Genomic DNA, 57671 nt, shown 5'->3' on the forward strand with positions numbered 1-57671 from the left:
GTGATGGTGATGCCACCGGGCCCGGCGGCGCGGATATTGCCGCGATCGAAGACATAGAAGCGGCCAGAGGCCTGCTGCTCGCTATCATCCATCGATCCGAACCACACGCGGCCCCACGGATCGGTGCAGGCATCGTTGAGCCGATTTCCGGCAGGTTCCCCCGGCACGTCCATCAGCTTGTCAAAGCGCTGGCTGGTGGGATCGAAAGTGTACAGGCCATCCTGCAAACCGCACAGCAGCAGGCCGCCCTCTGCCGGCAAGGCCCAGCCGATCTGGCCCGGTGCCACCGCCATGGCATTGCTGCCATTGGCCGGATCGAAATGCCACAGCCGGTGCTGCTTGATGTCGACGAACCATACGATCTGGCGCGCGGCGTCCCATACAACGCCTTCACCCAGCTTGCTGCCCGCATCCAGGACAGCGCGAACAGGGGTGGTTACCGCCATCCGGCATCCACCCAGTAATTATGCGCGGTGCAGAAGCGGGCGTCATCGGACGCCAGGAACAACGCCATGGCGGCGATATCCACCGGCTGGATACGGCCATCCAGGCATTGTGCCGCCACAATCTCTGCCTCGCCTTCGGGCGAATACCATTTCATCTGCCGCGGCGTTTGCACATTGCCGGGGATGATCGCATTGACGCGGATATTGTCGCGCCCCAGCTCGCGCGCCAGACTGCGGGTCAGCCCCTCGATCGCGGCCTTGGCGGTCTGGTAAATGGTCAGGCTCTCCAACCCCAGGTGCCAGCTGATCGATCCCAGATTGATGATGCTGCCGCCGCCCGCCGCGCGCATGGCGGGTGCCACCGTCTTGGCGGCGAAGAACTGATGCTTGAGGTTCACCCCCATGCGATCATCCCAATATTCGGGCGTGACGTCGGCAATCTCGTGCCGGTCATCGTTGGCGGCATTGTTGACCAGCACATCGCAGCCGCCAAGCCGCGAGATCAGATCGGTTATGCGGGCTTCGTAGTCGGCGCAGTCGGTAACGTCGCAATGGGCATAGACCGGCGGGATTGCCGCATCGGCCATGCGCGCAACCAGCGCCTCGCTCGGCTGGTCCTGCACATCCACGAAGGCGACAGCGGCGCCCTGGCGCACAAAGCCTTCGACGATGCCTTCGCCAATGCCCGAACCGCCGCCACTTACGATAATCTTCTTCCCGGCCAGACTGGGGTAGATCGCCCCTTGTACCACTGGCTGTAAAACCCCCTGTGCCATCTGGCTCAGTCTCCTGTGTAAACTGTCTTGATCTGGGTGTAGAATTCCACCGCAGCAAATCCCTGTTCGCGCGGCCCGTAGCTGGACCCGCGAGAGCCGCCGAAGGGGACGTGATAATCGACCCCGGCGGTTGGCAGATTGATCATGACCATCCCTGCGCGCACATTCTTGCGGAAGTGCCGCGCATATTTGAGGCTGTTGGTCACGATGCCGGAGGACAGGCCGAAATTGCCGCGATTGGCGATTTCCAGCGCCTCGTCATAATTCTTCACCCGCACGGTCGAGACGACGGGGCCGAACACCTCCTCGTTGTTGATGCGCATGTCAGGATCGGTGTCGGCGATCACGGTGGGCTGCATGAAATAGCCCTGCGTGGCGCATTCCACCTTGTCACCGCCGCCAGCCAGACGGCCGCCTTCTTCGCAGGCAATCGCCACATAGCGGAAGTTCTGCTCCAGCTGGGCCTCGCTCGCCGCGGGACCAACCTGCGTATCGGGGTCCATCGCCGCGCCCACTTTCAGCGCGCGGCCACGCTGGGCCAGGGCTTCGACAAAGGCATCGTGAATGCCGTCTTCCACGATCACCCGGCTGGATGCGGTGCACCGCTGGCCGGTCTGGAAGAAGCCGCCATCGGCAGCAATCGCCACCGCCTTGACCAGATCGGCATCATTCAGCACCACCAGCGGGTTCTTGCCGCCCATTTCCATCTGTACGCGCGCCTGGCGGGCCATGGCATTGACGCCAACCTGCGCGCCCACGCCCTGGCTGCCGGTAAAGCTGATCGCGGCCACATCGGGATGATCGACAATCGCGCGGCCCACATCGCCGCGGCCCAGCACCAGGTTGAACACGCCGGCGGGAATGCCCGCCTCATGAATGATTTCCGCCAGCGCATAGGCCATGGTCGGCGTGATATTGGCGGCTTTCAGCACCACCGAATTGCCAAAGGCCATCGCCGGGGCGGCCTTCCATGCCGGGATGGCGATGGGGAAGTTCCACGGGGTGATCAGGCCGACAACGCCCAGCGCTTCGCGGTGGGTGGCAACATCCAGGCCGGGGCGGGTCGATTCCAGCGTCAGCCCGTGACGGCGCAGCGCTTCCCCGGCAAAATAGCGGAAGATGCGCGCGGCGCGCAGTGTCTCGCCAATCCCCTCGCCGCGCAACTTGCCTTCTTCGCGGGCAAGCAGCTCGCCCAGTTCGGCGGAGCGGGCGAACAGCGCGGATGCGACCTTTTCCAGCAGGTCAGAGCGTACTTCGGGCGAGGCATCGGCCCAGCCGGGCTGTGCGGCCTTGGCGGCGGCCACGGCGGCGGCCACATCATCCGGGCTGCCATCGGGGAAGCGCGCCACAACGTCGCTGGTGTCGGACGGGTTGATGCTTTCCAGCGCATCGCTGGCGCCGACGAATTCGCCGCCGATGTAATGGGAGAGGGTGCGGTTGGTCATGAAGCTCAGATCCTGTCGATGAGGCCGCGCGCGGCCAGGTTGCGCGCAAATTCGGCAATGCCGAAGGTCCAGGCCGGCGCATCGCGCGAAGTGGTCACTTCATTGCGCAACGTGCCGATCCGGCGCGAAGATATTGTGACAATGTCGCCGATCTTGTGGGTGAAGCCGGCGCCGGGCTGATCGCGGTCCTGTGTGGGCGCAAACAAGGTGCCGCAAAACAGCACGAAGCCATCGGGATAATGATGTTCGGATTGTGCCTGGCTGACCAGGTCAAGCGGGTCGCGGCTGATCTGGGCCATCACATTGGTGCCCTCGAGCCGGTAGCCCTCCGGCCCCTCGATCAGCAGGTCGACATTGGCCTGGCGCACGTCATCCATGGTGAAGCCATCGTCGAACAGGCGGATGAACGGCCCCAGCGCGCAGGATGCGGTGTTGTCCTTGGCCTTTGACAGCAGCAGGGCAGAGCGCCCTTCGAAATCGCGCAGGTTGACGTCATTGCCCAGCGTCACGCCCACCACTTCGCCGTGCGCATCGCACACCAGCACCACTTCGGGTTCGGGATTGTTCCAGCTCGAATCGGATCGCACACCGATCAGCGCGCCATGACCGACGGAGGACAGGACCGGCGATTTGGAGAATATCTCCGCATCGGGGCCGATCGCGACCTCCAGATATTGCGACCACATGCCTTCGGCGATCAGCACCGCCTTGAGTTCCGCCGCCTCATGACTGCCGGGCACGACAGAGCGAATCCCCGCGCCCACCTTTTCCTCCAGCGAGGCGCGGATTTTCGCCGCCGTTGCTGCATCGCCGCGCGCGCGCTCCTCAATCACCCGCTCAATGGCGGAAAGTGCAAAGGTGACGCCGCTGGCCTTGATACATTGCAGATCGACAGGCGAGAGCAGCGACCAGCCGTCTGGCAGGCCATCCTCCACGCTGCCGATATCGCGCCCGCCGGTGAATATCCTGCGCGCCACCGCGCCGCTGATGCTGGCCACGTCCTGCGTCAGGTCGAACAGGCGACCACCGCGAATGGCGATCACGCACGGACCATCAGGCCCCTGTGCACGGCCGATGAAATGGCCCGAAGCAAAATCCCCGGGCAGAATGTCTTTTATTTCGCCGGCCATTGCCGATGCTTGCCCTCTCCACTGATAGCGCTACCATAAGGGCGGTGTTGGCAAGGGGCAAGGATAAAGGCCGCTGGCAGGGGGAGATATTCCGATGTTTGGTAATTTGTTTAAGCTGTTGATGGTCGTGACATCGCTGAGCGGGGCATTTCCTGCGCTGGCCGGCACCACGGCGCGCTTCGATTATGTCGAGTATCAGGCGCTGGAAGACGAGCTGCCCGTGCCCGCTGGTTCCTATCGCAATCCGATTCTGCCCGGTTTCCACCCCGATCCCTCGATCACGCGGGTGGGGGATGACTTCTACCTCGTCACTTCCACCTTCTCATGGTTTCCCGGCCTGCCGATATTCCACAGCCGCGATCTGGTGAACTGGCAGCTGGCTGGCCATGCGATCGACCGTCCCGGCCAGGTCGATTTTTCCGGTCTGGGAACGAATCGCGGATTGTTCGCTCCGGCCATCACCCATCATGACGGGCGCTTCTTCATCCTCAACACCTGCATCGATTGCCGCGGCAATTTCATGATCACGGCGGACGATCCGTCGGGTCCGTGGTCGGACCCGGTGTGGCTGCCGTTTGACGGGATCGATCCCTCGCTGTTCTTCGGCGAAGACGGGCGCAGCTGGATCGTCTATAATGACGCGCCTCCCGGCCAGCCGCAGTATGACGGCCACCGCGCGTTGTGGCTCCAGCAATTCAATCCGCAGACCAGCGCGTTCGTGGGGGAGCGGATTCTGCTGGTCGACGGCGGCGTTGATCTGGCTGCGCAGCCGGTGTGGGCCGAAGGACCGCATATCTACCGCGTGGGCGAGTACTATTACCTGCTGGCAGCCGAAGGCGGCACGGCAGACCAGCATTCGCAGACCATTTACCGCTCGCGCTCCGTCACCGGGCCTTACGAACCCGGTCCCGTCAATCCGATTCTGACGCAGCGTGACCTGCCCGCCGATCGGCCTGACAGGGTGGAGGCCACCGGCCATGCCGATCTGGTGCAGCTGGATGACGGCAGCTGGTGGGGCGTGTTCCTGGCCACGCGGCCGTTCGCGGGCCAATCCACCTTGCTGGGGCGCGAGACTTATCTGCTGCCGGTCAGCTGGGAGGATGGCTGGCCGCTGTTCCTGCCGCCGGGCGCCGCCGTTCCGCCGGTGAATGCCGCACCAGACCTGCCCCCGTCACCGGGAACAGACTGGCAGCACTGGCGCGATGACTTCGATCAGGATCGCCTGTCCGCCGAATGGATCGGCATCAGGACACCCGGACCGGTGCAGCAAATCGGGCAAGACCATGCTGAAAGCAGCTTGTGGGTCATCACCGGCAAGGATGCCGCCGGAAGCCTTGCCCACCCTGCCTTCACCGGTCGCCGCCTGCGCCACCATGCGGCCCAGGTAACCACGAAGCTCGACTTCAATCCCGCTGCTGATGGCGAATTTGCCGGGCTGCTGGCCTTCATGGACGAGGCGCATTTCCTCGCCTTCGGGATCGAGCAGGTGGCCGGCGAACGGGGCGAACGCCAGATGGTCGCCCGCCTGCGCACCGATGCTGCACAAGACCAGCGCGGCGAAGTGGTCGCGCGTGCGCCCATGGGCCGAGCAGGAGCGGTGGAACTGCGCCTCCAGCTCAATGGCGGCGAGGCGCAGCTGAGCTGGCGCATGGCGGGCGATGAGGGGTGGAACAGGCTGGGTAATGGGCCGGGGAATGGGCCGGGGAATGGGCTGGGGAATGGGCTGAACGTCGAGCCGCTCGCCTCCATTCACGCCGGACTATTCACCGGCTTGGTGATCGGGCCCTATTCCCACTCCGGGGAAATACGATAACAGGGACGCCGGGAACGGTGCTGCTGCAAGAATGCGGCAGGCAGGGGAGAATGTCTGATGGATAACAAGCCTACGGTGCGCGCCGCGTTCATTGCCGTGACCACGTTGTTTTTTGCCTGGGGTTTCATCACCTCGCTGATCGATCCGCTGGTGGCATCGGTGAAAGGCATTTTCACCCTCTCCAACGCAGAGGCGCAGCTGTCCGCCTCGGCCTTCTTCATCGCCTATGGCGTGATCTCCTTCCCCGCCGCCGTGCTGATTGCGAAAGTGCGCGCGGTGCCCGCCATCCTGATCGCGCTGGCGACAATGGCGGCGGCCTGCCTGATCATGCTGGGCGCGGCCAATATCGCCAATTACACGCTGGTGCTGGGCGGTCTGTTCGTGCTCGCCAGCGGCATCACCATCTTGCAGGTGGCGGCCAATCCGCTCGCCGCCGCGCTGGGCGATCCCAAACACAGCCATTTCCGCCTTACACTGGCGCAGACCTTCAATTCCTTCGGCACATTCATCGGCCCGTATCTTGGCGCGGTGCTGTTCCTGGAAGGGCTGGAAGTGAAGGAAGGCTCGCTGGTTTCGGACGAAGTGCGCGATGCCGCGCTGATGGGTATCGACAAGGCCTATTTCTGGATTTGCGGGCTGCTGATCCTGCTGCTCGCCTTCTTCTTCCTCAGCCGCAAGACAGTGGCCGCCGCAGCGCCGCCGCCAGTGCAGACCATGGGCATCGTCGCCATGATCGGCGATGCTTTCTCCAGCCGCTGGGCGCTGCTGGGCGGGGCGGCGATCTTCCTCTACGTCGGCGCGGAAGTGGCCATCGGCACGCAGATGGCGCTGTTCCTCAATTCGGACGGTATCTGGGGCATTCCGCTGGAGCAGGCGGGCAAGTCCGTGTCCTTCTACTGGGGCGGCGCGATGGTTGGCCGGGCGGTCGGATCACTGCTGCTGGCGCGTTTCAATGCGGCCCGGTTGCTGGCGATCTTCACCGCCATTGCCGCGCTGATGTGTTTCTACGTGGTGAGCGTTGGCGGCATCAGCGCGGGCTATGTCGCGCTGTCTATCGGCCTTTTCAATTCGATCATGTTCCCGGTGATCTTCACCCTGACGCTGGAACGCTCCACCGCCAGCGAGCAGGCCACATCGGGCCTGCTGTGCACCGCCATCGTGGGCGGCGCGTTCATCCCGCTGCTGGTTGGCGTGCTGTCCGATATGTCGGGACTGGTCACCGCGCTGGTGCTGCCCGGCGCCTGCTACCTGCTGCTGTGCGGCTTTGCCGTGGCGGCAGGTCGCAAGGCACCCGTTCGGGAGGCCGAGGCGCAGTCAGCGCATTGATGGCAGCAGGACTTACTCGCCGGGATTGCGCTTGATCCCGGCGAACGGGCGAGGCCTGCAAAGCGGTCAGCTGGTGCCCAGTACCTGCATCACGAAACGGCGGATCATTTCGCTGCGTTCGGGTGAGGGCGGGCCGTTCACTCCGCGCGCGTGCAGTGGCAGGTGGTCGGCCGCTCCGGCGGCATCCTCGCCAAACACCATGTGATCGAACCACGCGCGCCAGGCCTGTCGCTGCGGCAGGGGCAGGTCGCGAATGGCCATCATCGCATGCACCAGCGCCAGGAAACCGCCACCACGAGCGACATCGTTGTGCCAGTAATTCATCAGCACATTGATCGGCGCGCTGGCCTCCACATGGTGCCACCACAAGGTGGGAATATAGATTGCATCGCCCGCCTCCAGATCCACGAACAGGGCGGTCTCCAGAGCCGTGGCATAGCGCGGATAGCGCTCCAGATCGGGCGCAAGCGGATCGACCATGCTGACCGGCTGGCCCGCCAGCGTGACATTGAGCGGGCCGACATAGAGGTTCCCGGTCTGCTCCGGCGGAAACAGCGTGAAGCGCCGCCTGCCCACTGCCACCACGGCGAAGTTGTCTGACAGGTCGAAATGGGTGGCAACCTGCGTGGCATTGCCCAGCCAGATGCGCGCGATTGCCTGCATGTCCGCCACCAGCGGCAAGGGATTGCGCTGGTCGAAGCCGGGCAGGTGGGTGGCGGTTGAAGTGGCCCCGGCATAAATTCCGATCGGCGCCGGATCGCCCGCGATGGTGCGCAGATGCTGCGCGAGGCCGGACAGCGACAGGCGCTCGCGGCGGAAATTGAAGCCGCGCAGATCGGGCGAATAGAAGAACCGCCCGTGCTCCGATTCCGGGGCCAGCATGATGTCCGTCGGCGCGCCGCTGTCGAGCTGCTCTATCATGCTCAGCGCCGCTTCCGGCGATTTCAGCCCCGCCTGCACAATCGGCCATTCGCGGGCCAGGCCGCGGATCACCAGCGGGCGGTATTGCGGGCGATAATCCCGCTCGAACGCAGGGCCATCGCAGGCGGCGATCTCCTCAATCGGTGTCACGAACCGGGCCGCATCACGAGCATGGCAGGATCTGCTCCGCATCCATGCCCAGCCGCACTTCGGCCAGCGAAACATCGGCCCCGCCCTCGGTCGCCAGGATGAAGGGGGCAGAGACATTGGCCATGTCTATCCCCTTGTCTCGCAGGCATTTCAGCGGGAGGCCATAGCGCACATAGCCTTCGGTCACCGGCAGCATTGCGGTGCTGACGGCCCTGTTGGTGCCGCCGCTGGTCATGGCGATACCGGACCATTCGGCGGCCCGGTCCACCTTCACCGTGAACAGCAGCATGATATCGGCATTGGTCTCTCGCGTGATGTCGATCGGCTCAAACGTGCTGACCGAAATGGCCGCTTCGCCCGATGCGATATCGAACCGCCGCGCGCCTTCCTGCACCACGTGGTTGACTGCGGTAATGCGGGCGCGGCCATCCAGCGCCTCTGCCGGAACGGTGGTGATGCGCGTCTGGCTGCCGGGCTGGCCGGGGTCGGCAATATGCAGCGACCAGGCCGCAGCGGGCACACCTTCGGAGAACCACACGCGGCTGTCCCCCACCTCGCCAGTGGCCACCAGCGGCAGCGTCTCCCACGCGGTGGGCGCGCTGGCATAGGTCAGGCCATAGCCGAAATCGAACAGGGCACCGTCCGCCATATCGGGCGTGCGCGGCCAGGCAGCGGGCAGTTTGCCGGTGAAGTCGAAGCGCGCATTGCCTGCGCTATCGCCCAGCAACACATCCGCCACGCCTGCGCCTTCGCTGCCCGGCAGCCACGCCACCACGAAGGCATCGGCGGAATTGAGCGCTTCATTCACATATAGCGGGCGGCCGGTGATCATCAGCGCCACCACCGGAATGCCCTGCTCACGCAGGCGCTGCATGGTGGCATAGGGACCGGTCAGGTCGCTATCGAGTGCCAGCGTGGCGCGGTCGCCCTGAAACTCGGCATAGGGCCGCTCGCCAAACACCACTACCGCGGCATCGGGCCGCTGGGTGAAGCTGCCATCGGGGGAAAGTTCCGCACTGCCACCGGCGCTTTCCACGCCGTGTTGCAGGCCCGCCCAGATCGACGTTGCGCCGGGGAACAGGTCGTTCGTCAGGCCCGTGCCCTGCCAGCTGAGCGTCCAGCCGCCAGACTGGCGGGCAATGTCATCCGCCCCTTCGCCAGCCACAAGCAGCCGCCCGCCGGGGGCCAGCGGCAGCACGCCGTCATTGCGCAGCAGGACCATCGACTTGCGCACTGCCTCACGCGCCAGGGCGCGGTGCTCCGGCGCGCCCAGAACATCATACTGGCCGGAAAGATAGCGCTGCGAGGGGCGCGGTGCGTCAAGCAGGCCAAGCCGTGCCTTGACCCGCAGGATACGGGACACCGCGTCGTCAATGCGCGCCATCGGCAGCTCACCTGCGTGGGCACGGGTCAGCAGATCATTGTAGATCGGCCGCCAGCTATCGGGCGCCATATACATGTCGATACCCGCCAGCAGCGCCTGCGGGCAGCTTTCATTGGTGCACCCCGCCACCTGCCCGTGGGCGTTCCAGTCCGATACGGTAAAGCCGCCGAAATCCATGCGATCCTTCAGCACACCAGTAAGCAGGCTTTCATTGCCGGTCATCTTCACGCCCTGCCAGCTGGAGAAGCTGGCCATGACAGTGGAGACGCCTTCGGCAATGGCCGGCCCGTAAGGTGCGCCGTGGATCTCGCGCAGCTCTGTCTCATCGATACTTGAATCGCCCTGGTCGGTGCCGTTGTCGGTGCCGCCATCGGCCAGGAAATGCTTGGTGGATGCCAGCACATGGGGGCCTGCCAGCAGGTCCTGATTTCCGGGTGGCCCCTGCAGCCCGCGCACCATCGCGCCGACATAGGAGGCAACCAGCGCCGGGTTTGAGGAATAGCCTTCGTAAGCGCGGCCCCAGCGGAAATCCTGCGGCACCGCCACCGTGGGGGCAAAGGTCCATTCCTGCCCCGTCACGCGCACTTCAGCGGCGGTGGCTGCACCGATTCGCTCTATCAGTTCCACATCGCGCATCGCGCCAAGGCCAATGTTGTGCGGGAACACGGTTGCGCCGATGATATTCGCATGGCCATGCACGGCATCAGTGCCCCAGATGACCGGAATGCCCACGCCGCCATCGGACCTGTCGACAGATGCAGTGTAGAACTCGTCCGCCAGCCGCAGCCAGTCTGATGCGGGTGCCAGGTCATTGCCATAAGGCCCGCTGTTGCCGCCATTCAGCACCGATCCCAGATTATAGTCGCGCACGTCGTCGGGCGTGACGCAGCACAGATCGGCCTGAACCAGCTGGCCGATCTTTTCCTCCAGCGTCATGCGCGCCAGCAGATCGGCGATGCGCGCTTCATCCTGCGGGGGGGTCTGAACCGGATAATCGTAGGCAGGCCAGTCCTGCGGATGGGCAATGCCGGACCCGCCAGCCGCGCCGGCTGAAGTGCCTGCCACCGCGCTTGCTGGCGGACCTGACTGACCCGCCGCACAGGCCGCAACCAGCAAACCCGCAAGCCCAACCAGACCCGCTTTCCCGTAACGCAACATTATCCCTCCCATTACCCGCCACCCCGCGGGAATCTTGCTATGTGAGCGCTACCATCCTAACTCTGGAGGCTATTGTCAAAGGCATAATTCAAAGCCGGGACGGGAGAGGGGACATGACTATCGCACCGCTTATGCGCAGGGCCGCCCTGTGTCTGCTGCCGCTGTTCGCGGCGATTGGACTGATCGTGGTGGCAGACAGGTCCGCCGCCGCGCAGGCAGGCTCCATGCCAATGCAGGAGGGGGCGGCGGCCAATCCCGAATCGCTGCTTTTGCGCATGACGCTGGAGGAAAAGATCGGCCAGCTGGTACAGCGCATGGGCGGGCGCTCCAAGGCGCTCAACTCCCGTCTCGGGCCGGAAGAGCTGGAGCGGGTGCGCCGCGGGGAAGTGGGCTCCTACCTCCATGTCGCGGGTGCGGCTGAGCTGCGCGAGTTGCAGCGCGTGGCGGTGGAGGAAAGCCGGCTGGGCATTCCGCTGCTGTTCTCCATGGATGTGGTGCATGGCTATCGCACGATCTTTCCTGTTCCGCTGGCGATGGCGGCCAGCTGGGACCCGGCGGCGGCCCAGCTCCACGCCCGCATTGCCGCGCGCGAAGCCAGCGCATCGGGTCTGCACTGGACCTTTGCGCCCATGGTGGACATTGCCCGCGATCCGCGCTGGGGGCGGATTGTCGAAGGCGCGGGCGAGGATGCCTACCTCGGCAGTCGTATGGCTGCGGCACAGGTGCGCGGCTTCCAGGGTGATGAGCTTGCCGCCGCCGATACGATCATGGCCGGCACCAAGCATTTTGGGGCCTATGGCGCGGCCGAGGGCGGGCGCGATTATGCCGGGGCGGAAATCTCCGAGCGGGCGCTGCGCGAAACCTATCTCGCCCCGTTTCAGGCCGCTGCGCAGGAAGGCACGGCCAGCTACATGACTGCATTCAATGCCATTGGCGGCGTGCCCACCACCGCCAATGAAGCGCTGCTGCGCGGCATATTGCGCGATGAATGGGGCTGGGACGGCCTGCTGCTGTCAGACTGGCGCGCGGTAGAGGAACTGATGGCGCATGGCATCGCCGGATCGCGCGCCGATGCGGCGGCGCTGGCCCTGCGTGCTGGCGTGGATATGGACATGGTGGCGGACATCTATGCCGATGACCTTCGCGGTGCGATCGAAGCTGATCCATCGCTGCTGCCGCTGCTGGATGAAGCGGTATTGCGCATCCTTCAGGTGAAGCAGCGACTGGGCCTGTTCGATCATCCCTATGCCTATCACGATGCGGCGCGGGAGGCGGAGGTGCTGCTGTCGGGCGAACACCGCGCAGCGGCGCGCGACATTGCCGAGCGGTCCATCGTGCTGCTCAAGAATGACGGCGATGTCCTGCCGCTGGCGCGCAATGCCGGGCGGATCGCCCTGATCGGCGCGCTGGCCGATGATGCGCTTTCACAGCTTGGATCATGGCGCGCGCAGGGCCGCGCGGAAGATGTGGTGACCCTGCGCGCTGCGCTCGAAGCAGCGCATCCGGACGTGATCCATGCCCCCGGCGTGGACAGTCGCAGTAACGATGGCATCAGTAACGATGGCAGCAGTGACGCTGACAGCAGTGAGGACGGCAACGGAATCGCGGCGGCAGTTGCGGCTGCGCGAGGCGCGGACGTGATCGTGCTGGCGATCGGTGAAGATTATGACTGGTCGGGCGAGGCGCGCAGCCGCTCCTCCATCGAACTGCCTGGCCGCCAGCGCGAATTGCTCGAAGCCCTCAAGGCCACCGGAAAGCCGCTGGTGGTGGTGCTGATGGGCGGGCGTCCGCTGGCCATTCCCGAAGTGGATGAAGCGGCCGACGCCGTGCTTGCGACGTGGTTGCTGGGGGTGGAGGCAGGCCCGGCTATCACCCGCACGCTGTTTGGCGATGCCAACCCCGGCGGCAGGCTGCCCGCCAGCTTTCCACGCGCGACGGGGCAGGTGCCCTTCACCTATGATCAACTGCCCAGCGGACGGCCCGCGGACCCCGATCCGGCAAAGGATACCGCGCGCTATATGGACCTGCCGATCACTCCGCTCTACGCCTTCGGGCATGGACTGTCCTACTCCACCTTTGCCTATGGCGAGATCGCGCTGGACCGCGCCGACATGCCAGCGGATGGCGGCACGGTGACGCTGACCATTCCTGTTACCAATAGCGGCGCAGTGGCTGGCGACGAGGTGGTGCAATTATACATGCGCGATCCGGTGGCCAGCGTGTCGCGGCCAGTCATGCAATTGCGCGGATTTGACCGGGTGACCTTGCAGCCGGGGCAGACCCGCGATGTATCCTTCACCCTGTCGGCGGCGCAATTCGCGCTGTGGGGCCTCTCTGGCGGCTGGGTGGTTGAACCCGGCACGATAGAGCTGATGGTGGGCAGTGCGTCGGACGATATCCGCGCCCGCACCCGGATCGAGATTGTCGGGCGTGCGCAAGGCACCATCACGCCTGCGGCAATTCCCACACCGGTCACTGTCCATTGATTGGCCGCGCTCCGGTCGCCGCTGCGCTGCTGGCACTGCTGGCCGGACCCGCGCTGGCAGGCGAGGTTGAGCAGGTGCCGCACGGCATGGTGGTGACCACCGACGCGGGCGAGCATGTGCGCGTGCTCGCTTATGCCGACGGAACCTTCCGTGTGACGGTGGCGAACGATCTGGCGCAGGTGGCGCCAAGCCTGATGGTCATCCACGATGCCGATGGCGAGCCGGTGTTCTATCAGGATCAGGCCATCGCCAGCCTCACCACCCATATGGGCCATGCGGTGATTGGCCGCTCCGACGGGCGGCTGACGGTCTATGACGCCGCCGGAACGCTGCTGCTAGACGAGTACGCGCCTGCACGAACCTTGCAGCGGGTTCAGATCGAAGGCCAGCAATGGCTGGCCACGCGCGCGCAGTTCAACCGCGGCAGTGACGAGGGGCTGTACGGGCTTGGCCAGCACCAGAACCGGCAGATGAATTACAATGGCGAGGACGTGGAACTCGCCCAGCACAACATGGCAATTGCCATTCCGTATCTGGTTTCCACCCGCGGCTATGGCATCTTGTGGGACAATAATTCGATCACCCGAGTGGGCGATCCGCAAGAATATGAGCAGCTCGATCTGGATTGGCGGGCGAGCTATTTCGTCGGGGGCAGGCACGTTCTCGCCAGGCCCGAGCGGACCATCGATTACCAGTATATCGAGGACCAGCAGCGCTGGCCGCAGGAGGCGCGCTCGGCAGTGGTGGCAGCCACCACCGGGCAGAATCCGGCGGGACATTCGGCCCAGTTGCAGCAGGTCGTCTGGCGCGGCCAGTATCGCCCGCGCACATCCGGCACGCACAAGTTCCGCCTCTATTCCTCGGGCTATGTGAAGCTGTTCGCCAATGACGTGGAAGTGCTGTCCCGCTGGCGGCAGAACTGGAACCCCTGGTTCCATAATTTCGAGCTGGATCTGGAAGCGGGCATGGCGACCGAGCTGCGCGTGGAGTGGGAGCCGGACCAGGGCTATATCGCGCTTGAACACGCTGACCCTTTGCCCGATGCGGACCGCCATTCGGTCAGCTTTGCCAGCGAGGCGGGCAGGGCGATCGATTACTACGTGGTTCCTGCGCCGAGCATGGATGACGCCATCGCCGGATACCGCCGCCTGACTGGCAATGCGCCAATGATGCCGCGCTGGGCCTTTGGCTTCTGGCAATCGCGCCAGCGCTATGAAACGCAGGATCAGCTGGTGGATGTGCTGCGGCAATATCGCGATGCGCGCATTCCCATCGATACCATCGTGCAGGACTGGTTCTATTGGCCGGAGGATCAATGGGGCAGTCATGGTTTCGACCCCGCGCGCTTCCCCGATCCTGCTGCAATGGTGGCTGCGGTGCACAATATGGACGCACGGATCATGCTGTCTGTGTGGCCCAAGTTCTATCCCGGCACCGCCAATGCACAGGAACTGGCAGCGGGCGGATATCTGTACCAACGACCATTGGACGCAGGGCAGCTCGACTGGGTCGGGCCAGGCTATGCCAACACGTTCTACGATCCCTATGCGGCGCAGGCGCGGGAGATTTATTTCCGGCAGATGGCGGACAGGCTGCTGCCGCTGGGCTTTGATGCGTGGTGGATGGATGCGACCGAGCCGGACTGGCATTCCAACCTCTCGGTGCAGCAGCGCAAATACCAGATGACATCGCCCGCCACCGGTGTGCCGGGCGCGGCGATCTTCAATTCCTATCCGCTGCTCCATGCGCAGGGCGTGGCCGAAGGGTTGCGGGCGGCACAACCGGACCGGCGGCCTGTCATCCTCACCCGCAGCGGGTTTGGCGGCATCCAGCGGGCCAGCGCGGCGCTGTGGTCGGGCGATGTGGCGGCGCGCTGGGACGACTTGCGCGACCAGATCAGCGCCGGGCTGAACCTGTCGGTCGCGGGCGTGCCCAACTGGACGCATGATATCGGCGGCTTCGCGGTCGAAAACCGTTTTTCAAATCAGGACCCCGCGCACCTGCCCGAATGGCGCGAGCTGTATCTGCGCTGGTTCCAGTTTGGCGCGTTCAGCCCGCTCTTCCGCAGTCACGGTGAATTCCCGCAGCGCGAAACGCCGATCATCGCGGCGCAGGATGCAGCGATGATGGAGGGCCTGACCCACTACCACCGCCTGCGCTACCGCCTGATGCCCTACATCTACACGCTGGCGGCGGGCACGCATTTTGCCGATGGCACGATCATCCGCCCGCTGGTGATGGATTTCGAAGCGGACCGGCAGGTGTGGGACATCGATGACGAATACATGTTCGGCCCGTCATTGCTGGCCGCGCCCGTCACCCGGTTCGGCGCGCGCAACCGCGAAGTCTACCTGCCCGCCGGAACCGACTGGTATGATACGAATACCGGCGCGCGCTATACCGGCGGGCAGACCGTAACCGCGGATGCCCCGCGCGAAAGAATGCCGCTGTTCGTGCGCGCAGGCTCCATCGTGCCGCTTGGCCCCGACGTGCAATATACCGGCGAGAATCCGCAGGGTGAACTGACGGTGCATGTCTTCGCCGGCGCCGATGGCGCGTTCTCACTGTATGAGGATCAGGGCGAGGACATGGGCTATGTGCGCGGCGAGTTTTCCCGCATTCCGATGCGCTGGCATGATCGCGCCAAGCTGCTGGCCATCGGCGAGCGACAGGGCAGTTTCCCCGGCATGGAACAATGGCGGGAGATCGCCGTGATCGTGCATGACGGCAGCGTGCCGGGCCCGGTGTTCGAGCGGGAGGGCAATGGCGGCCTGCTCTATTCGGGCCATGCGGTGCCCTGATTTACCAGCTCCACATGGTCCCGTCTTCCAGCCGCGCGACAGGCAGGCTGGCAGGCCGATAGGGATATTTGGCCGCCAGCTCCTCGTCTATCGTCACACCGTGTCCGGGCGTTTCTCCGCAATGCATATGCCCATCGGCAAAGCGGTAGTCATGGGGGAAGACCGCGTCGGTTTCCTCCGAATGGCGCATATATTCCTGAATACCGAAGTTGGGCACCCACGTATCGAAATGCACCGCCGCGCCCATGGTCACAGGTGACAGGTCGGTGGCGCCGTGGCTGCCGGTGCGCACCTGATACAGGCTGGCCAGATCGGCGATGCGCCGCAGATGGGTGATGCCGCCCGCGCGCAGAACGGTAGTGCGGATATAGTCGATCAGCTGGTTCTCGATCAGATCCTTGCAGTCCCAGATGGAGTCGAAGATCTCCCCCACGGCCAGCGGAGTGGTGGTCCTCTCGCGGATCAGGCGGAAGGCCTGCTGGTTCTCCGCCGGGGTCGGGTCTTCCATCCAGAACAGCCGGTGCGGCTCCAGCGCCTTGCCCAGCTGCGCCGCTTCATTGGGGGTCAGCCGGTGGTGCACATCGTGCAGCAGCTCAGGCTCATCGCCATAGGTATCGCGCAGCTTCTCGAACAGTCTGGGCGCAAAGCGCAGATACTTGGGCGTGTCCCACACGGTCTCGGTCGGCAGGGCCGCATCGGCAGGCTCATAATGCAGCGTGCCGCGCGCTACGCCATACGCCTTTTCTATACCGGGAATGCCGCTTTGCGCGCGGATCGCCTTGTACCCCATGGCGATATACTGGCCCACCGCATCCACGGTCTCCTCCAGGCTCGCGCCATTGGCGTGGCCATAGACCATCACCCGCTCGCGACTCTTGCCGCCCAGCAATTGATACAACGGCATGCCCGCCATCTTGGCCTTGATATCCCACAACGCGGTATCGACGGCGGATATCGCGCTCATCGTCACCGGGCCGCGCCGCCAGTAGGCTCCGCGATAGAAGAATTGCCAGATGTCCTCGATCCGCGAAGGATCGCGGCCGATCAGGCTGGGGATCACGTGATCCTCCAGATAGGCGACCACCGCCTTTTCGCGCCCGTTGAGCGTGGCGTCCCCGATTCCGCTGACGCCCTGATCGGTTTCCACCTTGAGCGTGACGAAATTCCGCCCCGGACATGTGACGATGACCCTTGCAGCCGTGATCTTCATGCGCGACAACCCCTCCGTTAGCGCTACCATTGGTTGAATGCCCCATGTAACGCTGACGTGGCAAAAAGCGAGAGGAGAGGCTCCTGCCAAACGCGCTGCATCTTGATCCGGACCGGCTTTTCCCTGCCGACCCCAGAACCCGCGACATCGCCCGCATGCTTTACGCGCAGGTGCAGGGCCTGCCGATCATCAGCCCGCATGGCCATACCGATCCATCATGGTTCGCCGGCAATGCGCCATTCGGCAATGCGGCCGAGCTGCTGTTGCAACCCGACCATTACCTGCTGCGCATGCTCTATTCGCAAGGCGTGGCGCTGGAGGATCTTGGGCTGGGTGGTTCCGGTGCCGATCCGCGCCCGGACCCGCGCCCGGACCCGCGCCCGGACCCGCGCCCGGATCCGCGCGAGGCATGGCGTATCTTTGCGCGGCATTATTACCTGTTTCGCGGCACGCCTTCGCGCATCTGGCTGGACTGGGTGTTTGCCGAGGTGTTCGCTCAGGACGTGCGGCTGGAAGCGGCCACTGCGGACCTTTATTTCGATACGATCACGGCGGCGCTGGCGACAGAAGCCTTCCGCCCGCGTGCCCTGTTCGAACGCTTTAATATCGAGGTGATTGCGACCACGGAGAACCCGCTCGACAGCCTCGATCATCACCGCGCCATTCGGGACAGCGGCTGGGGCGGGCGGGTGATCACCGCCTATCGCCCCGATCCGGTGGTGGACCCCGAGTTCGAAGGTTTTGCACGTAATCTGGTTCTGCTGTCGGACCTGACGGGTCAGGATTGTCTCAGCTGGACCGGCTATCTTACCGCGCATCGCCAGCGCCGGGCCTTCTTTGCGCAAATGGGCGCGACATCGACCGATCACGGCCACCCCACCGCGCGCACCGCCGATCTGCCGCAATCGGAGGCGCAGGCGCTGTTCGACCGGGTGAAGGGCGGCGCATCATCGCCCGCGGATGCCGAGCTGTTCCGTGCGCAAATGCTCACCGAAATGGCGCGCATGAGCATGGAGGACGGGCTGGTGATGCAGCTGCACCCCGGCTCCTTCCGCAATCACAACGCGCAGTTGTTCGCACAATTCGGGCGCGACGTGGGGGCCGATATTCCCATGCCGACAGACTACGTCCACGCCCTGAAACCGCTGCTCGACCGCTTCGGCAATGAGGCGGATTTCACGCTCATTCTCTTCACGCTGGATGAGACCGCCTATGCGCGCGAACTGGCGCCGCTGGCGGGCCATTATCCGTGCCTGCGGCTGGGGCCTGCATGGTGGTTCCACGATAGTCCCGAAGGTATGCGCCGCTTCCGCCGCATGACCACGGAGACCGCCGGTTTCTACAACACCGTGGGCTTCAACGACGATACGCGGGCCTTCCTGTCCATCCCGGCGCGGCATGATCTGGCGCGTCGGGTGGACTGCGGTTTCCTGGCGGAACTGGTGGCCGAACACCGGCTGGAAGAGGACGAGGCGGCACAGCTGGCGCAGGACCTCGCCTGTAATCTGGCCCGGCAGGCCTACCGGCTGTGAGGCTGTCGACCGCCACGCTGGAGCGCCTGCCGCCCGATGTGGCGTGCCCCGCTTTCGATCGTGGCGGGCAGCAGGTGGGCATCGTCCATTTCGGACTTGGCGCCTTCGCCCGCGCGCATCTGGCCGCCTGTTGCGACGATGCGATGGCGGCGGGGGAGCGCGACTGGATGATTTGCGGAGTATCGCTGCGATCAGACAATGTGGCGCGGCAGATGGGTCCGCAAGACGGGCTCTACACGCTGAGCGAAAGGTCCGGGCAGGAGGTACGCACGCGCGTGATCGGATCGGTGCGTGAAGTGCTGGTGGCAGGCCGCGATGCGCAAGCGATCGCGGCCCGGATCGCCTCGCCCGCCTGCCATATCGTCAGCTTTACGGTGACCGAGAAGGGATATTGCCGCGCGGCAGATGTGGCTCTGGATTTGGAGGCTGCGCGCGCGAGTTTCTACCCGCTGCTGGCAACTGGCATGAAATTGCGGATGGAGGCAGGGTTACCCGGCCTGACGCTGCTGAGCTGCGACAATTTGCCCGCCAATGGTGCCGTGCTGCGCTATCTGATGACGCAATATCTCACTGCGCAGGCCCCTGAATTGCTCGGCTGGTTTGCGGCTGAATGCAGCTGTCCAAATGCGATGGTTGACCGGATCGTGCCGGCCACGCGCGATGCCGACCTGGCAGGCCTTGAACGGCGGATCGGCCTGCGCGACGAGGCAGCGGTGTTCACCGAAAGCTTCAGCCAATGGGTGGTGGAGGACGCCTTCGCGGGTCCGCGTCCGCGCTGGGAGGATTGCGGAGTGCAGATCGTGGCTGACGTCGCGCCCTTTGAGGCCGCCAAGCTGCGCATGCTCAACGGTGCGCATTCCTTGCTGGCCTATGCCGGGCTGGCGGCGGGGCATGAATTTGTGCATCAGGCGGTGGCCGATCCGGCCTTGCGGGCGCTGGTGCAGCGTCTGATGCTGGATGAAGCCGCGCCCACTATTGCGGTGGCTCCAGCGCAGGATCTGGCCGCCTATGCTCGGCGGCTGCTGCAGCGGTTTTCCGATCCCGCGCTGAACCACCGGCTGGCCCAGATCGCCATGGATGGCAGCCAGAAAATCCCCCAGCGCTGGATGGAGACATTGCGTGAAAACTCGCAACCCTGCCCCGCCATCCTGACCGGCATTGCGGCATGGCTGTGGCATATCAGCGATGGCCGCTGGCTGGACGATCCCCTGGCCGATCGCTTGCGGGATGCAGCGGTGGAGGCGGATTTGCGTTCTCGGATCGGGGCGATCTTCGGGCCGGATGGGATAATCGGTGGATCATGGTCACCCAGCGCGCAGGACATTGTGACAATAGAACAGGCCCATGCACACATGGGCACAGCAGGAGAAGTGAGATGAGAAAGGTGAGAAAGGCATTCCGCCTCATCGCCGCAGCGGCGGCACTTACAATGGCTGTGGGGGGCTGCAGTGACGGGCAGAGCCTGCAAACCGCCAGCCGGCCGATCAGCGATCTGGCGCGCGTTCCCGCGACTACTCCGGTTGCGCTCCACGGGTCGCTTTCCATCACCAATGGGCAGATCGTGGGTGAGCAGGGCGAACCGGTGACGCTGCGCGGGATGAGCCTGTTCTGGTCACAATGGGGGCCGCAGTTCTACACACGCGAGACGGTCGACTGGCTGGTGTCCGACTGGAAGGTCAGCGCCGTTCGCGCCGCCATTGCGGCAGAGGGCGATGACAGCGCGCTCCAGCATTTCGAGCGCGAGATCGACAAGGCCTCCACCGTGATCGAAGCCGCCGCCGCCAACGGCATCTATGTGATCGTGGACTGGCACGCGCACCGCGAGCATCCCGAAGAGGCAGAGCGCTTCCTGACCGAGATCGCGCGGCGATATGGCCACTTGCCCAACCTCATCTACGAGCCGTTCAACGAGCCTTTGCGCGACGGGGTGGACTGGTCGCGCGACATCAAGCCCTATCACCAGCGGATCATTGCCGCGATCCGTGCGATCGATCCCGACAACCTGATAATCGTCGGCTCTCCCAGCTGGAGCCAGGATGTCGATATTGCCGCGCTCGATCCTCTGGAGGGCAGCAATATCGGCTATACGCTCCATTATTACGCCGCCACCCACAAGGACGATCTGCGCGCCCGTGCGGAGCAGGCGCGGCAGGCGGGGCTGGCGCTGATGATCACCGAATTCGGCATTGTCGAGGCGACCGGCAACGGCCCCATCGACATGGCATCAAGCAACGCCTGGTGGGACTGGGCGGAGGAGAACCACATCTCGTGGCTCAACTGGTCCATCACCGAGCGTGATGAAAGCAGCGCCGCGCTGCGCCCCGGGACGCAAGCCGTGGCCGGGTGGAGCGATGCCGATCTGACCCCTGCGGGACGTATATTGCGCGCCCGCCTGCGCGCCGCCGCCGCAGCCGAGGAGCGCTGAGCACAGCACAATAGCGCTTGTCGGCATGGTCCTCGCACCATATGGTAGCGCTATCAGGGGGAGGGGAACGAAGATGTCCCACGGGGAAAATACCGGTCGCAGAGGCCGGACATGAGCGCGCAGGTTAAAGCCACTGGACCGGGTGGCAAACCGGCTGACGATCGCGCACCGGCGCAGATGGAAAAGCCGGCCGGCCAATATCGCTGGGCGATTTGCGCGCTGCTGTTTTTCGTCATCACCATCAATTACATCGACCGCCAGATCATCGGCGTGCTCAAGCCCGTTATCGAGGCGGACATGGGCTGGAGCGAGGTCGATTACGGCAATATCGTCACCGCCTTTCAGGCCAGCTACGGCATCGGCCTGCTGGTGGTGGGTCGCTGGCTGGACAGGGTCGGCACGCGCAAGGGCGTTGCCATCGCCATTGGCCTGTGGAGCCTTGCCGCCTGTTTCCATGCCGCCGCGCGCAGCGTGCTGGCCTTCATCCTTGCCCGCATCGCCCTGGGCGTGGCCGAAAGCGCAGCCTATCCAGGGGCGGTCAAATCGGTGGCCGAATGGTTCCCCCGGCGTGAACGCGCGCTGGGCGTGGGCATATTGAATGCAGGCGCCAATGTCGGCGTGCTGCTGACCCCGATCATCGCCATCGGCATTGCCGGTGCTTATGGCTGGCGCTCCGCCTTCCTTGTCACCGGCCTGATCGGCTTTGTGGTGCTGTGGGGGTGGTTGCGGTTCTTCCGCCAGCCTGCCGATCACGCCGAACTGACCGATAGCGAGCGCGAATGGATCAACCAGGATGGTGAGGACCCTGCCGGGGCACCGCTGGGCTGGAAGGATGCCTTGCGCCAGCGACAGGCATGGTACTTCATCTGCGGCAAGTTCTTCACCGATCCGGTGTGGTACCTGTTCCTGTTCTGGCTGCCCGATTTCCTTGGCCGGACGCAGGGCATGGAGCTGTTTCCAACCGGCGACAGCGGTATACTGGCCACCATCGGCCCGGCGCTGATCGGCGTCTATCTGCTGGCGGACGTCGGCTCGATCGCGGGCGGCTGGCTGTCATCGCATCTTGTCGGGCGCGGATGGAGCATCAACCGCGCGCGCAAGACCACATTGCTGATCGCCGCATTGCTGGCGGTGCCGATGGTGACGGTGGCCAGTGCGCCCAGCCCGATGGTGGCAGTAATGCTGATCGGGCTTGGCACGGCGGCGCATCAGGCGTTCAGCTCCAACATCTTCACCATGATCAGCGATCTCTATCCGCGCCGTGCGGTGGCGACGATTGCGGGAATGGGCGGAGCTGCGGGCGCGGTGGGCGGCATACTGATTGCCCAGGCCACCGGCTGGACGCTGGAACTGACAGGATCATACGTGCCCATCGTGATCTATGCCGGGCTTGCCTATCTGATTGCGCTGGCCTGCATTCACGCCCTGGTGCCGCGGATGGAGCCTGCGCAACTGCCCGGGTGATCGGGCGCGGCCCTACACCGCGATGATGGCGCCATCCTGATCGGCGCTGGCATACATCGCCTCTATCAGGCGCATGTCCCGCAGTCCCATCTCGCCCGGTGTGAGATGGGGCCGGTTGGCGCGGGCAGCGGCGGAGAAGCCGTCCACCTGCGCAGAAAACTGCGACATGGGATCGCCCGATGTGAAGCTGCGGCTTGGCCCGCCGCCGCCTTCCAGCGTGATGCGGTTGTCATCGTACGTGGTGGCCGGCTGCATGGCGATGGAAGCGGTTGCCCCGAAATAGCGCTGGCGCGAGACATAGGGGCTCCAGCAATAGGATGACGAGCCCTGGATGTTGATGCCGCTGGCCATGCGCACGCGGTAATCAATGCCGCCCTCCACCTCGGTAAAGCGGGGATCTCCGGCGGGGGTGGAATAGAGTGCGGATACCGATTGCGGGACATCGCCCGGCAGCATCATCAGCGATGTGTTGAGGCCGTAGATGCCGATGTCATACATCGAACCGCCGCCGCCCAGCGCCTTTTCCAGTCGCCATTTGTGCGGTGGCCAGTTCGGATCGGCGGAAAAGCCGTGGTCTGCGGAGATATAGCGCATCGCGCCCAGCTCGCCCGCCTCGATCCGGCGCAGCGCATCGCGGTTATTGGGTTCGAAATGCACACGGTAGGCCACTCCCAGCTGGCGGTTTGCGGCCTGGGCAGCAGCAATCATCGCTGCGCATTCGGCGCTGGTGGAGGCCATCGGCTTTTCGCACAAGACGTGCTTGCCTGCGCGCAGGGCGCGAATGGTAAACTCGGCATGCAGGCCCACGGGCAGCACGATATAGACGCAGTCGATCTCCGGATCGTCGGCAATGGCATCGAAATTGCTGTAATCGTAGAAGCGTGACACGCCGTAGCGCGCACCCAGATCATGCGCCTTGGCCGCATTGCCGGAAACGAAGCTGGTGATGCGTGAGAGGCTGGAGTTGCCGAAACCGGGGATCACCTGGCCGATGGCAAATGTGCCCAGGCCGACAATCGCCCAGCGCATCCTTTCAGAGGCAGGCAGGGGCAATTGCGGATCGCCGATAAGCGGCTGGCCCTGCGCCTGCTGCGCCATCGCCTTGCCTGCTGAAAGGGCCAGCGGAATGGTTGCCCCGGCAGCCAGAATCTCGCGCCGGGACAGGCCGGTCTTGCTTGTGTCGCTCATTTCTCTCTCCTGAGCCGCAGATTACTCTAATTCTAGCCAAGGTTATCTTGCAGCAACGCCCCAGCATCCTATGGTATAGGCACAGCGCAAGGGAAGGCGCTTTGTTGGGGGATGGAATGGTGAGAGGGAACAGGCGCAATTGCTGCGCCATGGCACTGACCGCGCTGGCGCTGGCCGCCTGTGCGCAGGAAGATGCGCAGACCGGCGACCAGCCTGCGATTGAAACCATCACGCTGGAAGGCGAGCGGCTCTTTCCCGAAAGCATAACCTCCGATGCAGATGGCATCATCTATGCGGGCAGCAATCGCGGGGCGATCTACCGCATCGAACCGGGCAGCGCGACAGGCTCTGTCTGGATCGCGCCCGATGCGCAGAACGGCCTGCTTTCGGTATTTGGCGTGCTGGCAGACGATACCCGCGGCTGGCTGTGGGTCTGCTCCAATCCCGCGATGGGAGAGGATGGATCGTCGGCGGTAAAGACCTTTGCGCTGGCCGATGGCTCGCTTGTCGCCAGCCACCCCTTTCCTGCCGATGCCGGGCCGGTGCTGTGCAATGACATGGCGGTTGCCGGAAATGGCGACCTGTATGCAACGGACACGATCGGCGGGCGGATATTCAAGCTGGCCGCTGGCGGGGAGGCGCTGGACTATTGGGCGGCTGATCCTGAATTTGGCGGGATTGACGGGATCGCCTTTGCGGAAAGCGGCGCGCTCTATGTCAATTCGGTCCAGCGTCACACGTTGATGCAGGTGGGGGTCGAAGACAACGGCCTGTTCGATACCGTCACCGTGCTGGAAACATCGCAGCCGATGGAAGGGCCGGACGGCCTGCGCCCGCTGGGCGGCAATCGCTTCCTGCAGACAGAGGGGCCGGGCGGCAAAGTCACCGTGGTCACTATCGATGGCACCGCTGCACAGATTGACGTGATCGCGCAGGGGATCGATTATCCGTCATCCGCCACGGCGGTGAACGGGCGCGCCTGGTATCCGGTCGGCAAGATCACTTACCTGTTCGATCCCGCGCTCAGGGAGCAGGACCCTGGTCCTTTTACAATCGAGTCCACCCCAATTCCGGAGGCCGAATGAGAACGCTCGCCCTTATTGCCGCCGCCAGCATGGCGGCCATGCCCGCCACCGCGCAGGCGCAAATGTCCGACGCGCAAGTCGTTGCCGAGGTTGAGGCGCTGACCAGCCGGGTCGAGAAGCTGGAAGGCGTGCGCGCCATCAAGAACCTGCAGCGCGCCTTTGCCTATTACGTCGATCGCGGCCTGTGGAATGAGGCCGCCGCTCTGTTTGCAGATGACGGCACGATCGAGCTGGGCATTGACGGGGTCTATGCCGGGCCGGAGCGGATCGGCGAATATCTGCGCCGCCTTCATGGCGGGCAGGAAGGGCTGATCTACGGCCAGCTCAACGAATGGGTCACGCTGCAACCGGCGATCACCGTGGCCGACGATGCCCGCAGCGCCACCGCGCGCTGGCGCGATCTGGGGATGCTGGGGCAATATCACGAACATGCCGAATGGCGCGATGGCGTGTATGAAAACGCCTATGTGCGCGAAGGCGGCGTGTGGAAGATCAGCCGTATCCATCTCTATGTGAATTTCGTGGTACCCTATGCCCGGGGATGGGCACGACTGAATGAAGGGGAGGGGCTGGTGCGCAGCCAGACATCGCTGGACTATCCGCCCGATCGCGGCCCCAGCGCCGATTATCAGGGCTTCCCCGCCGTGCAGATCCCGCCCTTCCAGGCACCCCATCCCGTGACCGGGAGGCCGGTCGAATGATCCGTCTTGCAATCACCGGCGCACTGACGCTGGCCATCGCAGCTCCCGCCGCATCCCAATCCGCCGCATCCCAATCCGCCGCAGCCCAATCTGCTCAGGCTCAATCGACCGGGCAGCGGCTGGCCGATTATCGCCAGCGGGTGGAGCGGCTGGAGGACCAGCAGGCCATCGAAGTGCTGCAGGCCAGCTATGGCTATTATTTCGACAAGGGCATGTGGAGCGAGGTGGCGCAGCTTTTCGCCCGCAATGGCCGTTTCGAATATGGCCAGCGCGGCGTCTATATCGGCCGCCAGCGGATTGAACGCGCGCTGCTGCTGTTCGGGCCGGAGCGGCTCGCCCCCGGCCATCTCAACAATCACATGCAATTGCAGGCGGTGATCAACGTGGCCGATGATGGCCAGACGGCTACCGCGCGCTGGCAGGGCATGATCATGCTGTCGCAGCCCGGCGCCAATGGCATCTGGGGCGTGGGCCTTTACGAGAATGACTATGTGAAGGAAGGCGGCGTGTGGAAGATTGCCGAGCTGCACTTCTACCTCACCGCCCGGACCGATTATGATGCCGGCTGGACCCGCTCGGCCATTCCCGCTGATGGCCCAAGCGCATTGTTCCCGCCCGATGAACCGCCCAGCGAGGTCTATCGCAGTTTTCCGTCCAACTACATTCCGCCATTCAGCTTTCCGCACCCTGTGACCGGTGAGCCGATAGAGGTGGTGCAGCCGCGCGATGATATCGCGGGGAGGGAATGATGATGAAAAAGGCACTTCTTGCAGCCGCCGCACTGGCAATTCTCGCCTCCACTCCCGCCGCCGCGCAGGACGTGGATGCCATGCTCGATGAACTCGACGCCCGCATCACCCGGCTGGAGGACATGAACGATATCGAGCGGGTGCAGCGCACCTATGGCTATTTCGTCGACAAGGGCCAGTGGACGCTGCTGAGCCAGCTGTTCACCGAAGACGCCACGCTGGAGATCGGCGGCAAGGGCATCTTCGTGGGCCGCGACCGCGTGCTGGAATATATGCAGACCGCGTTCGGCCCGGACGGCGCCAATATCGGCCTGCTGACCAATCACATGCAGTTTCAGCCGATCGTCAATGTTTCGCCCGATGGCACCACCGGCTGGATCCGCAGCCGCGCCTTCGTGATGGCCAGCAGCGGGTGGGGCCTGCCGCTGTACGAGGACGAGTTTGAAAAGGGCGAGGACGGCATCTGGCGCATGAGCCGCCTGACCGGGCCTTTCACCATGTACACAAACTGGCAGGGGTGGGGCGAAAACGCGCTCAACAACACCTGGCCGGACAAGTTCAATCCGCCGCCGGACCTGCCGCCCAGCACGGTCTATCTGACCTATCCCGCCTATTACATCATCCCCTTCCACTACCCCAACCCGGTGACGGGGGAGGCGATGGTGCCCGATGTGGCGACGGTTGGCGCATACCACCGCCCGCCCGGAACGGCAGAGCAGATAGAGAGCCTGACAGTGGGCCGTCAGGCTGACGGGACACAACCCATTGCGCTTCCGCCACAGGATTGAGAGAAATGAAGACGACACGCAAATCAGCCCTGCTGGCAGGGATTGCACCCGCGCTGGCGATGGCTCTGGCCAGCTGCACCGCGACCAGCGCCCCTCCCGCAGCGAATCTGGCGGCGGCACCTGCCAACATCGACCCGCTGGCCAACCCTGCGCCGGGCGAATGGATCAGCGACGGGCGCGATTATACCGCCCAGCGCTATAGCCCACTGACGCAGATCAACGCATCCAATGTCGGCCAGCTTGGCCTCGCCTGGTATGACGATCTGGATACCTATCGCGGGGTGGAGGCGACGCCGCTCTATGCTGACGGCGTGCTCTACAACACGCTCTCGTGGAATATCACCACCGCCTATGATGCGCGCACGGGCGAAGTGCTGTGGACATACGATCCGCACACGCCGCGCGAATTTGGCCGCCTTGCCTGTTGCGAGCCGGTCAGTCGCGGCCTTGCCATGTCGGGCAACAAGGTGATCATCGCCACGCTGGACGGGCGGCTGATCGCGCTGGACAAGGATATCGGCGAGGAACTGTGGTCCACCCGCACGTTCGAGCTGGACAGCGGCTTTGCCTATTCGATCACCGGCGCGCCGCGCGTGTTTGGGGACAAGGTGGTTGTCGGCCAGTCCGGCGGCGATCTGGGCGTGCGCGGTTTCGTGTCTGCCTATGATGTCGAAACAGGCGAAAAGGCGTGGAAGTTCTTCCTCACCCCCGGCGATCCTGCGAACGGCCCCGATGGCGAGGCGTCCGATCCGGTGATGGCGATGGTCCGCCAGACCTGGTCCGAGGAAGGCATGTGGAAGACACTGGGCGGCGGGGCCAATCCGTGGGATTCGATCGCTTACGATCCGGAGCTCAACCTGGTCTATGTCGGCACCGGCAATTCGGTCCCGCATGCGCGCTTTTACCGGTCCAACAATGAGGGCGATAACCTCTTCGTCTGCTCGATCGTGGCGCTGGATGCCACCACCGGTGCCTATCGCTGGCACTATCAGATGAACCCGGGTGAGGAGTGGGACTGGACCTGCACCTCCTCCATCATCAGCGCCGATCTGGAGATCGATGGCCGTCAGCGGCAGGTGCTGATGCAGGCCCCCAAGAATGGCTTCTTCTACGTGCTCGACCGGGCGACGGGGGAATTCATCAGTGCAGGCGCGCATGTCTATCAGAACTGGAATGCCGGTTTTGATGCCAACGGCCGCCCGATCACCACCGATCAGGTGCGCTATGGCGTTGATCCGCGGCTGGTCGCGCCGGGGCCGGGCGGGGCGCATAACTGGTTCCCCATGGCCTTCAGCCCGCGCACGGGCCTGGCCTATTTCCCCGCCTATCAGTCTGCCTTCGTCTATGCGTTGCAGCCTGGCTGGACGCCGCAGCCGATGCGCTCAAACTCCGGCTGGGGCGGCTATACCGGAGAGGCCGGGCGCATTCGCGGGGAGCTGATGGCGCAGGCCAATGAGATCGAGAAGGCGTGGCTGACCGCCTATGATCCGGTCAACCAGCGGATCGCCTGGCAGGTGCCCCTGCCGCGCCATGGCAATGGCGGGGTGATGGTGACCGCGACCGATGTCGTGTTCGAAGGCACCACCAACCAGACCTTCGCCGCCTTCGATGCGCGCAACGGGTCGGTGCTGTGGGAATATCCCACGCAAAGTGCGCCGGTGGCAGGTTCCATCACCTATGAGCTGGACGGCGTGCAATATATCGCCGTCAATGCCGGCTGGGGCGGCGGCGCTGCCCAGATCGAGCGCGGGGCGGGCATTGAAATGCCGCGCGCACCTGCCCGCCTGCTGGTGTTCAAACTGGGGGGGAATGTCGCCCTGCCGCCGCTGCCTGCGCAGGCCTCCGCTCCGCCCGAACCGCCCGCCTTGCGCGCATCGGAGGAGATTGTCCGCCGGGGCGCGGAGCTGTTCGCCCAGACCTGCTCTGTCTGCCACGGACAGAACGCCATCGGCGGTGTGGCAGACCTGCGGCACATGGACCGGGAGACGCATGGCAAGTTCAACCAGATCGTGCTGGAGGGGCTGTACCTCGACAAGGGCATGGGCCGTTTTGACGATATCCTGGATCAGGAACAGGCCGATGCGATCCACAATTACCTGATCGCGCGCGCCAATGAGGATTGGGGCCGGTAGGTTTCAACAACCCTGAATCAGCACACCTGGATCAGAAAGGGCGGCCCCGTGAGGAGCCGCCCTTTTTGTTGGCGCGAGGCTTGTCGGGGCTTAGCGGCGAACGGGGATGGACCCGTCACCCACCACGGCAAAGGCAGACCAGTAGAACGGGTGCGAGGTATCCGCATCGTCCATCAGGCTCAGCTGCGACTGGCGTAGGGCCTCTGTCGTCGAGACGCCGGAATTGGCGTGGAAGAAGCCGGATATCAGCCTGCCCGTTGCCCCATAATCATCGGGTACCGGCCAGTGGCTGGCCACCACCGTGCGTCCGCCAGCGCCAACGAAGGCGCGCACCAGTCCGTCCAGCGCGAAATCGCCGCCGGTGGCAACGCCTGCTTCACGCGATGCGGTGAGGCCGCCGACGCTGGCCGTGTTGCAGGCTGACAGGATCACCAGATCGGCATCGAGCCGCAGATCGAATATCTCCGCAAAGGACAGCAGGCCGTCTGAATCCCCGTCACCGAAGGAGGTGAGCAGGGCCGGACGCGGCGGGCAATCCGCCTCTGGCGAGGTGACCAGTCCGTGCGTGGCGAAGTGGATGATGCGATATTCGTCGAGGTCGGTCATGGCGCGCAGATGCGTGTCGGTGAACTCGCCTTCGGTCAGGATCGAAACGCCCGATCCACCTTCCTGCAATATGCTTCCCGCAGTGCGCAGCTCCGTCGCCTGGATCGGATTGCCCCATGTCAGGGGGGACCACGTGCAGCGCTCTCCGGCAATGCCGCTGCGCGTGCCGCTTGCCTGCGTCAGACCCTCTGCCAGAGGCAGGTTCTGCCCCAGGCCGAGATATTCGCCGGTCGCATCCGAGGCGCGCGCGCCGCGCACATCGCGGAAGGATGAAGGCGAAACCGCCGTGGTGATCTGCATGGCGCGTCCCAGCCAGGCCGTGCCCCTGAAATCATAGGGATCGGCAGCGGGGTCCTCCACGCGGGCGGCATAGGTAGCCACGCTGGCATCATCCATCACCAGCAGGTTTGCGGGCAGGCGCAGCATGGCGCCATCGGGCTCGAAAACCAGCTCGGTCACATTGGCCAGATTGGCATCAACCGGGCCGAAAATCGCCTTGTACAGATCGCGCGCGGTGGCGATTTCGAAGGGATAGGTGATGGTCTGGCCCGCTTCCTCAATGGCGATCGAATCGCGCAACCTGTCCACCATCACGCCAATGTCATCAGCCGATGCGGCAACCGGATAGGCTGTGGCAACGCCCTTCTGGGCATAGATGGCATAGACATCATCACCCAGCATCACGAGCTTGAGATAGGCCTCGCCGTCGTGCAGCACGTCCTGCAGATCGCCCAGTTCCATCCTGTCATCGCTGACAACGCGGTAACGCGGATAGGCGGCAAGCTGCTGCTGCACGCCCAGCTGAAGCTGGCGCAGCTGGTCCAGCTGTTCACGCTTTGCCGCCAGATCGGCGGCAGCGCCGGGAGTGGCTTCAGGCACCAGCGCGGCCTGCGCCACATTGCCCCGCATCACTTCGATTGCGCGGTTGAGGTTGAGCGCCTGGCGGAACAGCTGCGATGCCTCATCGCTGCCGGCCGAAAGTTCTCTGGCGAGCACCGCCTGCGTCTGGGCCAGGCCCGGCCGCAGCAGCAACTGGCTGGCCGCGAACATGTCGGCGGCGGCCTGTTCATTGCCTGCGCGCTTGCCCAGAATCTCGAAATAGGGCGCCAGCTGGCTGCGCAGCGACGATGCGGGCTTGCTGTCGGCATTGGATACAAGCTGGCGATAGACGCTGATCGCCTCGTCCTCGCGGCCCGTTCTTGCCAGCAGGCCGGCCAGCTGGGCGCGGGCGCTGAGCAGGGCGGGCGAGCCGGGATAATTGCTTTCCAGCACGTTCACGGCCTGCAGATGCAGGTCTTCCGCGCCAGCCAGATTGCCGCGCCTTTCCTCAATCTCGGCCAGCTCCGCCAGGATTTGCGCGCGCAGCCACAGGATCGATACAACCCGCCCGTCACGCACGGCGACGATATCCGATTGAGCAGAAAGAAGCGCCGCCTGAGCGGCATCGATCTGGCCCATCTGGCGCAGCGCCGATGCGCGCAGATATCTGGATTGCCCATCCAGCAATTGCGCCCGTTCCAGCAGGGAAAGATTGCTGGCGACACCCGCAATGGCATTGCCCTGTTCGGCAGAAAGTCGTTCTGACAAGGCATTGTCGATCTGCAATTGCAGCGTTGCGTCCAGGCTCTCGGTCAGTTCCGGCAGCGGCGTATCGAGGATCTGGATGACCTCGACGGCGCGCCCTCGGTTGAGCGCGTCCACAGCCTGGAAATTGCGCGCCAGGCGGGCAAGGATCGGGTCATTGGCAGCCTGCGGGGCTGCCTGAAGGAACAGCGTCCCGGCTTCGCGGAAATTGCCCAGGTTCGATTGTTGCAGCGCGGCGTTCAGCAGCGCCTCTGTCGCACTATTGCCCTGCAATGCGCTGGCCGATGCGGTGAAGAATTCAGCCGCTTCGGCAAAATTGCCGGCGTTTGAGCGGCGATAGGCCTCGTTCAGGGCGATTTCTGCGGAGATCGCCTCCGCCTGCGCGCGGGCGAAGGCCTGCGAGCCGCCAGCCTGCGTCAAGGGAACGTCAACCGTTCCATCCACCAGCCTGTCTGTCGCAAGCGTGGACAGGCCAATGCGCAGCGCATCGTCATAAACTGCCAGCCCGCTTGCCGCATAGGTGCGATTGCCCGCACTGCCGACGATCACCATCCGCTCGATACCCGTATCGGGTGCCGAACAGAGATAGCCTCGGGTGCCGGAAAGCCCCAGCGGCCGCTCACCGATGTCGCCATCGCGGCACTGCGCATCGGCGCTGGTTACCCTGGCATAGGCGGCATCCATGTCGCTGCTGCCAAGGACCTGCAGCATGCCGACCGGTGCGGCGGCATCACGGCAGATGATGAGGTAGCGCCGGTCAAACAGCCCTTCGCCCGCGCGGGGTGACTGAATCTGGGCTTCACACAATCCGTTGGACCCGATCGGCACTGAATCGCGCAGGCCGACCGAGCCGCCCTGCTGGGCCGCTGCGGGACATGTGGCGATCGCCAGCCCCATTGCCGAGGCAAGCGGAAGAGCGAGCTTGCGCATCGAAAATCTCTCAATCTTCATCTTGCTCTTCCTCATCTTCGTCGCCCTTCCAGGCGTTGGTGGCACTGTCGCCACCGCTGGTCACAGCATCGGTCACGAGGCCCTGTTCGGACACCGCTGGCGGGTTGAACATCTTCGGGAAATCCATCCCGAAACTTGTCTCCGTATCGGCTTCCTCCACCAGTGCGGCAGCGGCGGTAGTCACCTCATCCGGCAGCTCGACATAAGTCGAACTGGTCAGCTGCGGCTCAATCACCGGCACCTCTGGAACCACTGGCGGCTCCACGATCACCGGCGGCGGCGGTGGTGGCGGCGGCGGTGGCGGTGGCGGCGGCGGTGGCGGCGGAGGCGGCGGAGGTGGTGGCGGCGGAGGAGGCGGCGGCGGCGTTACTACGGGCGGAGGTGGAGGCGGCGGCGTTACTACGGGCGGAGGTGGAGGCGGCGGCGTTACCACGGGCGGAGGTGGAGGCGGTGGCGGCGGTGCAACGCAGCTGTTGTTCACGATATCGCAGTCATTGAAGGTCGAACCTGGTGTGAACTCATTGACCACATCAGTGCCGAAATCGACCAGGGCAAAGAAGTCATCATTGGTCACCAGCGTGCCACTGCCCAGGTCCTGCATGCCATAGGCGATGGTGCGCATCGTGGTGGCCATTGAATCCGAGAACTGGCGAATGGTCAATCCGCCCGGGCCGACAAGAATGCCGCCGAGCGTGCCGGCAGCGCCGGTATTCTGCATCAATATGTGGCTGTCTGCTTCCAGGCTGACGGTGTTGGCGGACAGGTAATTGGTTACCACGCTGGCACCGCCATCATCGCCCAGTACAAGGGCAAGAGCCGGATCATCGGGATTTGCCCGGATGCCCGGCAACACGTCACCGGTGGCAGCAAACAGCTGTTCGCCGAACATGTAGACGGTGCCGGTATATGCGAAACCGCTGACTGCCCCATTGTCCATTGTGATGGAGCCGGTCGGCAGTTCGATCGTCAGTTCGCCCAGGGCATAAAGGTTCAGCTGATCGGTAAAGTCGGCCGATGTGTAGTGCAGCGCGCCGACAATGCCCATCGAACCATCGCTGAAGATGCTGAGAGAGCTGATACCGCTATCCAGCGATCCGAGGATTGTCAGATCGCGCAGCTGGACATCATAAGTGTCCCCGCCGGTGGTGGCCGCACCGAAGAAGCTGATGTTGTCCCCTTCAATCGCTTCGGATTCAGCCTGGGTGATCGTGTAACCGGGGCCAGAAATCGTTCCGCCGATGATCGCCGAACTGCTGGTGTTGGTGGAGGTGAACGAAAGCGTTGGCGCGCCAAAACTCGTATTGGGCAGGATGTCGATGTCATTCGACGTGAAGCTCAGGCTCAGCGAGCCGAATGTTGGCGTGACATCGCTGTCACCACTGATGGTGATCAGACCACTGGATGTGAAATCGAATGAGGCAGACAGCGAAGACGGGCTGGTCCCGCCCACGATCAGTCCGCCTGTCGTTGTCTGGAACAGCAATGGCCCGTTGGCATTGATCACGGCGGTATTCAGGATCTGGATTTGCCCGTTCTGAGCGCTGAGGCCTGATTGTCCGCTACTGCCAAGACCAACCGAGGTGAGCGCATCGGCGACAAAATCATCGGCGCTGATCACGCCGCCGCTCAGCGCATCGAGGAAGAATGTTCCGCTGCTGGAGGACGTTCCCCCGAAAGCCGAAGTCTCGAAATCGATCAGTGCACTGCCGATCACAGTGCCAATTCCGTTCGCCTGCACCTGCACAACGCCGCCAATGGCCGAACCATCAGGGGCGGTGGTTGCGTTCGAAGTCAGGGACAGATGGATGAGATCGACAGTCGCCGCGTTGCTGGCCGTCAATGATGCGCCGCCTGCGACCGCAGATCCGCCGCCTGAAAATCCGCCGGTGTCGGCACCGGCAGTGGCGGAGGACAGGATGGTGAGATCGCCACCCAGCAGGGACGCATTGTCAATCTGAACATCGGCGTTGCCAGCGATGGCATTGCCGCCCTGGGTTACGCCGGTGCCGCCCAGCGCCGTGCTTTCAAAAGTCAGGCTGGTGCCATCGAGGATTTGCACAGTGCCCAGGTTCTGACCCAGGCCTGCGGCCAGTCCGGCTGTGGCCGTGCCGCCGGTGTCACCGTCGCCGCCGACCGCCAGCGATCTGGCGATTGACGTGCCAAGCAGGTCGATCGTCCCGCCGTTGGCAGTAAACCTGACTGCGCCGCTGGTGGCATTGCCCCCGGCAGCTGTGCCGCTGCCTTCACCGCCAAGGGCGCTGTCGGAAAGGGAAATCTCGCCATCGAGCAGGGAACTGGGACCGGCGAAAACCACCGAACCTGTTCCGGCAGTCACATTGCCGCCGGTAATGTTGAAGCCGGAATTGATGCTGTCCCCGCCCGAGGTCAGGTTGCTGAGCGAAATCACGCCCGCCCCCAACGTGCCGCCGCTGGTGGCCTGGAGGGTGACATCGCCGCCCACCGCATTGCCGCCACTGCCGCCATCGACGTTGGAGCCGCCACCGGTCGCGCTGATGCTGATGAGCGAAGGTATCGTGTCAGACAGGTTCAGCGCGCCGGCGTTGACCGCCTCGACAGTTGCGCTGCCACCTTCGGCAAGGCCGCCAATGCCCGTTCCGCCATTGGTATCTCCGCCGATGGCTGAAGTGGTGACCAGGAAGCCGTTGAGCACATCCAGAGTGGAGCCAGTGCCGGTCGCCCTGAAGTGGGCACTACCACCCAATGCAGTATTGCCCTGGGCAAACGGCCCGGACCCGCCGAAGGCCTCGATGGTGGTGGTCACGGTGTTCATGGTTATGTCGCCGCCATTCCTGGCATCAACAAGGCTGGCACCGGCGGTGGCATCCCCTCCGGAAAATCCCGATGATTGCGTATTGCCGCCTGCCCCGCCAAGGGAAATATCCACCGTTGCCAGCGATGCATCGATCGTGCTGTTGTCGGCAGTGATCAGGATATTTTCGAACTCGGTCGCATTGCGGCTGCGGCCACCGTCGCCGCCGGTGGCATTGCCGCCGAATGACAGGGTACTGGCGGAAAGGCTGCTGTTGATCGTGAGGCTTGATCCACCGGTTGCAATAACACTCACCAGACCGGATCGGCCGTCACCTGCAACGCCATTGGTGGCGTCACCGCCCGTGGTTGTGGCGTCCATGATGACATCGGTGAGGCTGACCACCGCGCCGCTGGACAGGTTAATGCCGCTGTTGCCGCCTCTGGCTTCTCCGCCGGTAACGCCTGTGCCGCCAGTGGAATTGGCCTGAATCGTCAGCTCATTGTTGAGTGTAAGGTTGCCCTGGCTGCTGGCCGCAACTGTGGCCTGACCGCCAAATCCAATTCCACCGGTGCCATTTACCGCGTCACCGCCAAAACCATCGGCAGTCATCAAGGTGGTGCCGGTTATCGTCACACCCGGGCCATCAATCAGCGAGGACAGGGACACGGTCCCGCCCAGGCCATTGCCGCCAACAGGGCTGGCGCTGGCTGCACCGGCGCCATTGGCGATGAGCGTGGCATTGCCGCCAATCTGAAGCGATGATCCGTTGGACAGGCCGCCAACGAAGACCTGCACCGTTCCCCCGATGCCATCGCCAACAGGATTGCTGTCACCTGTGCCAAGCAGCGTTGCGGCATTGCCGCTGGCGCTGGCGCTGGCGTCCCCGGTAATCGTCAGCGTACCGAAATTCTGCGCGTCAATATAAGCCAAGCCGCCGCTGCCGCCGCCGCCGGAATTGAAGTTGCCGGGCCGCTGTGGTCCCAGGGCATTGGCATCAAGGAAGACCGAACCGTTGATCTGCACGTCGGCACTGTCGGAGTATAGCTCGGCCGATCCCGCCACGGCATCGCCAAATATCAGGGCGGCGCTGTCGTCACCCGGCGTTGCGTTGGCGCTGATGAAGACATCGCCGGTGATCGTAAGCGACCCGGCCGAATCCGCTCCCACAAGCGCCACTCCGCCATTGGCATTGAGCAGCAGGGGATCGGACACGGACGGAATCGAATTGCCGATCGTGCTGGCAGAAACGGTCACATCGCCAGTTATGTTGAAGACAGAATCGGCGCCGGAGACCACTTCGGCGTCATTGCGGGCATAGACGAACACATTGCCGGTGATGGTGGACAAGCCACCGCCTGCGGCAATCACCGCATAGTCTGAACTGTGGACCGAGATATCGCTGGTAATGGTGGCATTCTGGACAAAGATATCGCTCTGCTGATCGCTCTTGGTGGATGCGGTCGTCAGATCGTTCAGCACCTGCGTGCCGGAAACCTCATAGTTCGCGCTGAGGATGATTTCCCCGTTCTGGATCGATGCGCTGGCTGCAGGCAGGAAGCCCAGATTGCCCAGGAACAACATGTTGATCGGGTTCTGCTGGGCCTGGGCCACAGCATAGATCACATGGTTGTCGCCAGGTCCCAGACTGGAAGGTCCGGTGGTGGTTCCGTCATGGTAGATGGCATTGGCAACATTGGTGCCGGTGGGAATGACGATGTCGAACAGGCCGTTGGAGACGCCGAGGGTGACATCCTGTGCGGCGACATAGGCGACCGAGCCATTGATATCCGCCGTGCCGCTCATCACGATCTGCGGTGCCACGACTGCAAATACGCTGCCTTCTGCCGTGCCCGTGATCGTGGCGCCCGGGTCGATCTGGACGAGCGAGCTATCATTGCTCACACCATTCAGGTTCATCGAACCCGTGCCGGTCACGAACTGCTGGAAGGCAAGCGAGTCCGGCTGGATGGACGTGAGCAGCAGGCCGCCCACATCGAAAGTGGCATTGCTGCCAATGAGCAGGCCGGTGGAGGAATAGAAGGCCACAAAACCACCCGGTGAGGTGGCCAGCGAGATGTCCTGCAATTGCGAGATGACCGCGCCGTCAATCACCGTGATATTGGCATTGGGAGCCGGGAGAATGCGGTTGATAACGCCGAAATTGGTGGCGCCGGGAACCCCCTGGAAAATCGCCGTATTGCCGTTGGGCAGGAAGGTCAGCGCATTGCCCTGGCCATCGGTGAAGGGGACCCAGGTGATGACCGCATCCAGATCATCGACGGTGATCGTATCCACCCCCGGAACGTTGCGATCGAACGTCACATTGCCGTTGACTGAATCCGGGATGGCCTGGAACGCCTGGGCTGCCGCAGCGCGCGGATCAACGGTCAGCGCCAGTGCCAGCGCGGCGCCTGCACAGCTGCGCAGCAGCAGCGATTTTCTGTTGGTCATCTTCGTCATCCTAGAACCTCCAGGGCAGCAGGCGCCCGGTAATCGAGAAGAGCACGCGCACATCGCCGCGACTGGTCTGTGCATCGGTCTTCCGCAGCGGCACCGCTATTGAAAAATCACCCTGTACGCCGCGCCCCTGAGTGAAACGCAGGCCCGCGCCGATCGAGGACAGCCTGTCCGGATTGAGTGCCCTGATGCTGGGATCGCGATCCCACACGGTCACGGTATCGGTGAAGACATAGGGTTGCAGGGCAAAGCTGTTGAGACTGGCGGGTATCAGCGATCCGTACCGCAATTCCAGCGATGTACCGAAGCCACTGTCACCATTGACGCTGCCCGGATCATACCCGCGTCCGATCGAATAATTGCCTCCCGACATTTCCTCGAATGCAGGCAGGGGATCGCGGCTGAACTGGCCTTCCACGTCGAGCGCGATCGTCACCAGCGGAGCCGGGCGATATTCCATCTGCACTTCGCCGCGCAGCAGCATTGGCGTGGGATCCTGTTCGATCCGGCTGGGGACCCGGCCCGACGCCACACAGGCCAGCGGCGTGGTGCGGCAATCGTCATTGGCCTTCAATATGCTCAGGCCCTGGCGCAATTCCACATTGGCAGACAGGCGGGTGCGCGGTTCAAAAGGCGTATAGCCACCGCGCCGGGCGATGGAATCGAGGTCGGTTTCCACATAACCGATGCGCGCAAAGGCCGTACGCACGCGGTCGCGCGAAAGGTTCAGCGTGTTGATTTCCACATCCTGGTTCACAACGTCCACGCCAACGCTGCCGTAAACGGATCGCTGCTGGGTACGCAGGAAGGGATAGCTGGCGTGCAGATTGCCAAAGACGGTTTCCGATTTGACATCGAAACCGGCAATGCCGAGCGTGGGATGGGTCCACCCCAGCGTCAGATTGCCGCCCAGCGACAGCCCATCCGATCCCACCATGAAATCATGGCCCATCTGGATGGTGCGCTGTTCGGAGAAGTCATGCGAGGAATAGACCGCCAGCGTGGTGCGATCGCCCAGGCCGGTGAGGTCATATATCTCCGCCCGCAACAGTCCGCCAAACCGCCCGAGCGCGCTGGAGCCATAATTCTGGATATTGAAATCGACAGATGCCTTGCGCCGAAGCACGGCCACCTCGCCGATCAGATCACCGGGCGCTCCATTTGCGGCGGGGCGCAGCGCAAGGCGCACATCCAGGCCGGGAATGTCATCGGCCAGCAGCAGCGATCGTTCGGCATCTCTGGTGTTGAAGACCGGTTGCCCGACCAGCGGCTGGAGGTAGCTTGCCAGCAAGCCTTCTGACGGCCCGCCGTCGCCGCGCACGCGCAGCGCGGTCAGGCGGCCCAGTACCACGCGAAATTCCGCCGCGCCGCCGGTAAGGCGCTGTTCGGGAATTTCCACCGCGGCCAGATAGCCGGCATCGGTCAGCATCGCCGTTGCCTGCGCGCGAATGTCGCACAGCACAGAAATCGGCAGCTCGCGGCCAAGATAGGCCTGATAGGATGGTGCCAGATCAACGTCTGTCGCCAGTTCGGCACCGGTGAAGCTGACCTGGCTCAGCGTGACGCGGATATCGCCCAGATCGGGGTTGTCGAGCGCGCAGGGCGTGCGGGTCATTTCCCCGTCGATTGTCAGCGTGGTGCTGCGCCGCTGTTCGGGCTGGGCCTGCGGCGGAACCAGCTCATCCCTGGAAGGCGGTGCTGCCGGGTTGGCCTGCGCCAGCGCCTGCGCCGGCGAAATGCTGACAATCCCGGCGGCAAAGGCAAGGCCTGCTCCGAAAGCAAGAATGCGGGAATGGGAGCTTTGCTGCCCAGGCGAATCGATCCGATCAGCTGCGACCGACTCCTGCTGCCAATTTTTCACGTGTATTTGCCCGTCCTTCCCCAATGCGGTCACCCCGGACATGGGCCTGCGCCATGCAAGGCGCGGCCCACGCAAGAGCTCTATCGTGCAATCTGAAATGCGAACCCGGCCCCTATTTCCGGTAACACCCGCATCTATCACGCACGATTTTCGTGCGACCCCTTGCGGTTGTTTATGACCCTATCGCGGCAGGTAAGCAACGTCGCATTGCTGCGAAATGCCGGGAATCAGCCATTTCATTGGACTTCATTGGGCATTCTGGAGGCCAAGCGTCTCGGCAGCCTCCCGCAGCTGCGCACTCGCTGCCGGATTGGCCTGCAGTGCACTGCGATATGCGGTGCGCGCGGCGTCCTGCCGGTCCAGCGTGATGTAACTGCGCATCAGCATGATCCATCCATCGACATTGGAGGGATCGTCTTCCAGCCTTGCAGCCAGCCGGGCCACCATGCTTTCGGCCATATCCTGTTGCTGGCTGGGGGGTATCGACGATGCGGCGGAGAGCTGTTCCTGCGTCGGCCCCGGAATGCCTCCCATGGCGGTGGCGGTCTGCGCAGAGGGCGGCAGCAGGTCGCGCGTTCTGGAAGCCTGGACGATGCGATCACCCACTTCGATATCGCGCAAGGTGCCGACCTGTTCGATCGTGCGGACAAGGTCGTTCTCCCACGGCGCGCCGGGCGGCGTATCGGCCAGCAGGGCCAGCCAGTTTCCGATTGCGCCCTGATGATCGCCTGCCAGATCCTTTTCCACAGCCATGAAATAGCGTGCCCGCGGATCGCCAGAATCGATTTCCAGTGCCCGGCGGAAGGCCTGCAACGCCTCCTCGGGCAGCGGATCACCGGTGCTGGCCATCACCCGTGCTTCGCCCAGCGATGACCACAGAACGCTGGTATCGGGCGCGATTTCCACCGCCTTTTCATAGGCTTCGACAGCTTCGGGAAACATGTTGGAGGTGAAATAGGCAAAGGCCAGACGCTGCCATGCCTGCGCATCGTCGGGCGCATTTTCAGCTGCGGCGCGCAATTCCTCCAGCGACACCGGAACGGACATGTCCCCGGCTGCGGGATCGTCGCCGGAAAGCGCATCGCATGCATTGGAATACATGCGCCAACCCACGGCGGCAGCCAGGATCAGCGCTGCAAGCAAGGCAATGAATACGGGCCTGCGCCAGACAGCTGTGCGACTTTTTTCCAAAATGTCCCCCTGAAGTGAGTTTACTACGGCCAATATTGCCCATGTCACAAAAGCATCGCTTCGGCCTGTTTTCAATGCATGCGCTTTAGGGCATAAGCCGTTTTGGGGGGACAGGAATGGCAATTAGTCCAGACCGGGTTCAAGTGGCGATTGTTGGTTCCGGGCCAGCGGGTCTTAGTGCCGCGGCTCATGCCGCGCATCTGGGCATGACGCATGTCCTGATCGAAAAGACAGATCACCTCTCGGACACGATATTCAAATATCAGAAGGGCAAGCATGTGATGGCCACGCCATCCAACCTTGTCCTGCGCGCTGACCTGGATTTCGATGCCGGGAGCAGGGAGACCATTCTCGACATCTGGGACCGCCAGATCGAGGAGAACAAGGTGTCCGTCCGCTACAATGCGGAGGTCGCGGCGATCACTGGTGAAAAGGGCAATTTCACCATAGAAATCAAGGGGTCGGAACCGATCCTGGCGGAAAATGTGGTGCTTGCCATCGGCACCCAGGGCAACCCCAACCTGTTGCGGATTCCGGGCGGTGACCTGCCGCATATCCAGTATCAGCTGGACGACCCGGGTGAATATTTTGACGAACATATCACCGTCATCGGATCGGGCGATGCGGGCATTGAAAACGCTCTTGGCCTGGCTGCCGATGCGGCCCAGCGCAACCGTGTAACCATCCTCAATCGCGGCGATTCCTTCGCCCGCGCAAAGGGTGCGAACGTCAAATTGCTGGAAGAGGCGGAGGCCGATGGCCGCATTTCGGTGCGCCGCGAAACCTCCCCGTCCGAAGTGCGCGTGGGTGAGCTGGTGCTCGATACGCGCGATGGTGAGGAAGTGATTCGTTGCGACCGGATCATCGCCCGGACCGGCTCCAAGCCGCCGCGCGCCTTCGTGGAAGCCATCGGGGTGGCCTTCAGCAGCGAGGAGCGCGATGCCTTCCCGTCGCTGACGCCCACGTTCGAAACCACCAAGGACGGCATTTTCGTGATCGGTGCATTGGCTGGCTATCCGCTGATCAAGCACTGCATGAACCAGGGCTATGACGTGGTCGAATTCCTCAACGGGAATGTCGATCTCAAGCCCGCTGACCAGCCGATCCTGGAAGAGAAATTCGCCGGCCTGCCGGGGCGTCGCTCGGTTGAGGACTGGCTTGAGGTGATCGGCAGCAATGTCTCCATCTTCAAGGAGCTGTCGCCGCTGCAATTGCGCGAACTGATGCTCGATTCGCGGGTCCATTCCTATGCGCCGGGTGAAGTCGTGTTCACCCGTAACGAGCCGGGATCATCGATGTTCGCCATCGCCCAGGGTTCTGTTGCGGTGGAGGTCAATCCGGCCGATCCATCGATCACCGTGCCGATCGAGGAAGGATCGATCTTCGGCGAAGTGGGCCTGATTTCGGGCCGTCGCCGCGGCGCCACCATCCGCGCGGCAGAGCCGCTGGTGGCGGTTGAGCTGTCGCGCACGGCAGCGCTGAAACTGATCGCCACCGTGCCCAGCGCGGGCCGGGTGGTGAACCAGATCAGCATTGAGCGGCAATTGCTGCAAATGTTCGGATCGGGCCTGACGCGCGAAGACGTGGCGCCGCTGGTCGAAGCGGCCGAAGTGGTGGACGTGCGCGCCGGGCAGAAGGTTGTCGAGGAAGGCGCGGACGACAAGGATATCTATGTCATCCGGCGCGGCTCCATGATCGTGGAGAAGGATATCGGCGGCAAGCCGATCTTCCTCTCCTACCTCCCTGCCGGGTCCTATTTCGGTGAAATGGCGGTGATCGACGGATCGAAGCGATCCGCCACGGTGAAGGCGGCGATCAAATCACAGGTCGTGCGCTTCCCGGGTGAGCTGTTCAACGCCCTGCTCGATGCCAGACCCAGGGTGCGGGAACGCGCGCTGGCGGACATGGCCGGACGGCGAGAGACCAATGCCTTTGTCGAAGCGCGCAAGGACAGCTTCGGCTCGGCTGCGGACATGTATTCCGAAACCGCGCAATTCCTGATCGACAACGGCCTGGGTGAAGCCACCGACGTGCTGCTGATTGACGAGACATTGTGCGTCGGCTGCGACAATTGCGAAAAGGCCTGCGCCGACAGTCACGAGGGGCTATCGCGGCTCGACCGTGAAGCGGGGCGGACCTATGCCCATCTGCACGTGCCGACATCGTGCCGTCACTGCGAACATCCGCATTGCATGGCCGATTGCCCGCCCAATGCCATCAAGCGCGGCCCCGATGGCGAGGTGTTCATCGACGATACCTGCATCGGCTGCGGCAATTGCCAGCGCAATTGCCCCTACGGCGTGATCCGCATGGATGCCAAGCCGCCCAAGAAGCCGGGCCTGCTCAGCTGGCTGCTGTTCGGGGCCGGGCCGGGACCGGGTGAGGCGAGCTATGACTGGCGCAAGAAACATGCGCCCGCAGGCCAGGCCAAGCTGGCGATCAAATGCGACATGTGTCTGGGAATTGATGGCGGCCCGGCCTGCGTGCGCGCCTGCCCCACCGGCGCCGCCATTCGCGTTGCGCCGGAAAAATTCCTCTCCGTCACCAAGGAAGGGGGGCTCGACTGATGGCCAGCATCGCCGAAGACGAAAACCCGCGCCGCGAACGGCAGAGCGATCACGAAAGCTTCCTGTCGCACAAGCGCATGCGCTGGATGAAGATTGCGACCTTCATCAGCCTGGTGGCGATTGTCGGCTATATTTTCGCCGATGTGGAGCCGCGCCCCAATGGCGGCACCTGGTATGGCTATACGCTGGGCACCATCGGCGCCTTGCTGATCCTGTGGCTCACCCTGCTGGGAGTGCGCAAGCGGCGGATGAGCCCGGGCAAGTGGTCGCTCAAGGCGTGGACCAGCGCGCATGTCTATCTTGGCTTGTCGCTGATCGTGATTGCCACGCTGCATACCGGTTTCCAGTTCGGCTGGAACGTCCATACGCTGGCCTATGCGCTGATGATGGTGGTCATTCTGTCGGGAATTTACGGGATTTCGGTCTATGCGACCTTGCCCGCCAGCCTTTCCAACAACCGCCGCGAGATGACGCAGGCGCAGATGCTGGAAGCGGTGGCGGCGATCGATCGCCAGCTTGAAGCTGCCGCGCAGCCATTGGGCCGCGAAGATGCCGATCTGGTGATTGCCGCGCTGGAGCAGGACCCGTTCGATTTCGGCCTGCGCGCCCGCCTGTCCGGCAATTATCGCAATTGCCGCACCGAAGGGGCGCTGGCGCAATTGCCTGAAAATGGCGTTGATCCGGCCGAGCAGAAGGTGCTGTCCCTGCTGCGCAAGCGCAAGGCCCAGCTGGACCAGATCCGCCGCCACATGCGGATCAAGGCTCTGCTTGAAATCTGGCTATACGTGCATGTGCCGGTCACCATCGCGCTGCTTGGCGCGCTGACCGCGCATATTGTCAGCGTATTCTATTACTGGTGAGACGAAGCATGGATTTCCGCATTCGCAGCATCGATTTCACCGCCGCCGGTCGCGAGATCGTGCGTGAGCGTGAAGAGAGCGCTGACCAGATCACCATTGGCCGCGATTCCGGCAACACCATCCACCTGCCCGATCTGGCGGTGGAGCAGGAACATGTCCGCATCACCCAGTCTCCCGGCGGCTCGTTCAAGCTGGAAGCGGTCGGGACGCTGGGCTTCGCGGTGGACGGGCGGCATGTGCAGTCCGCCACCGTCAATGCCGACAAGGGGGCAGAGCTCAGCCTGGGGTCCAGTCGCCTGCAATTCAGCATGGAGGATGGCAAGCTTACCATCACCGTGCGCCAGGCCGAAGATGACGACGGCGGCGCGAAGGATCGCCTGCGCGGCTTCTCGCTGGCGGGAACGCTGCCGGGCAAGCGCGTCATGGCGTGGAGCGCGCTGGCTGCCATACTCGTGGCCTTCCTGGCGATACCGATCTTCACCCATCTTACCCGCGCCGATGAACGGCCCGAACTGGAAGGGGAAGGCGCAGTGCTGATGGATGCAAGCTGGCGCACCGGCGCCTTGTCCTCTGTCCATCACGGGCTGGAGGATAGCTGCGAATCCTGCCACGTCGAACCGTTCCAGGCGGTGACCGACCAGACCTGCCTGTCATGCCACGAAGGCATTGCCGATCACGCGGTTGCCGATCGCATGTCCGTGGGCATGCACCAGCCGGAGGGCGGCGAAGCCTTGCTGTGGGATATTGCCGAGGCTTTCGGCAAGCCCGGTCCCGGCGCCTGCACCGATTGCCATACAGAGCATGAAGGCGCCGGCCGGATGGAGCCGACCTCGCAGCAATTCTGTTCCGATTGCCATGATACGCTGGACAGCCGGCTGACCGATACGGCGCTGGGCAACGCCCGCGATTTCGGCACGCTGCATCCGCAGTTCAAGGCGATGGTCCTGCCCAACCAGAATGCTGCCGAGGCGGTGCGAGTGTCGCTCGCTTCCAATCCGATGGACTGGAATGGCCTGCGCTTCCCGCACGACATGCATCTGGAGGATGATGGCGGCGTGGCGCAGATGGCGCGGCGCCTCAGCGCCTCGGCTGGCTATGGCAACGTGCTGGAATGTTCCGACTGCCACACCCCCACCGCCGATGGCACGCGCTTCCTGCCGGTGAACATGGAGGAGGATTGCGAGAGCTGCCACAGCCTCGTCTATGACCGGGTGGGCACCACCTTCCGCACGCTCAGCCATGGCGATATCGATCAGGTGGAGGCAGACCTTGCCGCTGCCGACCGCACCCCGCGCCGCCCTGTTTCCACGGGCCGCCGCCGTCCCGGCGATTTTGCCGAGAATGGCATTTACTACGGCAATTTCACCAGCGTTTCACCCGCCGTCCTGCGCTCCACCGCGATGGATGAGGATGGGCTGTGCGGCGAATGTCACCTGCCCGGCAATCCGGCGGAAGGTACGCTGGCGGTCGCCCCTGTGACGCAGCGCAATCGCTATTTCATCCACGGCTGGTTCGATCACGCCGCCCACGTGCAGGAAGATTGCGCCAGCTGCCATGCCGCCAGCGGATCGTCCACGGCCACCGATCTGCTGCTGCCGAAGATGGAAACCTGCCGCGATTGCCACGAAGGTGAGGATTCTCTGACCGCGGACGTTCCGTCCAGCTGTGCAATGTGCCATTCCTATCACCCAAGAGAAGGCGCGGCGGCCGCTCCGCCACGTATTGCCGGCATCCTTCGTTGACGGGTGAACACTACAAAAGAGGCCGCACAGCGGTCCGTAACGGGAGGGCGCATCTATGCTGATCGCGCAATTGACGGATATTCATATCGGCTTTGAGCCAGAGGCCCGGCCGGAGGAGTTGAACCGTCAGCGGTTTCGCGCCACGCTGGACCGGTTGCTGAGCCAGCCCAACAAGCCGGACATGCTTATCTGTTCGGGCGATATCACCGATCGCGGTGATGCTGAATCCTTCGACAAGACGGCTGCGCTGCTGGCCGAATGTCCGTTTCCCGTCCACATGATGGTGGGCAATCACGATACGCGCGAAGGCTTGCTGCACGCCTTTCCCGCCACTCCGGTGTACGATGGCTTCATCCAGTACGCCTTTGAGCAGGACGGCCTGCTGGTGGTGATGCTCGATACGCTGGAGATCGGCCGTCATGCCGGTGCTTTTTGTGAGCGGCGGCGGGACTGGCTGCGCGCCACCCTGGAAGCCAAACGCTCCACGCCCACGGTGATCTTCATGCACCATCCGCCGGTAGTGGCGGGGATCGGCTGGATGGACCCGAATGAGGACGATCCGTGGATCCTCAACCTGGCCGCCGCGCTGGAGGGGATGGATCAGGTTCTGGCGATCCATTGCGGCCATCTGCACCGCCCGATCGTCACCAGTTTTCGCGGCATTCCGCTGGCGGTCACGCCGTCTGTCGCGCCGCTGGTGGCCATGGACCTGCGGCCTATCTCATCCGAAAAGCCCGATGCCCGCGCGCTGATTACCACCGAACCGCCCAGCTATGCACTGCACCGCTGGGAAGACGGCACGCTCGTCTCGCATTACGAGAAAGTGTGCGATTGGGATGTGCTGGCCTATTACAACCCGCACCTGCAGCCAATGATCCGCGAGATGGAGAAGGAACGTCTGGGGGGTTAAGGTTTGCCGCGCAGTGGCTTGCTGCCCATGTCGGTATATGGGTGGGAGGCGGTCAATCGGTTTATCTGATTTTCGGCCCCGACCCGGTCCATTTCGCAACAATTTCCGCACTTGGTTTGTCACCGCTTCCTGCAGCGCACGGGTGATGATGTACGGCCAAGACGGTGCTGTAGTTCTCGGTAGCATCTCTGATTATCATGATGCGATCAGCGGGAGAGGGAAGCGCAAGGAACTCAAACTCGCCCCAGTCTTCTGAAAGGCTGTCTTTGCCTCGCACCATGATGACTTTTCCGCAGATCATCCACAAATCCTTCTACAAAGCCTGATGCATCATAGGCCACAAGGTTGCCGTGCCAAACCTACCATTCATTTGTGGGCCGTCAGATGCCGCTTGAAGTCCCAAAAGACTGAACATCCGCAGCTGGGTCGTCAGCAGACATTGCCCCCGCGCAGCACGTCGCCACCTATTCCCCGTTCGCCAACGGCCCTACACCCGGCACCCATGCCGCCATGTCCGGCTCATCGCTGACCATCCACGGAACACCTGCGCTGGTGAGGAACAGGTTTTCCATTTCCTCGCGGTTGAACGGGCGGGAGCCGAGGCGGCCGAACACGGCCATCTGTCCGCCCGTTTCATCCACCGCGCGGTCGCGGTCGAGGCCTTTGCTCATGGCGAGGGCAGGTGACGGCGTGCGTGCCCAGGCGATCAGTTCGGGCACCGGCGCAGGGCTGAAGCCATAGAAATTGCGCTGGCTGTCAGGACTGGTCAGCTGCAGCACTTTCATGCCGTTGCGGCCATCGGCCACGTAAGCGAACAGCGAGGCGTTGGTGGTGGCGACCACCACATCCTCCACATCGTTCATCAGCCCGCCAAATGTCTCCCGCAGATGCACGCGCGGGGCCAGCGGACGGGTAATGTCGACGATCACCAGCCCCTCATTCTTGGCCGCGACATAGGCGTAGGTCCGCGCCAGATAAAGGCGACGCGCATTGGCCATCGGCACTGTGCCTTCGGGCCGGGCTACGGGATTGCGCAGGCTGGTGATGTCGAACAGTTTCAGCCCGTCAGCATCGGTCACCCACAGATAGCGGAACTGCACCGCGGACCCGCGCGCATCGCGCATCTCGCGCACGGCGGAGAGCTGCGGATCGAGCGGGTTGGACAGGTCCACCACCACCAGGCCCACATCAGCTGTGATATAGGCCACTTCGCCCGCCAGCGTGATGTGGCGCGCACCGGCCAGTATGTTGTTCGGGTTCCACGCGTCACGGCCATTGGCCAGATCGGCGCGGTCCAGATTGTTGTTGCGCAGCTCGGCATCGGCCAGCGTGTCGACATTGACGAGGATCAGCCCCTCAACCGCATCGGTAACCACGGCGTAGGAGTAGATCGGCAGGAACGGCTGTTCCTGGTTCATCTCGCGCATCTGCTCGGTATTGCGGGTGGGCGCGATGGCCTGATTGGTCGGGATCGCCATGCAGGTGGCATTTGTGGTGTTCACATGCGTATCATTGCCCAGCGGGCTGAACGGGGCGGTGATGATCCGTTCCGAGAAGCCCTTGTTGGCGATGGAGGCGATGTCATAGACGCGGAAACCGCCGCGCCCTTCGGCCACGAAGATATATTCGCCGCGTGTCTGCAGGCAGCGCACCGCATCGGATGTGCCCTCAACCACATTGGCGAATTCTTCCAGCGGATGGGTTTCGCCTGAAAGGTCGCCGTCAAAAGCCTCGCCGCGGGTCCAGTTCTTCAGCTCGCGGTCATTGTCCTCCACATGCATGCGCCAGTAATCGGGGTAGGCGTAGCGTTGCAGGTAGGAGCCGATCACCGCCTGCGGTTCATCATATTCGGTAACGCGCACCGCCTCAAACCCGCCTTCAAGACCGGTCCAGGCGTTAAGGCCGACGAAGTTCACAAAATTTGTGCCCAGCAGCAGCAACTGCGCCATCACGGCATTGTTGTCTTCCGCTTCGGAGAGGTGGCAATCGCTGCAGGTCTTGGTCTCTGTCAGCCGCACCGTATGCGGGAAATGCGGGGCGAAGGCCTGGCTGGAGAAGCCGATGGAACTGATCGGCGGCTGCTGCACATAGATCCGCTCCCGGTTGATATTGGTGGAGCTGAGGACCAGCGCGCTGGTGGAGCGAACTGGCGCAACCTGGTTGCCCTTGGTCGACTGGTGGCGGCCCAGCTGGAACATCTCGTCACGCGCAACCTGCGGGTTGTAGGTGGCGAAGTTACGGGTCGTCTCACCCTCATAGCGGTGAACCTGGCTTTCCCAGTTCGCCTCAATCGGCAAATGGCAGCCGCCGCAGGATGTGGTCCATGACAGGTGGCAGGTGAAGCAGGCCATTTCCTCATCGCCATGCGCGCGGTTTTCAGGCGTGATGCCCAGGCCGAATTCGAAATTGCCCGTTTCCGCCCCGTCCACGCTCATCAGTTTTGCGCGCGCCGCCTTGGCGTTGAAATGCGGGTTTGCGGGATCGACGCTGTCGCGCACCAGGCTGATCTGCCATTCCAGATCGGGATCGACGATGGAGCGCTGGGTCAGCTGGCGCCGGCCCATGGAATCATAGGTCCATTCAAAGCGGCGCTGGCCATCGGGATTGCGGATCAGCGTCAGGTCATTGCCTTCTGGCGGTGCAGCCGGACCGGATGTGCGCAGGGTGGGATAGGCATCGGCGGTGCCGTGGCAATCCTTGCAGCCGATCTCGATCGCATTGGCCACTTCGCCATAGATCAGGCCGTTGCCGTGGCTATCCTGCGAGAAGTGGCAGTCTGCACATTGCAGGCCCTTTTCGGCATGAATATCCATCATGTGCACGGTCTTGCCGGGGTTGGTGCCCACTTCGGCAAACTGCTCTTCGCCTTCGCGGCGCCAGCGCTCGGGATCGTCGGGATCGACGATATTGCCCTCTGCATCGAGCAGATTGCCCTCGCGGTCACGCTTGAAGATGGCGCGGAAGTTCCAGCCGTGGCCGTGGTAATCGGCGAACTGCGTGTCGTTCAGTTCCGGGTTGAGGTCATAGACATTGCGCAGGAAATCCAGATCCGCCCAGTTGCCGCGCGGGCTGGCGCCTTCGGGATTGCGGTCCAGCACGGCGCGCACTTCCTCTGCCGTGGGATAGGCCTGCTGCTCGGGCCACATATGCGGCGCGTCGCTCTCATAATCCCACATCGTGTAACCGAGGTAGGAATTGAGGAAGATATTGGGCTGGTGCATGTGGCAGTTCATGCACTGCGCGGTGGGGATCGCGCGGGTGAACACGTGCTGCAGCGGATGGCCGCGCTCGCGATCGGGGCTGAGGCCGTCACTCTCATGGCCACCATCATGACCATCGTCATGATGGTCTGCGTCGCCGGGTTGCTTCAGCGCACCGTGGACGGGAGCGGCATGGGTATCGCCATGCTCATCACCATGCTCATCTCCATGCCCGTCACCATGTCCGGTAACGTCATCGTGCAGTTCCTGAATCTGGCTGGCGATGGTGGGGTCGACGGTGATCGACTGCCCGTCGCGGCCATATTGCGCATAGATCAGCGAATGGCGCGGCTCCCGGTCATTGGCATAGATCACGTGGCACGATGCGCAGCCGGAATGACGGAAATCGCCCGGCTGGTCATTGGTGCCCATGAACCATGTGAACGGATCGTTGAGGCGCGTCTTGTGGATGTTGAGCACCGGAATGGCGGCGCGCAGGCCGGTGCCGGGGCCGCGGTTGGACTGGCGCAGGTCGGGGCGGCCGGGTTCTTCCAGCCGCTGGATCAGGCCGGTCGGGTTGGGCAGGCCAATCTCGGGGAACTGGCTGGCGATATTGCGCCCGCCGCGTTCAAACACACGGAACACGTCGGCAGGGGGCACCACATGCCACGTCGGCAGCGGATAGAGCGTGCCCAGCGCGCCGCGCGCCTGCTGTTCGGCTGTCACCGTGCCGTGCGGCGCACCCGGAGACATGATCTGGGCCGCTTCGCCTTCGCGCGTATAGGCTTCACCCACGACGTAATTCTTGAACGGCAGAATGCCGTTATTATAGGACGCGCCGCCCCACAGCATGGCACCGGTGGCCATCAGCGAGCGCTCCGCCGCCTCGATCACCGGCATATGGCAGGCACCGCAGGCCTCACGCGCCACGCGGTAATCGCTGGGATTGTTGAAGCGCACGAATTCGGGCGATTCATTGTTGAGAAGAGAATAGCTGCGTTCCGGATTGGCGGAACTGGGGAAGTGCCATGTTTCGGGCAGGGTCGGCAAGACGTGAGCCGAATCGCGCGCGGCGACATAGTCCGGGTGGTCCTGCGCCAGCTCGCTATTGCCCATGATTGCCGGATTGCCGCCGTGGCAATCCACGCAGCCAAGCCGCACGGCCGGACTGAGATGCATGGTCGGCGCATCGGTCTGCACGTGGCAGGAATTGCAGCCTTCGGACTTGGCTATCATCTCGGCCACGCTCTGGTTCTGCGGAGCTGGAAGGGCGGTGACCAGGCTGTAATCGCGCTCAACCGGAGTTTCCCCGCCGCCTGCTGCGCGCAGGTCCGGCCCGGCCAGCATGGCACCGCCAGCGGCAATCAGGCTGAGAGCGAAGGCGACGTGGCGCCGGGGGAGTCTGAAGCTCAGCATCAGTAGCTCAAGGTCACATTTGCCAGCACGGAAATATACGTCCGATCATTGCCCAGATTGTCAAACAGGTCGCGAAATCCATCGCCCGAGACCAGTGCCGCGCCAGACAGGCGGGCTACGATATTCTGCGTCGCTTTCGGCCGCCAGATCGCCGATGCGGACAGGTCATAGCCGATATCGGCGGGGATTGACCCTTCGTTGCGCAAGGCCTCCAGCGTGGCCGTGTTCTCGAACCACAGGTGGTTGGCATTGGCGGTCAGGCGCAGTTCGGGAGAGATATCGAAATCCGCACCCAGGCCCACCAGGATCAGGCCGGGATTGTTGAAATTGGACTGGCCCTGCTCCTTGCTGGAGCGCAGCGAATTGAGGATGCCGTTGCGGCCATTCACGCTGACCGCGCGCCCGCCGCCGGCAAAGGGAATGGTCTGACGTATCCAGTATGACGTATCGGCGCCGGCAAAGACCGGATTTTCGAAAATCGCATCATAGCCGGTTTCGGTATTGTCATAGGGATCGCCGTCGCCGCTGGCCCATGCACCGGACAGGCGAAAGCGCATCCAGTCCTTGTCATAGCTGGCCTCTGCCGCGGCGAAGAAGCCGCGCACCTGCGCCGGGCGATCGGTGAAGAAGCTGTTCCGGTCCTCGCCCAGTGCGGCATAGGTGCTGGCGGTGATGTTGATGCGGCCAAGCCGGCCATCGGCGTTATAGCCAAGGTACACCACATCGTAATTGCGCCCGCGCAGCGAGCCCAGCAGCGCCGGGCGCACGGGGAAGCCATTGTCGTCGATCTGGATATCGCCCGCTTCGCGGTTGCGGTTGTAGACCACCGTCACCTGGCTGGTGAGCGCGGGGATCAGGAAATCCTGGCGATAGGCATTGGCCATGAACACCCAGTCATCGCGCGGGGTCTGCAGGATCGCGTTCAGCCCGCTGTTGGTGTCTTTCTCCAGCCGCCAGAAGGCCGCCAGATTGTACTGGAAGCGGTTGTTGTCGCGCGTGCCGAACAGGCGAAAGCCCAGCTGGTTGTCATTGAACAGGAAGCCGCGGAAATCCGCCTGCATCGGCTGGATACCGATGCGGAAGCTGTCAAAGTCATAACGCTTGGACGTGTTGCGGATGTGGTAATCGAAGAAGGCTTCCTGCACGCCCAGAAAATGGTCCGTGCGGTGCGTGGGCAAGGAAGGCTCCACGTGCAGCACGCGCCGTTCGGGCACATCTACATGGTTGACGTTGAGCGCCAGCGTCAGCCGGTATTCCACATCTGGCGGCTTGTAGGCGGTGGAGCCTTTCAGCAGCGCGAAGCCGGCGATGAAGGTCTGCGCGAAGACATAGGAGAAATCATTGCCGAACACGTCCAGCCGGTCCGGGTCCTGCGTGGTCTGCACGCCCACCGGAATGGGGAATGTGCGCGGCTCGAACACGGTATCGCTGATGGCGTTGACGACGAAGAACCACTTGTCCTCCTCCAGATCGAGGAAGCGCGGCGTGCGGCATACGGCGCTGCCATAGGGCGGCTCCACCCCGGCGGCGGCGGCTTCCTCACGCTGGCGGGCGCGGAACTCGCGTTCCTCATCGCTGTTCACGCAGATCGGGCGATCGCCCTTGTAGGTGTTCTGGTTATACGGGTCAGACCATTGTTCGGTCACCAGCCCCAGGTTCTGGATCAGCCGCCAGCGATCGGGGATGGGGATCTGGTCAGTGGGGAAGGCCTGTGGCGGCGGCGCACGCACGGCGCCGGGATTGTCCTGCGTAACCGGATCGGGCAGCTCACCCACATAGCCGGGACGCGTGCGCCCCTCCACAATGCCGGGGTCAACCGGCGGCGGTGCGGGCGGGTTGGGATTGACTGTCTGCTGTTCTGCCTGCTCTGCCGCCTCTGCTTCCGGTGCAGGATCAGCCTGCCCGGCCCGGGCCGCAGCCTCTGCCTGCATCAGCAGCGGCACAAGGAGCAGCGACACACTCACAGGCCAACGCACACATTCTGGTCTGGCGTGTCGAGGAAGGGCGCGAACGGGCAATTGACATAGCGCAGGCGCACGATGCGGCCCTGCACGTTCACTTCGATCCGGTCCGCGCGAATGGCAGGCGCGGCATTGCCCAGCGTGCCAAGGCGAACGCCGGCATTGTTGAGGCCAAGGAAGCTGACCATGTCATCCTGGTCGATACCGTCACCCGAAACGCCGATGCCGCCGATCAGTTGCCCGCCGCGATAGATCGGGACCGAACCGGGGAAAATCTGGATACCATTGGCGATCCGCCGCTGGCCGGGCGCTGCTTCGGGCACGCCGGTGCAGCCAACGCCAGTATCCGCCGTGGCCCCGCCATTGGCGACATAGGTCACGTGCTGGACGATATTTCCCGCCACCAGATCGGTCTGCAGACCCACGGCAAAGGGGCTGAACAGGCCGGATGAGGCGACCGAAAGCGGGCCGGGCATCTGCGCCACTTCGCCATCGGGGAAATAGGGGCGCGACAGATTGCCGCCCGACCTGTCGGCAAAGGCGTGGGTGCCGGTCAGCGCGCTGGGCGCTCCCAGGAAATCACGCACGCGCTGCACATAGGCGGGCACATTGGAAACACCGGGCAGCACCGGCACGGCGAGCAATTGCTGGCCAGCCAATGGATTGGAGAAGAAGGTCGCCGTGCGCGCCTTCTGCAGGCTCACATCGGTGCCGAACAGCGGGCCATCAGGCGAACGCACGATGCCCAGCACCGCGCCATGCGTATCGACCACGCTGATGGTGGCCTGCATGCGGCTGTCCAGCGGACGGCGGATCTGCGCGCGTGCGTGCGAGAGGACCTTGAACGCCTCCTCCATGATGGCGCGTACTTCGGCAGCGGTCAGCGGCTGTGCCACGCTGCCAAGATCTGTGCCGGCGCGAATGGGGAAGCGCGAGTTGCCGCTGCCATCTGTCAGCACAAAGGCATCGGGATTGGTGAATTCGCTGGCCTTGGCGGCACGTACGCCTGAAGCTTCCGTGCCATAGGTGGTGCCCGCCCGAAGCGAGCCATCGCTGTAACCGGTCACCGCCACCAGCGCCCCGGCAGAACCGTTGATGGCGGCGAAATTGCTGTGCAGCGGGGCCAGGTTGGCAGGCGTGGCATCGCTGAAACGCAGAGTGGTGCCATCGGCGCTGATCATCTCGGCACGGATGGCGGATGGCGGCATGAAGCCCTGTATGCCTGCCAGCGCGATCGCTTCCTCGGCATCGCTGTCAATGTCGAGCGTGTTGGCATCAAAGCCATAGTCGCCATCGCCCATCACGCCGATGCCGCCCACGACCACGCCATTCTTGTAAATCGGGAAGCCGCCGGGATCGGCAGACAGGCCCAGCGGCGAACGCTTGGGGCCGATCAGCGCACCGGGACCGCCAGCGGAATTGTAACGCTGGCTGAGGTCGGAGCATGGCAACTGGCTGAACTGCACGCCAAACAGCGGGCCGCTTTCCAGCCCCACCGTGCTGGGTGCGGGCGGGAAATGCTGCTGCACGATCTGGCTGGCCGTGCGGCTGGAAAAGGCATTGCCGCCACTGGAAAGATAGGCCCCGGTCACGGCCTTGGCGATGGCGCCGGTCACTGCGGGAACCGTCGCTCCTTGCAGGCCGATACCGCCGCCGACAGGGGCAATGCCGCCAATGCGCTTGCGGCTGACTTCCATCAGATCGGGCGCGCCGTTCATCTTGAACACGGCCAGCACATTGCCGACCCGGTCCGTTACCGCGATATAGGATGGCAGGCTGCGCGCCTGCGCCTCGCCCACCGCCTGCGCGATGATGGTCTGCACTTCAGCGACCGAAAGCGATTCCGCGGCGGGCGGGTTGAACACACCGCCAGCCGGTGGCGGAGCGGGCGAAGGCGTGGGCGTGGCCCCACCTGTGCCGCCGCCTGCGCCCGGAGTGCCGGTGCTGCTGCCGCCGCATCCCGAAAGGACCAGCGCGGCGCTTGCCAGCAGTGCTGTTGCCACCCGCACCCGCATTACTGCAGACGTCCGATCGCGCCCACCGCATTGCCAAGTGCAGAGCGGAATTCCGCCGGGCGATAACTCTCCGGAGTGCGCACCGCCTGGTAGGCGCGGTTGATGTCGGTGCGGATGCTGGCGGCTGCACCAATGGTGATGCGGCCCTGCGTGACCAGCGCGTTGAGCAGCGTATCCACCGCCATCACCGCCTGGGCGGAACCGGCATAGTCGGTGAAGCGGGTGCTGGTGGCGCGATCTCCAATGGTGGCGATCACCTGGAAGGCATCGTTTCCGCCATAGGACCGCGATGCCAGCGCATCGGAAAGCCGTGCGGCCTCCGTGCGCAGCGCCATGGCGGCGGCCTGCGCCTGCGGGCGGCCCTCGTTCATGGCATCGTGGAAGTTGCGGCTGGCACTGCGGAAGCTGTCTGCCCGCGCCGGGGCCAGCGCCTGCGCCACTGCATCCAGCATGATGATGTTCTCGTCATTGAAAGGCGGCTGACCAAAGGGAATGGGCCGCTGCGGATTGGTCTCGAACGTCAGGCGGCGCTGCGCCCCGTCGGTGATCTGGCGGTGGCAGCTGTGGCAATCATAGAAGGTGAATTGCGGGAACACGCCCTGCGTTGCCAGTTCGGGCCGGGCGAACAGATCCGTCGCGCGGGCCACGGCCTCTGCCTGTCCCACGGCCCACAACTGCACATTGTCCGGCGCACGCTTGCGCATCAGGTAATCGGCATCGACATCGTGATGCTGCTGGAAGGCGCTGAACAGGTCCAGCTCGAAGGAAATGCGCGGATGGCCCGCTGCCATCATCGCATGGGTCACGAACTGGCCCTGATCGGCGCTGCCATAATGGCAATCCAGGCACACGCGGGCGCGGGCCTGCGGCTGGTCCAGCGCGGTCAGTCCGTTGGCGATATTGGCGGTGTGGGTGCCGCCCACCTTGTAATGGCTGGCGATCCAGCCCGCTGCCGGTCCGTGGCAGCTTTCGCAGCCGACCCCGTCAGTGGTTTGAAAGCGCGGACCGCGATCGGATGCGGGCACGAAGGTGGAATGGCAGCCCAGGCATTCAGAGCGCGAGGTGGCGTTGTCCCAGCCCAGCGACTGGGCAATCTGCCGGCCGCGCGGGGAGCCAAGAACGGCATAAGCCCGGCTGTGTGCGCCGCTGACGGCGGAGGATTCCTGCCATGTGGCGATTTCATCCTGCCGCACCACTTCGCCATTGCCTTCGCTGCGGCCGTGGCAGGTCGATCCTGCGCAGGTGGCAACGCCGGTATAGGAATAGGCGCTGCCAGTATCGGATTGGGCGTTGGCGCTTTGGGCTTGCGGCAGTCCGGTAAACAGCGCGGCCAGTGCCAGAGTGGCGACGGCGATGCCGGGAGCAAGATTGCGCAGGCGGCGCAAGGGTGCCGCAAATCCGGACCGCTCCGCGCGCTTGCTCATTATAGTCCCCCCAAACTTGCACTATATGCCGGACAATCCCCTACCGTCCGCCATCTCCGCCCCGCCCGGACCCCCCGGCCAGGACAGAACCTGTATGGTAACCTATTCGCCCATCATCGCTGAGGACATCTGGTTCAGCTGTTCCATGCAGCCGTTTGCAATCAATGTCGCCGCCAGTTCCTCGGCAGCAGAAGGCGCGGAATCGAGGAAGACGAATTTCACCTCCACCGCATTGCTGCCCGATCCGTGGCCGATCTGGTAAGTGGTGCCTTCGCTGGGCGGATTGCTCGCATCCCAGCTTGCCAGCATCTCGCCCGCCGGGAAGGTAATGCGCGATGTCATGTTCCCGGTTCCGACGGAATAGGTGCTTTCGGCCTGCGTATCGGCGCGCCACAGGCGCACGCCCTGATCGGCCGGCAGGCAGATCGTACCCGCCTTGCTGACATCGACATACCACAGGCTGGGATTGCTGACTTCGCCCACATTCGCGCTGCGCACCGCCCCGGTGCGGGCCCTGGTGGCCGACCTTTGCGTGGTGAGCGAGGCAAAGGCGCGGTTCTGGCTTGCGCCGCTCTGGCTGGCGAGCGTGAAACTTCCCGATCCGCGCAGCACGCGCGTTCCGCCATTGTCCAGCACGGTCACGCTGTCCCCGTCGCGCAGGGTAATGCGCTCATTACCGCCGATCTGGCGACCGACCGGGAACTGTCCGGCAGACGGTCCGCTGGATGACACGACCACGCCTGCCTCGGCGCTTTGCGGAGTGACGGCGAGGCCGGTCGCAATCAATGCGACAGCGGCGAGTGTTCCCCTGGTCAAGGACATAGTCTCTTTCCTCGTTCAAATTCTTGGCTGTGCTGTAGCAAATTCTGCAGAGCTTTGTCAGCCGGATTGATTGGATTGTTTTCAGGCTTAGGCCGCCCGATGTGAATTGCGTGTGACTTGGATGAGTGTTTCCGCATGCCGTGGTGACTATTTCCCGGCAAGGACATGCGCCCCCGCTTCGTTCAGATTGTGACTGCGTTCTATCAAGGCGCGCAGGCCCT

35 protein-coding genes (2 of these 35 running past the window's edge) are annotated in these 57671 nt (G+C 63.8%); 17 read left to right on the forward strand and 18 right to left on the reverse strand.

The genetic code is table 11. The features are described 5' to 3' along the window. The 4 genes in view from ABDZ98_RS02770 to ABDZ98_RS02785 are tightly spaced (at most 5 nt apart) and all read right to left on the reverse strand, a layout consistent with a single transcriptional unit that may run on beyond the window. Positions 1-446, reverse strand: the 5' portion of a protein-coding gene (locus tag ABDZ98_RS02770) for an SMP-30/gluconolactonase/LRE family protein (RefSeq protein ID WP_160590326.1). The gene continues 439 nt to the left of window position 1, outside the view; 446 of the gene's 885 nt are visible here — the first part of the coding sequence; it begins with the start codon at positions 444-446; its stop codon lies off the left edge, out of view. Beyond that, entirely contained in the window at positions 437-1222 is a 786-nt protein-coding gene (gene xylB, locus ABDZ98_RS02775; RefSeq protein WP_160590324.1) for a D-xylose 1-dehydrogenase, read from the reverse strand. Before xylB ends, ABDZ98_RS02770 begins: the two co-directional genes overlap by 10 nt. A gap of 5 nt (positions 1223-1227) precedes the next feature. Then, positions 1228-2667, reverse strand: a complete 1440-nt coding sequence (locus ABDZ98_RS02780) for an aldehyde dehydrogenase family protein (RefSeq protein ID WP_160590322.1) — start codon at positions 2665-2667, stop codon at positions 1228-1230. A gap of 5 nt (positions 2668-2672) precedes the next feature. After that, positions 2673-3797: a fumarylacetoacetate hydrolase family protein gene (locus tag ABDZ98_RS02785; RefSeq protein WP_160590320.1), complete on the reverse strand. Its 1125-nt coding sequence runs from the start codon at positions 3795-3797 to the stop codon at positions 2673-2675. Positions 3798-3891: 94 nt separating this feature from the next. Here ABDZ98_RS02785 and ABDZ98_RS02790 point away from each other — a divergent pair, with 94 nt between their 5' ends. Both ABDZ98_RS02790 and ABDZ98_RS02795 read left to right on the forward strand, forming a co-directional pair. Next, complete coding sequence (locus ABDZ98_RS02790) at positions 3892-5610, forward strand: glycoside hydrolase family 43 protein (RefSeq protein WP_237437412.1); 1719 nt, start codon at positions 3892-3894, stop codon at positions 5608-5610. Between the two features lie 57 nt (positions 5611-5667). Continuing rightward, positions 5668-6936, forward strand: a complete 1269-nt coding sequence (locus ABDZ98_RS02795; RefSeq protein WP_160590315.1) for an MFS transporter — start codon at positions 5668-5670, stop codon at positions 6934-6936. A gap of 66 nt (positions 6937-7002) precedes the next feature. Here ABDZ98_RS02795 and ABDZ98_RS02800 read toward each other — a convergent pair whose 3' ends face one another. Beyond that, entirely contained in the window at positions 7003-8049 is a 1047-nt protein-coding gene (locus ABDZ98_RS02800) for a cupin-like domain-containing protein (protein ID WP_160590312.1), read from the reverse strand. Next, positions 8021-10456, reverse strand: coding sequence for a glycoside hydrolase family 3 protein (locus tag ABDZ98_RS02805; RefSeq protein WP_337190164.1), 2436 nt, complete (start codon positions 10454-10456; stop codon positions 8021-8023). Before ABDZ98_RS02805 ends, ABDZ98_RS02800 begins: the two co-directional genes overlap by 29 nt. A gap of 206 nt (positions 10457-10662) precedes the next feature. On the opposite strand from ABDZ98_RS02805, the gene bglX reads away from it, so the two are divergent. Both bglX and ABDZ98_RS02815 read left to right on the forward strand, forming a co-directional pair. Next, on the forward strand, positions 10663-13035 hold the full coding sequence (gene bglX, locus ABDZ98_RS02810) for a beta-glucosidase BglX (protein WP_237437411.1): 2373 nt from the start codon (positions 10663-10665) through the stop codon (positions 13033-13035). Next, positions 13032-15836 carry a glycoside hydrolase family 31 protein gene (locus tag ABDZ98_RS02815; RefSeq protein WP_160590308.1) on the forward strand — a complete coding sequence of 935 codons (2805 nt, stop codon included), beginning with the start codon at positions 13032-13034 and terminating at the stop codon, positions 15834-15836. The genes bglX and ABDZ98_RS02815 overlap by 4 nt, the downstream gene beginning before the upstream one ends. A gap of 1 nt (position 15837) precedes the next feature. Here ABDZ98_RS02815 and manD read toward each other — a convergent pair whose 3' ends face one another. Continuing rightward, positions 15838-17046 carry a D-mannonate dehydratase ManD gene (manD, locus tag ABDZ98_RS02820; protein WP_160591043.1) on the reverse strand — a complete coding sequence of 403 codons (1209 nt, stop codon included), beginning with the start codon at positions 17044-17046 and terminating at the stop codon, positions 15838-15840. Positions 17047-17129: 83 nt separating this feature from the next. On the opposite strand from manD, the gene uxaC reads away from it, so the two are divergent. The 4 genes from uxaC (at position 17130) to ABDZ98_RS02840 (ending at position 22467) form a co-directional block, all read left to right on the forward strand. Continuing rightward, a complete protein-coding gene (gene uxaC / locus ABDZ98_RS02825; protein WP_160591041.1) occupies positions 17130-18578 on the forward strand; it encodes a glucuronate isomerase in 1449 nt (482 codons plus the stop codon). After that, a complete protein-coding gene (locus tag ABDZ98_RS02830; RefSeq protein ID WP_337190163.1) occupies positions 18575-19957 on the forward strand; it encodes a mannitol dehydrogenase family protein in 1383 nt (460 codons plus the stop codon). Before uxaC ends, ABDZ98_RS02830 begins: the two co-directional genes overlap by 4 nt. Then, entirely contained in the window at positions 19954-21003 is a 1050-nt protein-coding gene (locus ABDZ98_RS02835) for a glycoside hydrolase family 5 protein (protein WP_160590306.1), read from the forward strand. Before ABDZ98_RS02830 ends, ABDZ98_RS02835 begins: the two co-directional genes overlap by 4 nt. A 111-nt stretch (positions 21004-21114) precedes the next feature. Next, entirely contained in the window at positions 21115-22467 is a 1353-nt protein-coding gene (locus tag ABDZ98_RS02840) for an MFS transporter (protein WP_202385958.1), read from the forward strand. 12 nt (positions 22468-22479) lie between these two features. Here the strand turns inward: ABDZ98_RS02840 and ABDZ98_RS02845 are convergent, their stop codons facing one another. Beyond that, entirely contained in the window at positions 22480-23655 is a 1176-nt protein-coding gene (locus tag ABDZ98_RS02845; RefSeq protein ID WP_160590304.1) for a Gfo/Idh/MocA family protein, read from the reverse strand. Between the two features lie 149 nt (positions 23656-23804). Between ABDZ98_RS02845 and ABDZ98_RS02850 the strand changes: the two genes are divergently transcribed. From ABDZ98_RS02850 to ABDZ98_RS02870, 5 genes are read left to right on the forward strand one after another with little or no spacing between them, the layout of a single operon-like run. Continuing rightward, the gene (locus tag ABDZ98_RS02850; protein WP_160590302.1) at positions 23805-24740 is read left to right on the forward strand and encodes an SMP-30/gluconolactonase/LRE family protein; all 936 of its coding nucleotides are present in this window, start codon (positions 23805-23807) and stop codon (positions 24738-24740) included. After that, positions 24737-25441, forward strand: coding sequence for a nuclear transport factor 2 family protein (locus tag ABDZ98_RS02855; protein ID WP_160590300.1), 705 nt, complete (start codon positions 24737-24739; stop codon positions 25439-25441). Before ABDZ98_RS02850 ends, ABDZ98_RS02855 begins: the two co-directional genes overlap by 4 nt. After that, positions 25438-26190: a nuclear transport factor 2 family protein gene (locus ABDZ98_RS02860; RefSeq protein WP_160590298.1), complete on the forward strand. Its 753-nt coding sequence runs from the start codon at positions 25438-25440 to the stop codon at positions 26188-26190. Before ABDZ98_RS02855 ends, ABDZ98_RS02860 begins: the two co-directional genes overlap by 4 nt. 2 nt (positions 26191-26192) lie before the next feature. Beyond that, positions 26193-26978, forward strand: a complete 786-nt coding sequence (locus ABDZ98_RS02865; RefSeq protein WP_160590296.1) for a nuclear transport factor 2 family protein — start codon at positions 26193-26195, stop codon at positions 26976-26978. A gap of 5 nt (positions 26979-26983) precedes the next feature. After that, positions 26984-29110, forward strand: coding sequence for a PQQ-dependent dehydrogenase, methanol/ethanol family (locus ABDZ98_RS02870; RefSeq protein WP_237437410.1), 2127 nt, complete (start codon positions 26984-26986; stop codon positions 29108-29110). Positions 29111-29200: 90 nt separating this feature from the next. Here ABDZ98_RS02870 and ABDZ98_RS02875 read toward each other — a convergent pair whose 3' ends face one another. The 4 genes from ABDZ98_RS02875 to ABDZ98_RS02890 all read right to left on the reverse strand — a co-directional run bounded on the left by ABDZ98_RS02875 (position 29201) and on the right by ABDZ98_RS02890 (position 40443). Beyond that, a complete protein-coding gene (locus ABDZ98_RS02875) occupies positions 29201-32251 on the reverse strand; it encodes a CHAT domain-containing protein (protein ID WP_160590294.1) in 3051 nt (1016 codons plus the stop codon). Next, a complete protein-coding gene (locus ABDZ98_RS02880) occupies positions 32241-37475 on the reverse strand; it encodes a beta strand repeat-containing protein (RefSeq protein ID WP_343805600.1) in 5235 nt (1744 codons plus the stop codon). Before ABDZ98_RS02880 ends, ABDZ98_RS02875 begins: the two co-directional genes overlap by 11 nt. Positions 37476-37485: 10 nt before the next feature. Next, on the reverse strand, positions 37486-39342 hold the full coding sequence (locus tag ABDZ98_RS02885) for a ShlB/FhaC/HecB family hemolysin secretion/activation protein (protein ID WP_337190197.1): 1857 nt from the start codon (positions 39340-39342) through the stop codon (positions 37486-37488). A gap of 246 nt (positions 39343-39588) precedes the next feature. After that, positions 39589-40443 (reverse strand): tetratricopeptide repeat protein, encoded by an 855-nt coding sequence (locus ABDZ98_RS02890; protein ID WP_160591798.1) that lies wholly within the window; start codon positions 40441-40443, stop codon positions 39589-39591. A 206-nt stretch (positions 40444-40649) separates the two neighbouring features. On the opposite strand from ABDZ98_RS02890, the gene ABDZ98_RS02895 reads away from it, so the two are divergent. The 4 genes from ABDZ98_RS02895 to ABDZ98_RS02910 are packed head-to-tail and all read left to right on the forward strand — an operon-like array spanning position 40650 to position 46612. Then, a complete protein-coding gene (locus ABDZ98_RS02895) occupies positions 40650-43100 on the forward strand; it encodes an NAD(P)-binding domain-containing protein (RefSeq protein ID WP_160591800.1) in 2451 nt (816 codons plus the stop codon). Continuing rightward, positions 43100-43960 (forward strand): hypothetical protein, encoded by an 861-nt coding sequence (locus tag ABDZ98_RS02900; RefSeq protein WP_160591802.1) that lies wholly within the window; start codon positions 43100-43102, stop codon positions 43958-43960. The genes ABDZ98_RS02895 and ABDZ98_RS02900 overlap by 1 nt, the downstream gene beginning before the upstream one ends. Positions 43961-43968: 8 nt before the next feature. Then, positions 43969-45702, forward strand: a complete 1734-nt coding sequence (locus ABDZ98_RS02905; RefSeq protein ID WP_160591804.1) for a cytochrome c3 family protein — start codon at positions 43969-43971, stop codon at positions 45700-45702. Positions 45703-45757: 55 nt separating this feature from the next. After that, positions 45758-46612 carry a metallophosphoesterase gene (locus ABDZ98_RS02910; protein ID WP_160591806.1) on the forward strand — a complete coding sequence of 285 codons (855 nt, stop codon included), beginning with the start codon at positions 45758-45760 and terminating at the stop codon, positions 46610-46612. Positions 46613-47076: 464 nt separating this feature from the next. Here ABDZ98_RS02910 and ABDZ98_RS02915 read toward each other — a convergent pair whose 3' ends face one another. The 6 genes from ABDZ98_RS02915 to ABDZ98_RS02940 form a co-directional block, all read right to left on the reverse strand. Then, complete coding sequence (locus tag ABDZ98_RS02915) at positions 47077-51159, reverse strand: hypothetical protein (RefSeq protein ID WP_160592063.1); 4083 nt, start codon at positions 51157-51159, stop codon at positions 47077-47079. 68 nt (positions 51160-51227) lie between these two features. Then, a complete protein-coding gene (locus ABDZ98_RS02920; protein WP_160592065.1) occupies positions 51228-53159 on the reverse strand; it encodes a TonB-dependent receptor in 1932 nt (643 codons plus the stop codon). A gap of 29 nt (positions 53160-53188) precedes the next feature. Beyond that, on the reverse strand, positions 53189-55204 hold the full coding sequence (locus ABDZ98_RS02925; RefSeq protein WP_160591808.1) for a heme-binding protein: 2016 nt from the start codon (positions 55202-55204) through the stop codon (positions 53189-53191). Next, positions 55204-56628, reverse strand: coding sequence for a multiheme c-type cytochrome (locus ABDZ98_RS02930; RefSeq protein ID WP_160591811.1), 1425 nt, complete (start codon positions 56626-56628; stop codon positions 55204-55206). The genes ABDZ98_RS02925 and ABDZ98_RS02930 overlap by 1 nt, the downstream gene beginning before the upstream one ends. 102 nt (positions 56629-56730) lie before the next feature. Continuing rightward, positions 56731-57450, reverse strand: a complete 720-nt coding sequence (locus tag ABDZ98_RS02935) for a hypothetical protein (RefSeq protein WP_160591813.1) — start codon at positions 57448-57450, stop codon at positions 56731-56733. A gap of 147 nt (positions 57451-57597) precedes the next feature. After that, positions 57598-57671, reverse strand: the final stretch of a protein-coding gene (locus ABDZ98_RS02940) for an adenylate/guanylate cyclase domain-containing protein (RefSeq protein ID WP_237437508.1). 1930 nt of this gene lie beyond the right edge of the window; 74 of the gene's 2004 nt are visible here — the last part of the coding sequence; its start codon lies beyond the right edge, outside the window; the stop codon is at positions 57598-57600.

The organism is Alteraurantiacibacter aestuarii (assembly GCF_039523595.1).
GTDB classification, from domain to species: domain Bacteria; phylum Pseudomonadota; class Alphaproteobacteria; order Sphingomonadales; family Sphingomonadaceae; genus Alteraurantiacibacter; species Alteraurantiacibacter aestuarii.

Bases quoted from the DNA above. Each gene is read 5' to 3' on its own strand.
- xylB (WP_160590324.1), bottom strand. From the start codon at position 1,222: ATGGCACAGGGGGTTTTACAGCCAGTGGTACAAGGGGCGATCTACCCC.
- ABDZ98_RS02780 (WP_160590322.1), bottom strand. From the start codon at position 2,667: ATGACCAACCGCACCCTCTCCCATTACATCGGCGGCGAATTCGTCGGC.
- ABDZ98_RS02785 (WP_160590320.1), bottom strand. From the start codon at position 3,797: ATGGCCGGCGAAATAAAAGACATTCTGCCCGGGGATTTTGCTTCGGGC.
- ABDZ98_RS02790 (WP_237437412.1), top strand. From the start codon at position 3,892: ATGTTTGGTAATTTGTTTAAGCTGTTGATGGTCGTGACATCGCTGAGC.
- ABDZ98_RS02795 (WP_160590315.1), top strand. From the start codon at position 5,668: ATGGATAACAAGCCTACGGTGCGCGCCGCGTTCATTGCCGTGACCACG.
- ABDZ98_RS02800 (WP_160590312.1), bottom strand. From the start codon at position 8,049: ATGCGGAGCAGATCCTGCCATGCTCGTGATGCGGCCCGGTTCGTGACA.
- bglX (WP_237437411.1), top strand. From the start codon at position 10,663: ATGACTATCGCACCGCTTATGCGCAGGGCCGCCCTGTGTCTGCTGCCG.
- manD (WP_160591043.1), bottom strand. From the start codon at position 17,046: ATGAAGATCACGGCTGCAAGGGTCATCGTCACATGTCCGGGGCGGAAT.
- ABDZ98_RS02835 (WP_160590306.1), top strand. From the start codon at position 19,954: ATGAGAAAGGTGAGAAAGGCATTCCGCCTCATCGCCGCAGCGGCGGCA.
- ABDZ98_RS02840 (WP_202385958.1), top strand. From the start codon at position 21,115: ATGAGCGCGCAGGTTAAAGCCACTGGACCGGGTGGCAAACCGGCTGAC.
- ABDZ98_RS02845 (WP_160590304.1), bottom strand. From the start codon at position 23,655: ATGAGCGACACAAGCAAGACCGGCCTGTCCCGGCGCGAGATTCTGGCT.
- ABDZ98_RS02850 (WP_160590302.1), top strand. From the start codon at position 23,805: ATGGCACTGACCGCGCTGGCGCTGGCCGCCTGTGCGCAGGAAGATGCG.
- ABDZ98_RS02855 (WP_160590300.1), top strand. From the start codon at position 24,737: ATGAGAACGCTCGCCCTTATTGCCGCCGCCAGCATGGCGGCCATGCCC.
- ABDZ98_RS02860 (WP_160590298.1), top strand. From the start codon at position 25,438: ATGATCCGTCTTGCAATCACCGGCGCACTGACGCTGGCCATCGCAGCT.
- ABDZ98_RS02865 (WP_160590296.1), top strand. From the start codon at position 26,193: ATGAAAAAGGCACTTCTTGCAGCCGCCGCACTGGCAATTCTCGCCTCC.
- ABDZ98_RS02870 (WP_237437410.1), top strand. From the start codon at position 26,984: ATGAAGACGACACGCAAATCAGCCCTGCTGGCAGGGATTGCACCCGCG.
- ABDZ98_RS02875 (WP_160590294.1), bottom strand. From the start codon at position 32,251: ATGAAGATTGAGAGATTTTCGATGCGCAAGCTCGCTCTTCCGCTTGCC.
- ABDZ98_RS02880 (WP_343805600.1), bottom strand. From the start codon at position 37,475: ATGACCAACAGAAAATCGCTGCTGCTGCGCAGCTGTGCAGGCGCCGCG.
- ABDZ98_RS02890 (WP_160591798.1), bottom strand. From the start codon at position 40,443: ATGTATTCCAATGCATGCGATGCGCTTTCCGGCGACGATCCCGCAGCC.
- ABDZ98_RS02895 (WP_160591800.1), top strand. From the start codon at position 40,650: ATGGCAATTAGTCCAGACCGGGTTCAAGTGGCGATTGTTGGTTCCGGG.
- ABDZ98_RS02900 (WP_160591802.1), top strand. From the start codon at position 43,100: ATGGCCAGCATCGCCGAAGACGAAAACCCGCGCCGCGAACGGCAGAGC.
- ABDZ98_RS02905 (WP_160591804.1), top strand. From the start codon at position 43,969: ATGGATTTCCGCATTCGCAGCATCGATTTCACCGCCGCCGGTCGCGAG.
- ABDZ98_RS02910 (WP_160591806.1), top strand. From the start codon at position 45,758: ATGCTGATCGCGCAATTGACGGATATTCATATCGGCTTTGAGCCAGAG.
- ABDZ98_RS02915 (WP_160592063.1), bottom strand. From the start codon at position 51,159: ATGCTGGCCGGGCCGGACCTGCGCGCAGCAGGCGGCGGGGAAACTCCG.
- ABDZ98_RS02920 (WP_160592065.1), bottom strand. From the start codon at position 53,159: ATGCAGGCAGAGGCTGCGGCCCGGGCCGGGCAGGCTGATCCTGCACCG.
- ABDZ98_RS02925 (WP_160591808.1), bottom strand. From the start codon at position 55,204: ATGCGGGTGCGGGTGGCAACAGCACTGCTGGCAAGCGCCGCGCTGGTC.
- ABDZ98_RS02930 (WP_160591811.1), bottom strand. From the start codon at position 56,628: ATGAGCAAGCGCGCGGAGCGGTCCGGATTTGCGGCACCCTTGCGCCGC.
- ABDZ98_RS02935 (WP_160591813.1), bottom strand. From the start codon at position 57,450: ATGTCCTTGACCAGGGGAACACTCGCCGCTGTCGCATTGATTGCGACC.